The organism is Rhizobium sp. Leaf262 (assembly GCF_001422245.1).
Taxonomy (GTDB): Bacteria; Pseudomonadota; Alphaproteobacteria; order Rhizobiales; family Rhizobiaceae; genus Agrobacterium.
Genome location: NZ_LMMM01000006.1, coordinates 57672 through 114399, shown reverse-complemented (window position 1 = coordinate 114399; position 56728 = coordinate 57672). Strand labels below are relative to the sequence as shown.

The following is a 56728-nucleotide window of genomic DNA, read 5'->3' as shown; positions in this document are numbered from 1 at the left end:
AGTCACAACATCGGACGGTCAAAGGCTCCAAGCCAGCTACCTTGTAGGAGCAGATGGCGTTCACTCCATTGTTCGCAAGTTATGTTTTCAAGGGGGTTCAGCCTCATTCTCGCAACTGGCACAAAGGAGCTGGCGGTTCATCGGCCCTAACCCTGGCGTAGATTGCTGGACCGTGTGGATGGGACAGCACGCGATCGTGTTGCTCATCCCGCTCGGGCCTGATGAAGTTTATGGCTGGGCGACTGTCACAAATGATAAGAGTTCTGCCCAAGATCCCAGGATTTTGCTGCAGCATATGGCCGGCTTCACTAGCGAACCGCGGCGGGCCGTCGAAGAAGCACTGTCGACGCCGGATCGACTGTTCACATCACCTTTGCACGAAATCCGCCTTTCGGATTGGAGTTGCAACCGGGCGATCCTCATCGGCGATGCCGCGCATGCGACTGCTCCCGTTTGGGCGCAGGGTGCGGCCTTGGCACTGGAAGACAGTATCGTGCTTGCGGATCTCATATCAGGCAATGCCGATCCGCAAAGCCTGGGAGAACAGTTTACGCGTCAAAGACGCGATCGAGTGCGGCACGTGCAAGCCATGACAGACCGTGCCGCAAAAGTATCTCGGTTGCCAGCACCTGTCCGAAATCTTCTCATGCCGCTACTCGGACCTTTGAGCTACAAGAACACGTACGGGCCTCTCAGGACGACATAACGCAGCAAACGTATCATACTTCCATGATGCGTTTGCTTTCGTCAGAGCCTACAGAAAGCTGTTTCCAGTCAAGGTCTTCTTGCAATTCAAGATATTGCGTTGGGCCGATCTGGTCCGTCTTGTGCAACTCGGCAAGGTGCTCTCGTTGCGCGATGATCGCAGCTTTGATCATTTTTCGGCGTCTCGACAACGGAGAACCCTCTAGCAAATCTGGCGTTGCTTTCCGGTGCTCGAGATAAATAGCGCGAATGGCTTCTGCCTCTGGCCCCTTTTCATTCTCCAAGCGACGGAATGCCGCTTCCGCCAGCGACCTTCGGGCAGTTTCGAGTTCCTCTCGGGCCTCCTTTTCCCTGCCAAGCTTGAGAAGGGAAATCATCGGTGCCAAGGTTGCTCCCTGAATGACAAGTGTTGAGAGGACCACAGCGAAGGCTGTGAGCACCAGCAAATCACGCTCGGGAAAATCTGCCGGTAGCGCAAATGCAGTCGCCAGCGTGACCAGTCCACGCATGCCCGACCAGCCGACCAATAGGGTTTCGCCCGCCGTAAACGGTGCCGAACGCTTCCCCTGCCGGTTAGGGAAGGCAGACGCAGCATGCAGCAGGAAGGCGATAGCAAGACGCGTTACGATAACGGCGGCAACAACGACTGCGGCAAAATACACGGCGCGTTCCAGTTGCTCGGATGGCATCGCCTGGACGATGCGGCGAGCCTGCAGGCCCATCAAAAGAAAAGCGACCACATTCAAAAGAAAGACGACCGTTGTCCAGACTGCGAAGGAATGAACACGCATGCGCGGCGAGTTATCGACCTTCTCAAGCGCGGCGATCGTCATGGCGCTCGCCACCGTTGCCAGAACGGCAGACAGATGTAGATGCTCGGCAATGAGCCAGGTCGAGAAGGCATAAACAAACTGTAACAGAGTGCCGCCCACAGTGTTCTCCGTCAGTGGCCTGAGCCGGGATACCAAAAACCCGAAGACGATGCCGAAGACAATTCCGCCCGGCACCGCCAGACCAAGTTGAACCGCGACTGCGCCATTTATGCCTCCCTGTGCTTGCATCGTCAGCGCCGCGCCAAAGAGCAAGAGAGCCGTCGCATCATTGAAAAGGCTTTCGCCTTTCAGGAGCGTGTCGACGCGTCTAGACACTGGAAGGCTGGAAAGAACCGCCGTTGCTGCCGCTGCATCCGGCGGAGCGACAATGGCACCCAGCGTGAATGCCACCGCCAATGGAAGCCCGGCCATTTCAACGCCGACCAACGTTACGACGCAGGTGGTAATGAGAACAGCGAAGATCGCGTAGAAGATTAGCGGTAGCAGCATTCGGCGCGCCGCGCCCACGGGAAAATCATAGGCTGAATCGATCAAGACAGGCGCGATGAAGAGAGCCAGTGCCGTGGGCGGGTCGATGGGGATCGTGGGCGCTCCGGGCAGGAGAGCCACAGCCACACCGGCAGCGGCGAGAATGCCGGGATAAGGCAAGTGCATTCGCCGCGTGACTTGAAGAAGCAACATAGCAATCGCCAGCAATGCAATAATGGTCTCAAAGAAAGTCATCGCCATGACACTCCAATGCTTTCGAGCGCGTTGAAAGAGCTAGATGCTGCATGTAAAGGTGTTTAACATGAAGGATAAGCGTGAGAAATAATCATGGCGCTGGATTATGACGTTGCTGTTATCGGTGCGGGAGCGGCCGGTATTGCAGCGGCTCGAAAACTGACGAGCGCCGGACGTTCTGTCGTTATTCTCGAAGCCAGCAATCGCATTGGCGGGCGCGCATGGACGATCGGCCTGTGCGGAATGCCGCTGGATCTCGGTTGCGGCTGGCTCCACTCCGCCAAACGCAATCCGCTTTCACAAGTCGGTCGCGAGACGGGATTTTCCATCGACCGCACGATATCCGCCTGGCAGAGCCAATGGCACGATCTTGGCTTCTCCAAGGCTGAACGATTTGCCGCGCGATCAGCGTGGGAAGCGTTCAATGAGCGGATCAGACGCGATCCCCCTGAGACGGACCGGGCTTCGGATGCACTCGATCCTGACGGCGAATGGAACCAATATTGCCAGTCGCTCAGCGCTTATCTCAACGGCGCGCCCTTGGAGCAACTCTCGATCCACGATTTTCTCGCTTATGACGACGCAGCCACTGATGATAACTGGCGTGTGAAGGAAGGATATGGGAGCCTGATTACAAGCTGCCTCCCAACGGATGCCGCCGTGCATTTGTCGACGCCAGTTCGACGCGTGGCGCTGACTGGGGACGGTGTGCGTGTCGAGACAGATCGCAACGCGTTGTTGGCAAGCGCGGTGATTGTCACGGCATCCACCAATGTGCTCGCGCGAGGCATGATCTCATTCGATCGAGAAGTGGATGACCATTTGCAGGCGGCGACCCAATTGCCGCTTGGGCTTGCAGACAAATTGTTCATCAGGCTTGAGGGTCACCATGGTCTGGAACCGGAGACCCATCTGCTGGGCAACCCTCGCGACTCGTCAACTGGCAGCTATTATATCAGGCCAATGGGTCGACAGCTGATTGAAGGCTTTTATGGGGGCGAAGGCGCTGCGCGTCTGGAGACCGCAGGTCTCATGGATGCTTTTGCATTCGCATCAGACGAGCTTGCATCGCTCATCGGAAATCGCATCAGATCTCATTTGAAGCCTTTGATCGCCTCCACCTGGTGCGCGATGGACTGGATACACGGCTCCTACAGCCATGCAGTTCCCGGTGCCTCGCAAGCGCGTATTTTACTTGCGCAACCAGTGGAAGACCGGTTGTTTTTCGCCGGCGAAGCGACACATCCTCAGGACTTCTCCACGGCTCATGGTGCGTGGGACAGTGGACTGCGTGCCGCCGGTGAGGTTCTTGCGGTCATGACATCTTAGCAAATAAAGGGCAAACGGCAGTATTTTGGTAATGACAGACAGACAACAGATCGAAGCAATCATTAAACGACATGCTCCATGCGACGGCACGTTCGAAACCAAGCTGCCGGGTCTGAGGCTGATACGCTGTTCCACGCCGACGCTTCCAATGCCTGTCATTTATGAACCGGCACTTTGCCTCGTCGCACAGGGACGAAAGCGTGCAACACTTGGAGCAAGAAGCTTCGTCTATGACAGCGCCAATTATCTTATCGCTTCGGTTGATCTTCCAGTCATGGGAGCGGTTATAGAGGCTTCTCCGGAAAAACCTTATCTTTCAATGCAGCTTGACCTCGATACCGCTGAACTGGCTGACCTGACGGTTCGGTATCCTTCGAACGAGCGACCGTCAGGACGCAACCCGGCGGGACTTCTGCTCAATGAGGTTGATCCCGGCATCATTGATGCCGCAACGCGTCTTTTGAAGTTACTAGACACTCCTCAGGACATCGACGCCCTTGCACCGCTGGCAAAACGCGAAATTCTCTATCGGCTTATCACGGGCGCTTCAGGTCATGACGTGCGCCGGATCGCGCATGCGGGCACGCACCTTACGCAGATAGCGAGAGCGATCCTGTGGATCCGCGAACACTACCGGGAGCAATGTCCGGTAGAGACAGCCGCCGAAGTTGCCGGTATGAGTCGCTCGACCTTTTATACCCACTTTAAAGCGATCACCAATATGAGCCCACTGGAATTCAGAACCCAGTTACGGCTCCAGGAAGCGCGCCGACTTATGCTCAGTGACGGGCTCGACGCAGCGACTGCTGGATTTCAGGTTGGTTATGGCAGCCCATCGCAATTCTCCAGAGAATATACGAGGGTCTTCGGCATGCCGCCCGCAACACACATCAATAGTCTGCGGCAGTTTTAAGCCCAGCGTTACAATTCCTCTGGAACACTGAGCGACGCAGCGGCATCGTGACCTATGATATCTGCCGCAATGAATGGATTGGCGGATGGTCTGGATGCTGGCCGCCCAAGAAGTTGGTAACGCTGAAACGACTTCACGAAATGGTCGAAGGCGGCTCGGATGCGGCCAACCTTGAGAAGATTCTCATGTGCGACGATCCAGACGTCAAGTTTGTGAATATCGACATCCGGCAATATTCTGATCAAGTTGGGATCCGTTTCTCCCAGAGGGGTCTGCAGCACTCCAATTCCGATCCCCTGTCTAAGTGCGGCGACTTGCGCGGGATGGCTGTCGCTCTTGAAGACGAAGTTGCTGGAGGTTGACGTCAGACCAAGAGACACCGCAAGAGCCCAATCTGCACGGTTTCGGTCTGGACCGATAAGGTCGTGATCTCCAAGTTCCATAAGGTTCTTTGGCACGCCGTGTCTGTGGACATAAGACGTGGATGCGTAGAGCCCAAGAGGAATATTCGCCGCCTTACGTGCAACCAGAGCGCCTTGCGTTGGAGTATAGGTGCGAATTGCGAGATCAACTTCTCGTGTCAACAAATCGGCAGACACGTCGCTCAGTACCAGCTCGATCCGGAGATCTGGGTGTTCGATCCTTAGATCAGCGAGCATCTTCGGAAGCACTTCAGTACCCATGATTTCCGGTACGCTCATCCGGACGACGCCGGAAACCCCGCCGCTCGAAGCCGCCTCCCGACGGAAGGAGTGAGACGCATGGGCCATCGCCGTGACCGGTCTTCTAAGGCTTTCTGCCAGTTCCGTAGGGATTAGGCCCGTCGTAGAGCGAACAAACAAGACCGCACCAAGAGCGCTCTCCAGCACCTCTATTCTGGACCGAACCGTTGGATGAGAAACCGCCAGTTTACGCGCGGCCGCTGCAAAGCTGCCGGCCTCCAGAACAGCCAGAAAAACGCGTTGATCATCCCAGGAAATTTCATCGCTCATAAAGTTTTCTACAGCTCCTGAAGGAAAAACGGAATCCTCATCCGCCCCGGTATCTTTAGATTTTTGCTGTGGTCCACACACAGCATCATGGTTTGCCACCTACGCCACCGACCTGGTCCGTGAAAGTCATCGTTGGAAATTTCGGAGGATTCGCCAAGTTTCCCGGACAATCATTTTATCGATCGGCTCGGGGTGGTGACTACTGTTGATTGCGGGAAGGTGAACATTGCAAGCACTAACCAAAAGTTGTGCTTGATGCATATGCAACATTTTAGTTGGCCGGCTTAAATCGCCGGATGCAATCATGAAGGGAGATACATGTGACAGATACTGAGGACCAGGCACCCGGCCTTACTCGTCGGCAATTTCATCAAGTTGTCGGGACAGGCGTGGCGGCAACATGGATGACGTTTGTCACCCCCTTGGAGTCGGACGCTGCACAACCGGCATCAAAAACCCGGAATTTGGTGAGCCTGACTGTCAACGGTCAGAAGCATGATCTTCAGCTTGATCCTCGTACAACGCTTCTCGATATGCTTCGAGAGCACCTCGCATTGACCGGGACAAAGAAGGGTTGCGATCATGGCCAGTGTGGCGCCTGTACCGCGATTGTGGATGGTCGGCGCATCAATTCGTGCCTGAGCCTGGCAGCTATGCACGACGGCAGTGAGATAGTCACGATTGAAGGCCTGGCATCGGCAGACAGTCTGCATCCAATGCAGAGCGCATTCATCGAGCATGATGGTTTCCAGTGCGGTTACTGTACGCCCGGCCAGATATTGTCAGCCGTCGGAGTGCTTGACGAGCTGGCTGCCGGTTTCCCCAGCGCGGTCACGGCGGATCTGAATGCCGCACCCGATAGCAGTGCGATGGAAATCCGTGAGCGGATGAGCGGCAACATCTGTCGTTGCGCGGCTTACCCCAACATCATTGCGGCAATTCTCGATGCAAAAGGAACACGCGCATGAGGGACTTCATCTATCACCGTGCCCGTTCAATCGATGATGCCATGTCTCTTCTAGGCACAAATCCAGACGCAAAATTACTGGCTGGCGGCACAAATTTGCTGGACCTCATGAAGCTTCAGATCGAAACGCCGCCCCACCTCATTGACGTCAATCACCTTGGTCTGGACGGAATTGAGGTCACCGAGGCTGGTGGACTCTGGATCGGCGCGACAGTCCGTAATGCCGACCTTGCCTCTCATCCCGCTGTGCGGAGTGATTACGGCGTCCTGACGCGCGCACTGGTTTCAGGGGCCTCCGGCCAACTGCGCAATCGAGCGACGACAGCAGGTAATTTGATGCAGCGTACACGCTGTCCCTATTTCTACGGCACGACCATGGCCTGCAACAAGAGAGAACCCGGCTCAGGATGCGATGCGATCAACGGACTGTCAGCCAACCTTGCCATTCTCGGCACGAGTGCATCATGCATCGCAACGCACCCATCGGACATGGCCGTTGCCTTGCGCGCGCTGGATGCGTCAGTCGTTGTGACGGGACCAGACGGCGAACGCAAAATTGCGATCAGCGATTTTCACAGACTGCCCGATGAGACACCACATATTGAGACAAATCTGAAGGCTAGGGAGATCATAACCAAAGTCGAGCTTCCCGCCCCCATCAGCGGCAAACACGTCTATCGCAAGGTACGCGAGCGAGCCAGTTACGCATTTGCGACCGTATCCGTCGCACTGATCGCGCAGATCAACGGCAACGAAGTCGCCATCGAACGGCTGGCATTCGGCGGCCTCGCTGCAAAGCCATGGCGTGTCGAAGCTGCCGAAAACCGAGGGTTCGGCCGCCCTGAAAATGTCGCTCGGGACGCCGCGTCCGCGGCTCTCGAAGGGGCAAATCCAACTGAGCATAACAGATACAAGATTGAGCTGGCGCAGCGTGCTCTGCACTCCGCCTTGATTGATGCACAGGAGCAGAAATAATGATCCGTCTCGATACTGATAGCACGGACACACGCATCGTCGGCAAACCCGTCAGCCGACTGGACGGCGTAAAAAAGGTAACAGGCGCTGCAACTTACGCCTATGAGCACGCCCCGGCCCTAAAGGCTTTGGTTGGCGTCTTTGCGACTTCCAGCATAGGACAAGGCGAAATCCTGGACATTGACGTGACGGCGGCTGAAAAGATGGAAGGGGTTCGCCGGATCATCACCTATAAAAACTGTATTCCACAGGGTAAGCTGGATACATCAAACGCCAATTTTACGACCCGGGCACGGCCCATCCTGTCGAGCAACACGATAAACCATTATGGTGAACCCGTCGCTCTGGTGGTTGCAGACACCTTCGAACAGGCGAGAGATGCGGCCCGCGCCGTAAAGCCCTTGTATAAGCCTGGCCAAGGGAATTTCGCCTACTCTCCAGAGAGCGAAATTGTCGATGAGGAAATGGCTGCGGCCGGCTTTGTCGGCACGACCAGAGTTGGTGATTTCGACACCGGCTTCGCAGGGTCCACTGTACAGGTCGATGCGAGCTTTGAAACCGCGATGCAACTGTCGCAACCCATGGAGCCGCATGCGACGCTGGCGTGGTGGGACGGCGAGACTCTCAATCTCGTCACCAGTCATCAGACGATAACCAATATTCAGACATCCCTGGAGGCTGCTTTCGGATTGTCGAAAGAGCGGCTGGTCATCTCCGCGCCGTTCGTCGGGGGTGGGTTTGGTTCGAAACTTGCCGTACACGCTGACCTGATGGGTGCTGCCGTTGCCGCCAAAATGTCAGGACACCCGGTGAAGGTTTCGTTGACCCGGCAACAGATGTTCGGCCTCACAGGTCTTCGCCCATGGCAACAGCAACGGGTTCGGCTGGGTGCGAGCGCCGATGGTCGCCTCGCGGCAATAGGCCATGAGGCCCTGATTTACTCCAATCGTAACGATCCGTTTGTCGAGCAGACCGCCACCGTGACACGATCTCTCTATGCTGCTCCTCATCGCTTGACACGTCATCAATCGTTTCATCTCGACCTGCCGAACGGCGAGGCTGTTCGCGCGCCCGGCGAAATGACAGGTTTGCTCGCTGTTGAAATAGCGATGGACGAGCTTGCCGAAAAACTGTCGATCGATCCGGTCGAATTGCGCCTTCTGAACGATACGACATCCGATCCGGAGACGGGCGTCCCACTGACCGGGCGCGACCTTGGCGAATGTCTTCGTACCGGCGCGCAACGGTTTGGTTGGTCGGAGCGTGGCGCGAAACCGGGTGAGCGGCGTGATGGCCAGTGGCTGATCGGAATGGGCGTCGCTTCGGCCATTCGCTTTCACTTTCAAGGGTCAGCAGAAGTCGAGGTCGCCATAAGGCCAAACGGCAGGATAGAGGTCAGGTCAGACCTGACCGACATCGGCACGGGTAGCTACACGATTCTTGCCCAGATCGCTGCCGAACTTCTTGGGCAGCAGGTTGAGGACATTGACGTTACCTTGGCGCATTCAAGCCTGCCACCCGGCGGAGGTTCAGGAGGATCATGGGGTGCACCAAACACGGCGACAGCCCTGCATCGTGCGTGTCTCTCCCTTCTGGAGCGCGCAGGAGTTTCACCAGGCCCGAATTTTATAGCAGATGTTTTGAAGGCAAATCCCTCAGGACTGATGGCAACAGGCACAATTGCATCTTCTGCCAATACCGCAGACTGGGAAGCAAAGTCGCGTCACACATACGGTGCCCACTTTATCGAGGTCGGCGTTCATTCTTTAACAGGCGAAGTCCGGATTCGACGTATGCTCGGCGTGTTCTCCGCTGGCCGTATTCTTAATCCTAAAACAGCCAGATCTCAGCTTTTGGGAGGGATGATATGGGGCGTTTCGGCAGCCATTCGTGAAGCTGCCGAAATTGATACACGTTACGGAAACATCGTGAATGGAGATTTGGCGGAATATCTGGTGCCGGTCCACGCAGATATTCCCGACATTGATGTCATCCTGATCGACAGACCGGACCTGGACGCAAATCCGGTGGGCGTCAAAGGCGTGGGAGAACTGGGGAATTGCGGATCATCCGCTGCCCTTGCCAACGCTATTTATAACGCCTGTGGCGCCAGAGTTCACAAATTTCCAATCCGGCTGGCAAGCCTGCTGCCCGCGCTTCACCAGCATTGATAGCGCCGGAGGCAATATGACCATGGCACGACAGCATGCCATGGCTAGAAGAAACTCGTTTTTATACACGGGGCACGCCGCGACACCATCGGATGCCGTGGCGCGCCTGCATGAAGCGGCGGATGAAAGAGTGCATTTTGCGGAAGACAGCCACACTGTTTGAAATTCTAAAATACCACCGGAAAACCGCTTTCGTGCTGGCAGCGAGCTTTGTGGCACTTTTCATAGCTGGCACCGCTTTGACGCTCGTCATACCGGAACTCCGACCAGGTGGGCTCGGAGCGCTTCGAAATGGCGGCGAATCCGGCAGTCTCGGTTGGCTCATATCGTCGGCATATTCCGAAGGGAATATTCCGTATGCCATGGCTGTAACATTCCTCGTCAATCTGATGTGGGCGTGCTTCTTACAGACGACTTTACCGACCTTTATCGTGCCCTATCTCGGTGTCTTGGTCACGGGCCTTCGCTTTCTGCTTTGGGGAATTCTCTTCACGCCTGTCGGTGCGAATGATCAATCAATCTTCATTCATTACATCACGCTTTTTCTGGAAGGATTTGCGTACGCACTTGCGGCTTTGGCGGCCTGGATCCATAGCAGAATGTTTCTTAGACCCGGTCTTTATGGACTGCAAAGTCATATTCAGGGTTACAAAGCGGGCTTAGTGGCAACCGCCAAGATTTACATCATCATTATTCCCGCCTTGATCATGGCAGCAGCATACGAGGCGATATCTGTTATCGGGTTCATAGCGCAATGATGGCTCAGTCTGCCGCAGCTAACCGCTCTACCACAGCCATATCCCGCGGTCGCGGTGTCGCAGGCGATACAAAATGATAGGAGCGCAATCTGACATAAGCTTTAAGCTTTAAACCATAACTGCATTCCTTCGCTTTGTGCTAAACAAGCACTCGAACGGATAACGGCAGATGGGACTTCCCCTTTTATCCCGCGTTGCGTTCCCCGAAATATGCGTCTCTCCCAGAGTTCGGATTTCACATGGCAAATCTATTTCGCATCATCACAAGGCGCGGCGCAAACAAGTCAATCAGACTGGTCAATCGGGGTACAGCACATGTTGAAGGACAAGTAACAGGCGCTGGCGAGATATGCCTTGGTCAAGCTTGGAAAGGTCTTCCGGCAGAGCCTACGCAGCTCATTATAAAACCCGACGGACAGCTCCATCTCAATGGTCGCTTCGATGTCTATAGCGGCTGCACGATCGGCATTCAAAGCGGGGCGAAGCTTACATTGGGGAGTGGTTTTACAAATCGTAACAGCTGGATATCCTGCGGCCATGAAATAACGATTGGCGAGCAGGTTTTCATCGCCGATCAGGTTATAATCCGCGATTGGGATGGCCACACAATCGTCGGACGCCCTAACGCCGCACCCATTACAATCGGAAATCACGTCTGGATCGGGATGCGTTCCATGATCCTCAAAGGGGTCACCATCGGCGACGGCGCTGTGATAGCTGCCGGAGCGGTCGTGGTGAAAGATGTTCCGGCGGGTTCCGTCGTTGCAGGCAACCCCGCGAAAGTCGTCAAAAACGATGTCTCTTGGGTACCGTAAGGGCCAGCGGGCACACGCCCGCACGACTGTCTAGTATCTGGCAGCGTGCGGCGATCGCGGGGTGCCTTACACCCGGTCATCATCCATCAGTCGAAACAGTGAGAGCTTTCCACGCCTCGATTTCCTGTTGCAACCGGTCGATCCGCTCCGTTACGTGCTTGAGAGCATCGCTTCCCAGAAGAAGTTGCGGCGGAGGGCTATCGGATTCGATGAGGGTGAGTACGGCGGCGGCCAGCTTTTCAGGATCACCAAGTTGGTTGCCACTCACGGCCTGTCTGGCCTTGCGGATCGGATCAAATAGACTGTCGTAATCTGCAATCGACCTCTCCGTTCGTATCATCGAGCGCCCTGCCCAATCCGTTCGGAAGGAACCGGGGCAAAGTGTCGTAACGTGAACACCAAAAGGTGCCATTTCCGAGCGCATGACTTCGGAAATACCTTGGAGTGCGAATTTGCTGCCGCAGTAATACGCGATGCCCGGCATGGTGATCATGCCGCCCATCGATGTGACGTTGACGATAAAGCCACGGCGTCGCTCCCGGAACCTGGGAAGAAATGCTTTGGCCACCGCAACCGCTCCAAAAACATTGACGTCAAACTGACGTCGCATCTCATCGATCGGCGACTCTTCGAGTACACCCTCGTGACCGTAACCGGCATTGTTTATCAGCACGTCAACGGGTCCGTACTTGTCCTCGGCTTGCCTGACGACCTCTGGAATACGATCGAATTCGGTCACGTCGCAAATGACCGTGTGCAGTGCCGGAAGGGACTTTGCCATCGCTTCACGAGAGCTTTGGGAGCGGACTGTCCCAATGACTTCGTGACCGGCCTGGACTGCGGCGGTAGCGATCGCCAATCCGAAGCCTGAATTTGCTCCAGTGATGAAGAATGTCCTGGCTACCATTGTTTGAAACTCCTTGATTGCTTGTGGACGTGACAGATAATATGAGAACCTTGGAAGAACGATCTTGGAAACTATCAGGTTGTTGCCAAATCCTATTTATGACGACAGAAGAGCGTCCATGAAGAACCAGCTTGTCGAATTGGCCGGACAACTCGCTCCTCGCCACGGGTACAACCCGACAGCCCTTCCTACGGTCCGTATTCTGAGAACCGAGACTGTGCTTCGCGACATTCCGGTGCTCTATAATCCAGGGGCCGTATTCGTCTTACAGGGAAGCAAGCAAGGCCTCCTCGAAGGAGATATCTACCTCTATGATGAGGACCACTATCTTGCCGTATCGGTCCCGGTTCCCTTTCGGATGACGTCGACTGCCAGTCCGCAGCGGCCTTTGCTGGCGATCTATCTGGAGTTCGATATGCAAATGGCGGCCGAAATCGCCATGCAGATTGAAAAACACGCAGGTCCGGCAACGACACTGCCCAAAGGCCTCACATCAAGCAGAATGGGCGATGACATCGAGGATGTCCTGTTACGCCTGTTGATTGCACTCGGCAGCGCGGTTGATATCGCAGTGCTTGGAGCCTCAATCCTGCGCGAACTGCATTATCGGGTCATGGTTGGACCGCAAGGCGCTGCAGTCGTTGCAGCCCTTCAGCGAAAAGGCACGTCCGGAAAATTGGTCCAGAGCCTGGTGTGGATACGCGAGAACTACGGTTCCGACATCGCTGTAGCGGACCTGGCAAAAGACGTGGGTATGAGCGTTCCCTCCTATCACATGCATTTCAAGAAGCTGACCGGATCGAGCCCGATTCAATATTTGAAAGCATTGCGGCTTCACGAGGCAAGACTGATGATCGCTCGCCAAAGCGGGACAATCGCGCAAGTGGCTATATCGGTCGGTTACGTAAGTCCGGCGCAGTTCAGCCGTGACTTCAAACGGCATTTCGGGCGAACAGCATCGGAAGAAGTGAAGTGGGTTCGGCATCATCTGGGAGAGCAGGCCTGATGACGCCTAGACAAGATATAGGTGGCGCAGCGTCATCAACCGGTCACGACGGATCGTTTCAAGGTCGTTTACGCCACAGGCGATTGCAGAGTTCCCTACAAAGCCAGCTTCGCAGAACTTGCAGCGCAGCTATTCCCTGTTCAGAGTTTGACGCGGTCTATGATTTCGTAATAAGCGTGGAAATCGAGCCATTCGATGCCAGAAACAACCCGGCCGTCGCGCATGTCCATGATGTACATGTATTCGTTGCGGTAGGGAGCACCATCAATAGCGGTTGTTGCACTCTTGATGCGGGCAAACACCTTGTCGCCATCGGCCCACGTTCCTACGACCGTGATGGTTAGCGGTGACGCAAACCGCGCAAAAAGCGCCTCTTCCGCTTTCGAGAAAAGTTCTTCTTTGCTGTGATACGTTCCTGCGATCGGACCGTGGCCTGCCAGTGTCCACTCAACGTCGTCTACAAAAATCTCGAAAAATTTTGCAAAGTCATGAGACGAACCCGTAAGAGCGTTGTTCACGATGTTCAAGTTCGATTGCTCGGTCTGTGAATAAGGCAATGTTCATCCTTTCTTGACTTAGGATCATGGAGTGCCGCGCGGGATAAACGTCCCAAAGTGGCGTCATGTGTGGGCTGCTTAGGCTGGAAACATTTCATTTCCTCGTTTACCTCAATGCAAGCCTGCTTCGGCGGTCTCGAATAAACTTTGGTTGATCACAAGGGCGCTAAACCTTGCGGATCGCTAAAAATGCTTAAATGTTCAAACCGGATACGCGTGCTAGCGTGTTGAGGTCGACAAGGTCTTCAAGGCCGAGTGGCAATAAACCGCCAGTCTGAAACAGCAGCCAGACGATGAGGCTCTGCGCGTATTGAGTAATCCCGACTGTCTACGATTGATCGCAGATCGGCGAAGCTTCTATACCGGACAACTACGATGTCGTCCCATTGCTCTTGTTCTCGTGGAAACACTGTCTTGAGCTGCCTGCCCGCATAGACCAGTTCTACGGGTATACCCAGGCTGGCTGCGATATCGCGGAATTCACCCGCGTAGCCTTCATAATATGCAGCCCGAGCCGTTGCCCTCTTGTCTTGGAAGTCATCGGGATAAGAAGGGCGATCCCTGAAAGAAAGCAGATTTATCATCACAACGGGTTCATCGCCGATCACGCGACCAGCCTCAGTCAGGCCATCAGGCGAAAATTCAAGTTCGTTCATAATTCAAACTTTCTGACATTATTTGTAATTTTGTCAGATTTTGACATTTTTTGTCGAGATGTCAAGATACCTTATGCGCAACAGAATCGATAAGACAGATGACATTCTGCGAGGGGCAGAAGACGTGTTCGTTCGGTATGGCTTCGCTCGCACCACAATGAGCGACATCGCCACAGCAGCCGGCATCTCCCGGCCCGCACTCTATCTTTTGTTTCCAGACAAGGAGGCGATATTCGGCAGGGTTATCGAACAAATGGATGAACGTTCGCTGGCCCGGATAAGAGCTGCCGTGGCCGAGATTGAGCCCATAGACCAGAAGCTGTTACACGCCTGTCTGGTATGGGGAGCGCATGGTGTCGAACTCGCGGAAGCATTTCCTGACGCCGCAGACCTCTTTGATCTTCGCTTTCCTGCCGTGCGCCAGGTGTACTCACGGTTTCAGCTGTTGATTGTCGATCTCATCAACGAAAACGTGGACCCGTGGCCTTTGCCTATCAGCCGCGAAGACTACGCATTGACACTCACCTACGGAATGCGAGGCCTCCGCTACGCTGCTGAAGATGTCAAGGACATGAGGCGTTTGATTGAAGCACACGTCACAATCTACGGCATGCCGCTCAGAAAATGACTTTCAACGCATCCATGATAAGAAACTGAAGACATGCGTCACCTGACACATGGGGTGATAGACCTCAGGAACGCCAACGATGACTGTTTCTCCCAATAAAGGCGTCTGCCGAACTCGGCTCTCTCCCAGTCAAAGCGAGCACACCGTCCGTCACTCGGTCTTCGTTCCCCTCCTCTATCCACTTGTCCATTGAGGCAAGCGTTTGCGCGTAGTCTTTATCCAACCCACCAGCCTGATATCTTTCGGCCAGTTGGTCGACATCAAGATTTACATGCCGGATGGTACGACCAAGAATGCCGCTCAGCTTGGAAGCAACATCCGCGTAGGACAAGGTTTCAGGGCCGGTCAGAATGAAATCTCTGTTCCAGGATTGGTCTTCGAGCAAGGCGCTGACAGCAGCACGTGCAATATCGGCTGCGTCAATGAAACCAACCCGGCCCGCTCCGGTTGCAGAGTAAATGGCATTTTCCTGCCGGACGGTGTTCTGGTGCTGCTCGCCCGAAAAGTTCTGCAAGAACCAGGTGGGGCGCAAAACAGTCCACTCGGGAACGTTGCCTGCAAGATACGCGTGGACCTGCCCCATCATCGGTCCACCTGCCTCCAACGATGACGCGCTAAGGAGGACAAAGCGCCGGACACCGGAAGAGCGTGCAATATCGAGGAGCGGCAGTACGATTGCGCCATGGTCACTCGTATTCGTCGGGGCGACAATGTAGACTGCATCCACCCCATCGAAAGTTCTGCGGGCACTTTCCGGCTTCTGCCAGTCGAATAGAACCTCGCTTTCGCGAGACGGATTGCGCGTGCCTATCTTCGGAACGATCCCACGCTCTCTCAGGCCTTCGGCAACCAATCGTCCGGTCGTACCAGTGCCACCTGTCACGAGAATCTTCGTTGATGTATCGCTCGGCATTAGTGGGACTCCGTCGTAGCAGGTGAAGTTTTCGTTGCCGAGAGAAGCACAAGCGGGTTCCAGTAGTCGCGATAGCGCGTGATAAGACCGCTCTTCAACTCGACCACCGAGACGTAAACCTGATCATAGCGCGCGCCTGTCTCGTTGGAATATCCCTTGCAGCTGAATTCGATTGCGGCTGCGTCGGAACCAACGGCGATCATCACCCGGCTTAGGCTCATCGATTCAATTGTCAACAAGTCGGCGACCGTCGGAAGATAGGCCTCGAGTGCCGCCTTGCCGACAAGACGCTCGGTAAATCCATCAGGCGCGTAGGGGAATTCGAAAACGATATCGTCATCACACATATCGAGAAACGATGTCGCCTTAGCAGAAATCAGATCGCCGAGAGCCTGTCGCAAAAGAGATGACAGGCTTGGGAAGGCGTCAATGTTATTGGTCATCGTGCTTTACTCCAAATGAATGGAACGCTATCGTTCCGTCCAACATACATGGAGCGCCCTGGATGGAACGCAAGAGTATCGACGAAGAAAATCGACGCAAACCCAGCGGTGCTGCAATTATGCGCACCGATCTCACCGAGGCATTGGTTCGGGCTTTCTTTGAAGATTGGGCCACCTATGGTTACGGCGGAATAAGCCTTGAGCGGGTCGCAGCGCGCGCAGGTGCTGGCAAAGCGGCGATCTACCGCCGCTGGCCATCTAAGCTTGCAATGGCATCCGAGGCGATAGAGAACCTTGGTATGAAGCTTACCGATGTCTCCGCCAGAGGCAGTTTGATCGAAGAGCTCGAAGCTTACTTGCTCATGATGAGGCGTGCGCTCCGTCATCGGCTCGTGCGCAGAATTTTGCCTGATCTTTATGCGGAAGCCGCTCGCGACAGCGAACTCGTCGTCGCCTTGAAGAGGCTTGCTCAGGCTCGTCGCGCTGCGGGGTCTGCGATCATCGAACGGGCGATCGCACGTGGCGAGCTCAATGCAAACGTCGACATTGAAATGGCGTTGGATATGATCCCCTCAGCCCTTTATTGGCGCATGATTGTGACAAAGCGTTCGATGAGCCGGGTTCAAATCCAGCGACAAGCGAATGCCCTGAACGCTGCAATAAAACTTCTCTGACGTTGCAAAGATGAAAAAGCGACACTGCCGATGAGGCCTGACTGCTGCGCGTAGAAGAGCAAGAGTGTCGGAACGAGTTCTTGATGCTTGATGTTACTGGAAAAACGAGGACCTCACCATGCCCCACGTCGATACCGACAATCTACGGATCAATTTCATCGAGACCGGTGCGAAACACGGCAGACCGGTTTTGTTGTTACACGGTTGGCCTGACGACGCTACGACGTGGTATGGTGTGTCGGAGCGACTTGCTGGCCACGACCTGCGATTGATTGCACCTTATCTTCGAGGATATGGCGGCAGTGTCTTCCGTAATCCCGATGCTATGCGAACAGCCAACGGAGGCATCCTGGCCATGGATGCGATTGCTCTGATGGATGGTCTGGGAATCGACACCTTTTCGGTAGCAGGACATGATTGGGGATCGAATGTTGCCGAAGGCCTCGCCGTCGGATGGCCTGAGCGGGTGCAGAAAATGGCGCTGCTGTCTTCACTTCCCCGGATGGGGGGACTGAGAACACCGACATTCCAGCAGGCACAAAGGTACTGGTATCATTGGCTCATGGCGACGAAGCGTGGAGCCGAAGCGATTGCTGAGGATCCACAAGGCTTCGCTCGCATCCAATGGGAAAACTGGGGGCCTGAAGGCTGGTTTGATGAGACCACATTCAATGAAGTATCGAAATCCTTCGAAAATCCAGACTGGGTCGCAGTTACGCTTCACAGCTACCGAGCCAGGTGGGGAGAGGCGGACATTGATCCGGCGAGCCAGTGGCTGGAGGACAGGATCAGGGAAACTAAATCGCTGTCCTTGCCAACAATCTATATCCAGGGTCTGGAGGACGGCGTGAACCCGCCTGAACTGTCTGAACGTCTGCACGAAAAGTTTTCCGGGCCATTCCAGCGTATCGCTTTGCAAAACGTCGGCCATTTTCCGCAGCGTGAAGATCCGGAAGCAGTTGCACGGGAGCTTGCAATTTTTCTCAGCAGCAACTGACCAAATGCCTCTCGGCGTTATACCGCATGCTAGCCAGGAGTAGAGATTTTCTGATGAAGTTAGAATGTGCAAAGGCAGGATTGCGCATCACGCACTGAGAAATACTGGATCGATGGATACGTGCAAAACCTCCGACCTCGACCACGTATCTCGAATATTCATATATCGCTCAAAAAGGCGCAGGACGGTTGTTTCGGCTTTCCGCGCGAACTTCTCTACCGCCTTTTCTTTGATGATATTGATTTAAGGCGTTTTCCAAGTTTTCAACAGCATGCCCACAAACTTCTCTGCGGCAGGAGATAAGACGCTGCTGCGTCTTTGAACGATCCCGATCGTTCTTGAGACGACAGGTTCAACGATTGGGCGTGACACAAGAAATGGGTGGTCCTCCTGTGGAGTCGCCAGCCGGGGTAAAACGGAAATCCCCAAACCCGCCTCAACGAGCCCCAATGACGTGTTGAGATGAGTGACCTCATAGGTCCAGTTCAGCTTTAGATTGTCCCTAGCGAGTGCTCCGTCAAGCAGCGTTCTGTTACCGCTCGAACGATCTACGACCACGAGCGGATATGGCTCTAGCTGATTCCATTGAATGGTCTCGTATTTGGCTAAAGGATGATCCTTCCTCATAGCGAGCACGAAGGGATCTTCGATTAGCGGCTCGAACGACAGATCGGGATCCGAATTTCCCATGAGGTTGATTCCAAACTCTACCTCACCCCGCGCTACGGCCTGAAGACCCTCGTTCGCCGTAAGATCGCGGATTCGAAGGCGAATGTGGGGATATTGTTCGCTGAATTTACGGATGACAATTGGAAGAAAATAGAAAGCCGCAGTCGGAACACAGGCCATGGTAATGAGCCCGCGCCGTTGCGTTCCGTCTTTCAGCGCGAATAGGGAGCCATCAAATTCCTCGAGCATACGCCTGACAAGCGGCATCACTTCCTGGCCCATAGCGGTAGGAGCCACATGACGCGTTGTCCGCTCCAACAGCGGCGCGCCGATGGATTGTTCCAGTTTCTGGATGCGCCGTGTCAGCGCTGGCTGTGAAATGTGAAGAGCATCTGCAGCTCTGTGAAAACTCTCAAATTCAACCACAGCCTGAAACGCGCGAAGATCCAGAATTTCACAATTGATGCTCATATCGCAATAAACCTCCAAAACGTTGCATTTAACAAATAACGTTGTCTTGCTCATATTGCAACAACACGATGGATTGATCCATCAAATGCAAGATTGAGGCGACTATGAATGACCTTCAAAAGATACCTTGTGTGCTGATGCGTGGCGGGACCTCTCGGGGGCCGTTTTTCCTTTCTTCTGACCTTCCTCGCGATCAGGCTCAGAAAGACGCGGCCCTTTTGTCCATTATGGGTTCCGGCCATCCGCTTCAGATTGACGGCATTGGCGGCGGAAATCCCGTTACCTCGAAAGTGGCTATCATCGGTCGCTCGAACGTAAAAGGTGCCGATATCGACTACCTTTTCGCTCAGGTCCGTACAGACCGCCAATATGTCGATTATTCGCCCAATTGCGGGAACATGTTGGCTGCAGTCGGTCCGTTTGCCATCGAAGCCGGGCTTGTCCAGGGCCAGGGGAAAGATACACTCGTTCGTATCCACAACGTGAATACCGGCAAGTTGATAGAAGCGAAGGTCCCGACCCATGGAAACGAGGTCATTTATTTAGGTGATGCGTCAATTGATGGTGTTCCGGGTCTGGCTGCTCCCATCGCGCTGACGTTCATGGATGCCGCAGGCGCCAAAACGGGCAAGCTTCTGCCTACCGGTAAACCTGTCGATATGATGGATGGGGTCGCCATAACGGCAATAGACTGCGCAATGCCCATGGTGCTCCTGCGCGCTGCAGATATCGGTTTAAGCGGTTACGAAGATCCTAAGGAGTTGACCGCAAACCATGAACTGATTGAACGTTTGACCCGCATACGCATCAAGGCAGGTGAACTCATGGGGATGGGTGACGTAACCGACATGGTCATTCCAAAGCCGGTTTTGATATCCCCTGCCCGCAAAGGCGGAACCCTGTCGGTGCGATATTTCATGCCCAACGAATGCCACCCTGCGCTGGCAACGACCGGTGCTGTGGGCATAGCCACGGCGGCAGTGACCCCGGGAACAGTAGCATTTGAACAGGCCGGCAAACCCGCTGTACCGACCCAGATACAGATCGAGCATCCGGCAGGTCGTCTCGATGTTCAACTCGAGATGAGAAACGGCGCGATCACGGCTGGTCTTGTGAGGACAGCCCGCCGCCTTTTCGAAGGATACGTTTTCGCAAAACCTGCCGCTGCAATTGAAAACGCAGCCTGAACGACGCCAGATTGGCAAATTATCTAAACAAAAGGGAGGAAACCTCAATGCGTAAATATCTACTTGCGGCGGCGGCACTTTGTGCACTTACAGCGTCTGCAAATGCCGAATCCGTCAGGATGAGTGTCGGATCCTATAATCTCAACAATCTGCCGTTCCCCGTGGCTGCGAGCCTCGGTTATTACAAGGACGAAGGTCTGGACGTCACGACAGAGAACTTTGCCCAAGGTGGTTCCAAGGTTTTGCAGGCACTTGTTGCCGGGTCAACAGATGTGGCAGTCGGCTTCTACGATCACACGATCCAGATGCAGTCGCAAAACAAGCATGTCGTCGGGTTCGTCATGCTTGCACGTAACTCCGGGCTCGTTCTTGCAGGAACCAACGACACAGATTTCGACCCTGCAAAGCCTGAAACGATCAAGGGCAAAAAAGTCGGCATTACCTCACCTGGCTCATCGTCGGACTTCTTCATTCGCTATTATCTGAAGCAACACAATCTGAGTGAAAGTGATATTTCCATCATTGGTGTCGGTTCCGGTGCAGCAGCCGTCGCCGCTTTGCAGCAGGGGAAGATCGATCTGCTCGTCAACTACGATCCTGCCGCAACGATTGTTGTGGAGCGTGGATTGGGCAAGATTCTGATCGATGCACGCAGCGACCAAGGTGCAAAGGACGTATACGGCGGCATCTATCCGACGTCCGTTCTCTATGCCACTCAGGACTACATCGATGCACATCCCGAGGTCATCCAAAAGGTGACGAACGCCACCGTCAAGGCATTGCACTGGATGAAGGCGCATTCAGCTGAAGAGATCGTAGAGAAGCTCCCTGACGACTTCGTATCCGGCGACAAGCAGACTTACATCAAGGCAGTGGAAGCTGCAAAGGCCATCTTTTCGGAAGACGGCAAGTTCGTGCAGGGTGATCTGGAAACGCCTTTGGCTGTCTTGAAAAGCTTCAACGACGCCGTCGCCAAGGCCACGATCGATCTCAACACCACTTACACCAACAAGTTCGTCGAGGCCACGGCTTCGAAGCCGGCAAACTGAGGGTATGTCAATGTCTTCGACAATCAGAAAGTTAAAGCCTGTGGCAGATTCTCAAACCAACCCGATGGTAACAATAGATGACGTCACCATGGCGTTTGGTTCGTTTGTTGCCGTTCAGGACGTCAATCTTAACGTGGGCGATGGAGAGTTTCTCTCCATTGTCGGGCCGACCGGTTGCGGGAAATCAACCATCCTCAACGCGATCGCCGGTTTGTTGAAGCCAGCGAAAGGTGCCGTTGCTATCGACGGCGCTGCCGTCAACGGCGTTCAAAACAACATCGGCTATCTCTTCCAGCAGGACGCTCTCCTTCCGTGGAAAACGGCGTATCAAAACGTCGAACTAGGCCTCATGTTCAGGGGAGTGCCAGAGGCAGAGCGACGCGGCAAGGTACTGGCATGGCTCGAAAAAGTTGGCCTGAAAGGTTTTGAAGCACGCTTTCCTCACCAGCTTTCCGGTGGTCAGCGCAAGCGTGTGCAGATGGCACAGGCGCTGATTACCGAACCAAAGGTCATTTTGATGGATGAGCCGTTTTCAGCGCTCGACATCCACACGAGACACCTGATGCAGAACGAACTTCTAAGGCTTTGGCAGGAAGACCGTAGAGCAGTGGTGATGATCACGCACGACCTCGAAGAAGCCATTGCGTTGGGCGACCGTGTCGTGGTCCTCGCAGCAGGTCCAAAGAGCCGGGTAATCGAAAGTTTCCCCGTCGATCTGGAGCGTCCGCGCAACGTTGCGGAAATCAAACTCGATCCGAAATTCATGACTCTGTACCGCGACATCTGGGCATCCCTGCGCGGCGAAGTGGAGAAAAGCTATGCAAGCCGTTAACATTCGCCTTATCCAAGTGGCACTTCTCGTTGTCATCCTGGGCGGCTGGCAGCTTGGCGTCTCCACCGGTGTGATTGATCGCTTCTTCTTCCCCGCCCCATTCGACATCGTCAAACAGGTCGTGACATGGATTGCAGACGCCGGTTTCTATAAGCATGTTGGAATCACGCTGAGCGAGACTGTCCTCGGTTATCTCATTGGCACAGGCCTCGGTGTGGCGGCAGGCGTATGGCTTGGACTGAGCCCATTCGTCGCACGCGTGCTTGACCCTTTCATCAAGGCCGTCAACGCAATTCCGCGCGTTGTCCTAGCGCCGATCTTCGTCCTGTGGCTGGGGTTAGGCCTCTGGTCGAAGGTTGCTCTTGCAGTGACGCTCGTATTCTTCGTCACCTTCTTCAACGCCATGCAGGGTGTGAAGGAAGTGAACCCGGTCGTTTTATCGAATGCTCGCATTCTGGGCGCAAAACGCTCCGACCTATTGCGCCACGTCTACTTCCCTGCTGCGGCAAGCTGGATCCTGTCTTCGCTTCGCACCTCTGTCGGCTTTGCCGTCGTTGGCGCAATCATCGGTGAGTATTTGGGGGCGTCTGCCGGTCTCGGCTACCTTATCGCCCGCTCAGAGGGCAACTTCGATGCTGTGGGCGTCTTTGCAGGCATTATCATCCTGGCGATGTTCGTCCTCGTCATTGATCTCGTGCTCGATTTTGTCGAGAAGAAATTGATTACATGGCGCCCCAACGCAGGCGAAGAGCGACCTGCATAAACAGCGCAATAGTTACACTTCAGAAGAGGGCGGTCGATTGATCGCCCCTTCCGTTCATGGTCTTTTTGACTGTGCAGTTTGCTCCGCACAGTCAAAATGATGTAAAATCCGCTACTTCATAATGAATCTAGGCGTCTAGACGCAGCGCAAGGCAGCATCGGAGCGAGCAAGTTTGCTGCAAGCGATCGAACATCAGCCCGAGCCGCTACAGGGCCATCCTTAACTCTGTTGTCGGATCAAAGAGATTGGCACTTGCCGGATCGACGGTAAAAGCGATGGGGTCCCCTCTTCGTCCAGAAAAACGTGGCTCTATTCGTGCGACCACCGTTTGACCACCGATGAGAGCGGTGAGCATCGTATCAGGGCCCGTGGGCTCTACGACGTCGATATTGCCAAGGAAAGTTGCAGGCTTGTTATCGTGAACGACCTTCAACTCTTCGGGACGGATACCGAGAATAACATCTTGCTCGATCAGTCCTGCATCGCTGCGACCCAACTCAAGCAGAATGCCTTCCGCCCTGAACTGCCAACCGAAATCGCCACTGACCAGCCGTCCTTTCAGAAAATTCATGGCAGGTGAGCCAATAAAACCTGCCACGAACATATTGGCCGGTCGCTCGTAGATTGTGCGAGGGTCAGCCAGTTGCTGGATGTGACCGCCTTTCATGACCGCAACTTTTGTCGCCAGCGTCATGGCCTCGATCTGGTCGTGGGTGACGTAGACGATGCTGGTGCCAAGTCTTTCATGCAGTCGCTTGATCTCGGTGCGCATCTCCACACGCAGCTTGGCGTCGAGGTTCGAGAGCGGTTCGTCAAACAGGAACAGATCCGGGTCGCGGACGATTGCACGACCCATCGCCACACGCTGGCGCTGACCGCCGGAAAGGTTGGCCGGTTTGCGATCCAGCAGATGCGCGACCTGCAACATATCGGCAGCACGCGCGACAGCTTCGCGCCGCTGATCGACAGGTGTGCCGCGCATTTCCAGCCCGAAGCCGATGTTTCGCTCCACCGACATGGTTGGATAAAGCGCGTAGGATTGAAACACCATGGCGATGTTTCGATCTTTCGGCGGCAAGTTGGAGACCGATTGTCCGCCAATGGCGATATCGCCGCTTGAGGTCTCATCGAGACCGGCGATAATGTTGAGAAGCGTGGATTTGCCGCAGCCGGATGGCCCGAGCAGCACCAGAAAGCCGCCATCCTCAAGCTTGATGTCGATGCCATGCAGGACTTCGAGTGCACCATAGGATTTGCGGACGTTGTTGAGTGACAGTGTCGCCATTTTACGTTGTTCCTTTAGCCCTTTATGGCTCCGGCGGTGAGACCCTGAACCATTGCCCGCTGGACGATGGCAAACAAAAGCATGACGGGGAGAATGCTGAGAATGCCGCCTGCGGCCAGGACGCCCCAGGGAAGCTGGAATTCGCCGACCATCAACTGAAGCCCGACAGGCCATGTACGAGACCCCTGCCCCGTGGTCAGCATCAGAGCGAAGATGAATTCGTTCCAGGCGGCGATGGCGATGAAGACGGAACTGGCGACCAGACCGTTTCGTGCCAGGGGCAGCACGATGCGTACCATGGCACCAAGACGAGTCGAACCGTCGATGCGCGCCGCACTTTCAAGCTCCTTGGGTGCGGCATCGAAAAAGCCCTTGAGCATCCATACGAAAAGCGGCAGCAGGAAGCTGGTATAGGCGAGCGCCAGGCCGAACCGGCTATCCACCAGCCCTACGGTTCTCATCATCACATAAAGCGGGATGATCATCATTACGGCGGGGAACATGCGGATCAGCAGGTAACCCAGCATGATGTTGTTGCGTCCACGAAACACCAGCCGCGAGAAGGCGTAAGCAGCCAAGGTGCCGGTGACGACGCAGATCGCGACCGTGACGGTGGTGACGATGAGACTGTTAGTGATCAGCACCGGAAAGTTCGACTGGGTCCATATCGCCACATAATTTTCGGATGTAATGTGCGTCGGGATATACTGCATCTGCGACGTCACGATATCCGCCTCGGGCTTCAGCGATGTCAAAAACATCCAGACCATGGGGCCAAGGCAGAAGGCCGCGAGCGTGAACAGAACCGCGTAAGTCAGGATATCGGCTGCCATTCGCCTGCTGCGATTGCTTTTAAACATGGCTTATTCCTTCGTTATGCGCGACAGGCGGATGTAGATCGTTGCGAAGACCATCAGGATGAAGAACATCACAACCGAAAGAGCGCCTGCGTAACCGAAGTTAAAATCGCGATAGGCCGTCTGAAATGCGTAGAGCGACAGGACCTGCGTTGCGTTGCCGGGGCCGCCGCCTGTCAGCACCAGCAAAAGATCGGGCGAGTTGACGAGGCTGATGACGCGCAGGATCACGGCAGCCGTGATCACCGTCTTCAGCATCGGCACGGTGATCAGTCTGAACTTGGTGAAGGAGCCAGCACCATCCACGGCTGCGGCCTTGTACAGATCTTCGGGTATGCCTTTCAGGCCAGCCAGAAACAGAAGCGCAAAAAACGGAAAGCCGTGCCACGCCTCGACGAGAATGGTTGCGGCAAGAGCGGTACTGGGATCAGCGAACCAGGCCTTGTAGGAACTCAACATGCCGAGCCGAACCAGAATATCGTTGATGACGCCAAGGCGTGGATCGAGAAGAAGCGCCCACATATGCCCAGCCACGACATTCGGCAGGAAATACGGTAGCAGGATCAGCACGCCGAAAATCTTTGTGCCCGGCAGATTGCGGTTGAGTGCCACGGCTGCGATGAAGCCGAGCGTCATCTCGATCGTAACGGCTGCGACAACCCAGATCGCCGTGTTCTTCAGCGAAATCCAGAAGACGCGATCCGACATCATCGCGACGTAATGCTTCATTCCCACCCAGCCATTGAGTCCGGGGCGCGTCAGGCGCATTTCACGCACGCTGATGAAGAAGCCGTAGATCGTGGGGTAGGCAACCACCAGAAACAGCAGCAGAAGGCTCGGCAGGAGAAGAAGATACACCCAGCAACGCGTTTCCGAGATTTCTCCGAGACTGCTGAAAGGATGGCGTCTTGAAAGTGGGGTCATGGAAATGCGGCGCTGACGCCGTCCCTGCTTGGGGCGCGATACGGCAGGCCGCACCGCGCCTATAAGAGATTAGCGCAGCGCTGCTTCAAGGCCCTCGATCATCCGATCAACGGCTTGCTCGGGCGTCAACTGCCCCGTCAGAACCGACTGGAACGTGGGATTGACCACATTTTCCGACCAACCGGCAGCGCCGACGAAGTTGTTCGGCAGGCGGCCAAATTCGAGCGTCTGCGTCGCAGCGGCGTAAATCGGATTTCCCGTGATCCGCTCGTCTTTAAGGGCGGCGGTGGACGCCGGGAAGTAACCGGTTGCCTCAAGAAGCGCGATGGCCGCGTCGGTCTGGCCCCAGAAGCTGATCCATTTCCATGCGGCCTCGACATTGTCTTCCTTGAAGATGCCGTTACCGGCATAGGAAACACGGGCAATGTGCGCCTTGGGACCGGCTGGCATGGGTGCGGTGGCAAATTGAACGCCGGGCTTCAGTGCGGTGGAGATTTCGATCAGCGAACCGGTATGGTGCCAGATCATCGCCGTTTGGCCGGTTCTGAAACCTTCCATGATCTGCCGATAACTATCGTTTGGCGCGCTCGGCGGCGCGACTTTCTCCTTGCGAAACAGATTGGCGTAGAAGGTGATCGCCTCGACCGCAGCTAGCTTGTCGATGGCAGCCTGACCATCCTTGACGAGCGGTGAGCCAAAGGCCTCCATGACGTCGATCACGTATTTGAAGGCACCCGCCCCACCGCGCATGCCGAATGCGTATCGGTTCTTGGATGGGTCCGTCAGTTTGCGGCAGACTGTCAGGAACTCGTCGAAGGTTTTGGGAGGAGCCGAAACTCCCGCTTCCTCGAAATAGTCTTTGCGATAATACATCCAGTCAACGAAGGCATAAGCTGGCACGGCGTAGATCGCACCCTCACTCGACATTCCAGCCCAGCGGTTGTCCGGCAGATTGGCCTTGCCTTCCCACTTATTGATACGCTCGCTGATATCGACCAGCGCACCCATTGCAGTGAGGTCGGCAAAGCGCTCTGCGATCACCATCCCGGTATCGGGACGACCACCCGCCACCACCGCGGAGGATACCTTCGCCATATATTCCGAATTAGGGATGCTTTCCTGCGTCACCGAAATGTCCGGGTTCGCCGCTGCAAACAACTGGATGATTTTGGCCAGACCTGCCATCTCCGACTGGCTCGCAAAATGGTGCCAGTAATTGATTGCGGTCGCCGCGTTGGCACTGCGCAGGCTTGCGGCAAAAGCCAGCACTGCACTTGCTGCCAAAAATTCACGTTTGCTCAGATGCATCGAAACCTCCCAAGAGATCAGACTCCCAATCTGATCGATCAGTTGAAGCTAGCACCAATTCTCAACATCTGCAACACGCACATCGACACCCTCTGAAATTAGGAGTTCTAATTTATACGAGCCCGAGGTTTCGCTGCATGGCCGCCTGAAAATGCGCCTGCAACGCCTTTTCCGCAGCATCCGCATCTCGCGTTCCACAGGCTTCCAGAATATCGAGATGCTCCTTCAGTGTCCGGATCAGAATCGGCACCGTCACCTTACGCTCGAGCCGCAACAGCCGCAGATAATTGTGCATGCGCCGGTAAGCACTTTCTATCAGCGGATTACGCAAAGCCTGGATAATGTGACCGTGCAAATCGAGTTCGAGCGCATCCATTTCAAGCAGTTGCTCCGGGCCAATACCGTCGCGCTCCACCCGTCGCAAAAGCCGGGAATGCCGTACTTCCAAGGCATTTGTAATGTTTTCGTCTGCTTCTTCCGCAAACACGCGCACAGCGGCACGTTCGACAATCGAGCGAAACTGGTAGGTGGAACGTGTAAGTTCCAGACCAGGCCGAATGAACTGAATGCCTGACCGTGGATGGATGGTCAGAATGCCCTCGGCGTCCAGCACACGCAATGCATCCCGCAACGGCGCCACCGGCACATCGACAATGGCCGAAAGCTCGCTCTGTGAGATAAAAGCGCCGACAGGCACCTTGCGCTCGAAAAGGCTTTCGAGAATGCGCTCATAAGCAACATCGCTCAGGCGAGGTATGCCCACTTCTTTTACGCCTGATTTCACAGTTTGCCGCTCCGACTTTTTTTTCATGATGACAGAAAATTTCCTTTCTGATAGATCAGTATTAGTTTTTAAGCGATCAGAGAGTCCGCCATGACTATTTCTCATTTCCGTATAACGCGATTTCAGTTTGCTCGCGACCGTGTAATTGGCGACAGTCAGGTTCGCGCCGACGACGCCAACGTTGCAGCGCTGGAACTGGTCTCTGAAACCGGTGATGTAGGGCTGGGATTCATCCAGACACTGTTCCATCCGCTGCCTGATCAGGCAGAAATAGAAGCCGTTTTCGAAAACGAGGTTTGGCCGACGTTGAAGGGCCAAAAGGCGATAGGCCTCGTGCATCGTGTCAATCGTCCCCGTGGCGGAAACCAGCGTGCGTTCTCCCTGCCGTTTCATGAAGCGCTGCAAGTCGCACTCTGGGACCTTGCTGCAAAACAAGCTGGCATGCCGCTACACAAATTGCTGGGAAGTAGACGTGATCGCGTCCGCGCTTATGCCAGTGGTCTCGACTTCCATTTGAGCGATGAGGCATTCTGTGCGCTGTTCTCGCACGCCGCAAGTATCGGATACAATGCGTTCAAAATCAAAGTCGGACATCCCGACTTCAAGCGCGACCTGAAACGGCTCGACCTGCTTCAGCAATCGGTGCCGAAGGGCTCGCTAATCATGATCGATCCCAACGAAGCCTGGAACTCCAAGGAGGCTCTCGTCAAACTGACCGAAATCCGCGACGCCGGCCACGATCTGCTCTGGGTCGAAGATCCTATTTTGCGTCATGACTTCGAAGGGTTGCGGACACTGCGTCACGCCGTCAACTGGACACAGATCAACAGCGGCGAATATCTCGATCTGCCCGGCAAGCGCATTCTCCTCGAAAATCACGGCACCGATCTTCTCAATGTCCATGGGCAGGTGACGGATGTCATGCGGATCGGTTGGCTCGCTGCCGAAGTTGGCGTTCCGGTGAGCCTCGGCAATACGTTCCTCGAAGTCGGCGTGCACATGGCGGTCGCCCTGCCAGAAGTGGAATGGCTGGAATATTCCTTCCAGAATTTCGATCACCTGGTGGAAACCCCCATCGAAATCCGCGATGGCTACGCTTACGCCCCCGACAGACCCGGACATGGTCTCGTGCTGTCGGAAGAAGCAAGGAAGGAATGGGCAAGACCAAAACGACTGGACAGATCACAGCTTGGTGCTGCACCGAAGAACATTCGTCTCCCTCTTGATCTTCTTTAAATCTGAGGTAATTGGCCCCAGCGCAGTCGCATCAACAGGCCATGGGCAAGACACATGAAAGCTGCGCGATCTTAATAAAAATACGCCTTGCGCGGCATTTTTTACGACAGTGCGCGCAGAATGAGCGCCCATCGTAGTATCGTAGTATCGCAGCGTTCGAAAATCTTCTTGCCTCTGAATGCCACGAAAACGTCAAAGTTCATTCAGGCATGGTTCACGGTGCGGGTCGCTAAATCACGTCACCCTCAACGGAGTGATGAGAGATGCGCAAGATAATTTTTAGCGCGGGAATAGTTCTAGGCAGTATCGTTGCAAACGCCGCTAACGCTATGCCGTTAGTTCAACCGTCCGTTCCCTTAGCATCAGACGCGCAAAAGATAGACTATGCCTGTGGGCGGGGCTTCCACCTTTCTCCACGTGGCTATTGCCGACCAAACGGTCCTCCACGCGAGTATCGCGATCGCTGGGAAGCCAGAAGAGAATGGCGCGACAGACGCGATCGTCGCGAATGGCGAGAACGCCGAGATTGGTATGAGCAGCAGGAATGGCGTGCGCGGCATGATTATCGCGATTACCGATGGTGATTGTCCAGGCTGCTAGAGCCAGAACGTTCTGGCTCTAGCAGGTTGCAGCCGCTCTTGTGGCCCAGCAAAGCAAGCACCTTATTCGGAACCAGAAGCGCTTGATCCCGTTACGTGATCATCCAACACGGAGGAAAACCCATGGATCATACAAACCATATTCGCCTGTCGACAACAGAGTTGACGCCTGAGATTTTGGAGGGTGCGACGGTTTACGGCGCCGATGACCACAAGGTTGGAAAGGTAGATCACGTCCATGGCGGAGCAGACGGCCAAGCCATCATCGATGTCGGCGGTTTTCTCGGAATCGGTGCCAAGCCAGTTGCTGTCGCTCTGAGTGATCTCGACTTCATGCGTGATGAGGACGGCGATGTTCATGCGGTGACATCTTGGACGAAGGACCAGTTGAAAGACATGCCTGAACACCATCACTGATGAGATTAAGGGCCCGGTTTAATACCGGGCCCTGACCTACCTTATCCACCACAGTCTGAAAATCCCGGCTTCAGAACAGGTCTTAGAGCTTTGTAAACTGATCTGAGCTCAACTTGATAACAAGCCCCACTGTCTCGCCGAAGTGTTAACGAGAATGCAGTGATCATATTGAAAAACACGCGTAGCATATTGGCGGGTTCGCTCTACGATCCATGTGTCGCCAAGGACTTCGATGTCGGCTTGTTAGGAAGAGTTCTTCATTAGGCTAATGAACATAGTCACCTCCTCGTTCGTGAGATTCTGGCAAAGCCTATAACTTGAGCCACGATCAGAGCGTGGCGACGGGTTACGTTGAAGTCGCTGGAAAGCCCGACCTGTGTCGCGTTATTCCCCGGATCATCCATCCCGACCGTCGTGCCGAAACGCGCGCCTGCAACGTCGGATCCGTCTCCAGCAGCCGAACAAAGACTATACTCTCTGTCAACCGACAATAGCCGAACCACTGGTGCTTCGGCGTGAGATACTGATGCAGGCTGCATCCAGAATTACAAATTGGCGGTGCAGGGTCCGAAGGAGCGTGCGAACAAAGGCTGCATAGTGGCTACGAGTGCACGTTTAGGCGACGCGGTAGGCGCGGTTTTTGGCAACGTCCCGACAAGCGCTGTGCCATCTCGTGTCTTCAACGATCGAGCAGCCGAATACATCAAATCTTTGAAATCTTTCAGAGCAATGCCATCGGCGCGCATGACTGCAAGGATAAGCGGATCGCCAAAGATTTCAGCAAGGGTCATATCGTTTGTCATCTGGTTCATCGCAGTCTCCTTTCGACAAGTCCCACGCCCCTGAAAACCGGCGATCGCTTGACTGGAACAAGTTGGGGTGTTACCAGTAAGTAACATTTGAATAGTTACCGACCGGTCACACCCATGTCAACACTGCTGCAGGATAAAAATTGAACCTCATGAAATCCGATAAATCTGATTCCGCTTCCGAACAGAAAAAAATCGCACCTCGTGACCGGATCGTGTCGACGGCCTGTCAACTGTTTCGCGAACATGGGATACGCGGCATAGGTGTTGATGCCATCGCGGAAGCGGCCTCCACCAACAAGATGACATTATATCGACATTTTGGCTCCAAGGATGACCTTGTATGTGAAGCGCTCAAGCACAGTTCTCAAACGCTTGAGAAGGCCTGGGAAGATCTCGAAACAGAGAGCCCCGGCGACGCGAGAGCTCAGCTTGCGGCATGGGTTAAAGCGCGCGCGAAATGTCTTTCCAGCGAGCCCTACGGATGCGATTTGGCCAATGCTGCAGTGGAGTTGAAGGAGCAAGGACACCCGGCGCATGCAGTAATAGAAACGCTAAAGATGCAACAACATTCCCGGCTCGCCGCGCTCTGTCGTGCAACAGGTGTAAGTGATCCGGACCTTTTGGCTGACACACTGTCCATGCTCTTGGAGGGAGCCCGCGTCAGCAAACTTGCAGCAGGCAAAGAAGGCCCTTCGATGCGGTTTACGCGTGCGTGTGAAGCGGCGATGATATCGTTCGGTCTAAGTTCACAAGCCTCTCCCTGAAGTCTGATGAGGTTGCGGCTGATGTGCTACCGAGCGCGTAAGACGGAATCTTGATCGCCTGATTTAAAGTGCTGGTCAAAAAGGCCCATGCACCGAAGACACTGTCTTCGTATAGGGGCTTCCGCGCCGACGTCCGCTCAGTAGCCCTGCGCAGTCATTTAATCACAAGACCACGCTCTTAAGGCAGTAGCCATGGCACGGTGACGTCATCACCGATGATTTCGGGCATTGTCATAGCGTTGCATTGCGTCCTCGATCTTTTCGCCGTTCGCGGCTGCCCACGAACACAACGCTTCGAACGGTTCTCGCAGTGAATGGCCCAGAGGCGTGATTGCGTACTCAACACCAACAGGCTGCGTTGGAAGTACTGTTCTCGTTACCAAACCGTTTCGCTCAAGCCTCTTCAAGGCGTCGGCCAGAGCCTTGTGCGTAATTCCATCAAGACGCCGCTTGATTTCGTTGAAGCGCGAGGGTTTGGGACAGATCACAGTCAGGATCATGATCGTCCATTTGTCAGCAATCTTGTCCAGCACCGGGCGTACCTGCGGCATGTTGCAGAGTGCGCGATGAGAGAGATCTTCGAAGTCGGTATACTCATCCATATCTAAGCTATCCAAGGTGCGTAATTGATATCAGATATCCACCGTATATCATAGCGGGACCATTCAGTGAAAGGATTTACGATGGCTCGAATGAATAACAAGGTGGCACTGGTCGTGGGCGGCGCAAAGGGCATTGGCCTTGCCATCGCGGAACGACTTTCTGCTGAAGGCGCAAACGTCTTCATCACCAGCCGTAGAGGCGAAGATGCTGAAAAGGCGGCTACAGGCATCGGCAATGGCGTGGTCGGCATTGCCGCAGACGCAGGCTCGCCAGATGACATGATCACGGCTGTTGAAACAGTCCGCAAAGCATATGGTCGTGTCGACGCGCTTGTTTTGAACGCCGGTCTGTCCGAACCATCGCAGATCGCAGATATGACGCCGGAGCATTTCGACCGCCACTTCGACGTCAACGTCCGAGGTATGGTGTTCGGTTTACAGGCTGCTCTCCCTGCAATGAAAGAGGGCAGCTCCGTCGTGCTCATTGGCTCCATTGCGGGGAGCGCAGGCTACGCGGGTTACGGAACTTATTGTGCAACGAAAGCAGCCGTTCGATCCTACGCAAGAACCTGGACGGCAGAACTTGCCCCAAAAGGCATCCGCGTCAACGTGGTTGCCCCCGGCCCTACCGATACGGAGATGATGGCTGCTGTTGCAGAAGACACCCGCGCGACAATTGTCGCTCCGATCCCGATGGGCCGAATGGCAAGGCCCTCAGAAGTCGCTGCCGCCGCCCTGTTCCTGTTGAGTGATGACGCAAGCTACATCGCTGGCGCCGAACTGTGCGTCGATGGCGGCTTGCGCCAGGTCTAACGGCCACAGAAACGATGGATCCGATCTTGCCAGGTCGGATCCATCAAAACGCGCCTGACGACAGGCCGGAGCGAGTGAACTGAATTCTGATGACGTCGTATGAGCGGGTCCGGCATCTGGTTGGAACGCTCACCCCGACGAGCCACCTCCGGGCACCGGACCCGAGTTCCGAGAACGAACGTCCCGCCGTGCCAAATTCTCTGTAGTCATGTGTATCTTAGGGCATCAATTGCCCGCCATTCACCTCTATGACCTGCCCGGTGATGTACCCGGACATAGCCTCTGAGGCGAGGAAGAGAAACGCGCCGACGCACTCCTCCGGCATCCCTTCACGTCCCATTGGGATGGTCATGCGTTGGGCGGCCATGACCTCAGCGGAGGTGTACCGGTCGTGAAACGGCGTCTGGATCAGTCCGGGCGCAACGGCGTTCACGCGGATTCCGTCTTTGACGAATTCCTTTGCCTGCCCTCGAGTTAAACTGCTGACGAAGGCTTTGGCCGCCGCGTAGAGCACGGCTCCGCCGCCGCCGCCATTTCTCGCCGCGATCGATGTCGTGTTGATGATGAACCCGCCCCCGGAAGCGACGAGATGGCGATGGGATGCAACACTTGCCTCCCACAGGGACTTTGCGTTCAGGTTCAAAACGCGATCGAAATGCTCAGCTGTGGCTTCCGTAGTTGGAATTCTCCCCAACATTCCTCCCGCGTTGTTGATGATCCCATCAAGCCCCCCGAGAAGACGCGATGCCTCGTCTACCACCTTCACGCCCATACCTGGAGCACCCAGGTCACCTTGAACGAGCACCGTATTTTTGGAATGCTGACCCTGAAGCGTGGTGGCGGCCTCGCGGCTTTCGTTGAAGTGAATGGCGACGCGAGCACCCTGCGCAGCCAACGCCATGACCACAGCAGCGCCAATCCCCGTCGATCCTCCGGTTACCAGAACACGCTTGCCTTTGAGATCGTCAAACACAAAACCATTGAACATGCTATTTCCTCCTCAAAGCTCTAACATATGTCTGCAATCACCTCGAAATCCATAGCTAGAGACATAATGGGTATATCGACCCCAATTATAACTTCCGGCCTTCTCACCCATGTGGGGCAAGTCAAGCAATCCGCCCGTCATTATCCGCCAGCCGATGAAAAGACGAAAACTAAGGACAAAGTTGCGCGCAACTCTGCCGGACACAGAACCTGAATTTAAAAATTAAATCAACGTCGTATCCACAGCGAAGCACTCAGCCTCATGCTTGTTACCCACACAATTGCGCGCTCGAAACCTGACTGTATTTATATATTTTTCGCTCAGATAATTACATTTTTTCGACAAAATCAAAAATATTACAAACTTAAACTTTCTCTCTTGCCAGACCCAAATTCCGGTGCAATCTTGAACAAAAGGCAAAAAGCCGCATCGATAAGAATATGGGAACGATACTATGCTGGGACCGTCAGGCCATCAGGATACCTTTGCCCGCGATAACCTTCCGCCCTTCGAAGAATGGCCGGATATCAAGCTCGATGGGTTCCAATACCCGGACTGGATGAATGCGGGCGTCGAGCTGACCGACCGTATGGTGGAGCGTGGTTTCGGCGACCGCACCGCCCTCATCGGCAATGGTAGGCGCCGCACCTACAAGGAGCTTTCCGACTGGACGAACCGCATCGCCCGGGCGCTGACGGAAGATTACGGTCTCAAGCCGGGCAACCGCGTTCTCATCCGTTCCGCCAACAACCCTGCCATGGTCGCCTGCTGGCTGGCCGCAACGAAAGCGGGCGCAGTCGTGGTCAACACCATGCCGATGCTGCGCGCCGGTGAACTGACGAAGATCATCGACAAGGCGGAAATCACCGTTGCGCTGTGCGATACGCGCCTGATGGATGAACTGGTGATGGCCGCAAAAGATAGCGACTATCTTGCGCAGGTGATCGGCTTCGACGGCACCGCAAACCACGATGCCGAGCTGGACAGGGCAGCGCTTAACAAGCCGGTTCAGTTCGATGCCGCGCAAACCGGCCGTGATGATGTCGCACTACTCGGTTTCACATCGGGCTCGACCGGTGTGCCCAAAGCGACGATGCATTTTCACCGTGATATTCTCATCATCGCCGATGCCTATGCCCGCGAAGTGCTCGATGTCAACGAAGACGATGTCTTCGTCGGCTCGCCGCCCCTCGCTTTCACCTTCGGCCTCGGCGGTCTGGCGGTCTTTCCCTTGCGCTTCGGAGCAAGTGCAGCGCTTCTTGAAAGCGCAACGCCGCCGAACATGATCGAGATCATCGAAACCTACAAGGCCACCATCTGCTTCACGGCGCCCACCGCATATCGCGCCATGCTGGCCGCGATGGATGAAGGTGCCGATCTGTCGTCGCTGCGCCTTGCGATTTCCGCAGGTGAAACGCTACCGGCACCCGTTTTCGAGGAATGGGTGAAAAAGACCGGAAAACCCATTCTGGATGGCATAGGCGGCACGGAAATGCTGCATATCTTCATTTCCAATCGCCCTGACGATTTCAAGCCCGGCTGCACCGGCAAGCCCCTTGCCGGTTATGAGGCGCTGGTCGTTGATGCCGACATGAAGGAAGTGCCGCGCGGCACGCCTGGCCATCTCGTGGTCAAAGGCCCCATCGGCTGCCGTTATCTTGCCGATGATCGTCAGCGCAAATTCGTTCGCAATGGCTGGAACCTGCCGGGCGATACCTTCGTGGAGGACGAAGACGGCTATTTCCACTTCGCCGCCCGTTCCGACGACATGATCGTGTCGGCTGGTTACAATATCGCCGGGCCTGAAGTCGAGGCAGCACTTTTGAAACATGAGGCTGTCAGGGAATGCGCCGTTATCGGCGCAGCTGACGATATCCGTGGCACGATCGTGGAAGCGCATATCGTGCTGGCACCCGGCTATGACGCCTGCGATGCGATGGCGAAGCTGCTGCAAAATCACGTCAAGGCGATGATTGCGCCCTACAAATATCCGCGCTCCATCATCTTCACCGATACGCTTCCAAAGACCGAGTCCGGCAAGATCCAGAGGTTCAGACTGAAACAGCGCGAGGCGGTATAACAGCGAACGCACATAAATCCGCGAGAGCGGTCATTGCAAGTCGTCATATGATTGTGGATGGTAACGTTTCGTCGGTCATGGGCTGATCGGAACAGAAAACAAAAATGGGGAACACGACATGAAAACAATACTCGCCACGACAACCCTCGCACTCAGCCTCTGCGCATCGAGCCTTGCCATGGCCGAGCCGCTGAAGATCGGCATGATCACGACCCTTTCGGGCGGTGGTGCTGGCCTTGGCGTCGATACGCGTGACGGCTTCATGCTGGCCATCAAGCAATCCGGCAACAAGGACATTACGGTCGTTACCGAAGACGACGCGCAAAAGCCGGAACTTGCGGTTCAGATCGCCGATAAGATGATCCAGAGCGACAATGTCGACGTGCTGACTGGCATCGTCTGGTCCAACCTGTTGATGGCAGTCGTGCCGGGCGCTGTTGCCCAGGGCAAGTTTTACGTTTCGACCAACGCGGCACCGGCGGCTTTGGCTGGCAAGGGTTGCAACAAGCTCTATTTCAACGCGGCCTATCAGAACGACAATCTTCATGAAGCCATGGGCGAATATGCCAACAAGGGTTTCAAGAAGATGTTCATCCTGGCGCCGAACTATCCTGCTGGCAAGGATTCGCTTGCCGGTTTCAAACGCTACTACAAGGGTGAGGTCGTTTCCGAGGTCTACACCAAGGTTGGTCAGACGGATTACGCCGCCGAGATCGCCCAGATGCGTGCATCCGGTGCCGATGGCATCTTCACCTTCCTTCCCGGCGGCATGGGCATTGCCTTCATGAAGCAGTTCGCGCAATCGGGTGTGAAGGTTCCGGTCATGGGTCCCGGCTTCTCCTTCAGCCAGGATGTTCTGCCCGCCATCGGCGATGCGGCACTTGGTGTCAAGGCGTCCGGCCAGTGGGCACCGGACTTCGACACGGATGTGAGCAAGAAATTCGTGGCCGACTTCCAGAAGGAATATAACCGCCTGCCATCGATCTATGCCGTGCAAGCCTATGATGCGGCCCAGTTGATCGTGTCAGCGGCTGCCAAGGCGAACGTCAAGGACGCAGATGCCTTCCGCGCCGAACTGCTGAAAGCAGACATCAAGTCGCCGCGCGGAAACTTCAAGTTCAATACCAACCAGCATCCGATTCAGGATCTCTACATCACGGAAGTCGTGAAGAAGGATGGTGTGCTGACCAACAAGACGGTCGAGAAGATTTTTGCCGATCACGGTGATGCCTATGCCAAAGATTGCAAGATCTAAGGCAGCAGCGTGACCATTGCACTTGCTATCGAACAGTTGCTGAACGGCATCCAGCTTGGCGTCATGTTGTTTCTCATGGCTGCCGGGCTGACGCTGATCTTCGGCGTCATGGGCCTCATCAACCTCGCTCATGGCTCTCTCTATATGGTCGGCGCATTTGCTTGCGCCACCGTCGCCGCCTGGACCGGCTCCTTCTGGCTCGGCCTCGTTGCCAGTCTCATCTGCGCCGCAGCAGCCGGGTCTATCGTCGAACTGACCGTCATCAGGCGGCTCTATGACCGGGATCATCTCGATCAGGTGCTGGCGACCTTCGCGCTCATTCTCATTTTTTCGGAAGGCACACGCTGGATGTTCGGCTCCTTCCCGCTCTACCTCGACATTCCGCCGCTGTTGCAGGGCGTCGTGAGCCTTCCGGGAGATGCGAGCTATCCCGTCTATCGGCTGGCGATCATCGCCGTTGGTGCGCTTGTGGCGCTGGGTCTTTATCTGCTTATCGGCAAGACGCGCCTTGGCATGCGCATTCGCGCAGGTGAAAGCGACCGCGAGATGATCGGGGCGCTGGGGGTCGATATCCGCACGCTCTACACATTGGTCTTCGCGCTGGGCTCGGCTCTTGCGGGGCTCGCGGGTGCGCTTGTCGGCGCTTTACAATCGGTGCAGGTCGGCATGGGCGAACCGGTCCTGATCCTCGCCTTCGTCGTCATCGTTATCGGCGGCATCGGTTCGATCAAGGGGGCGCTGTATGGCGCGCTTCTGGTGGGTGTCACCGATACGTTGGGACGCCTTCTGCTGCCGCAACTTCTCAGCCTCTTTGTCGATCCATCTCAGGCAGGCATGATCGGCGGCGCTGCGGCATCCATGCTGATCTATGTCGTCATGGCCATCATTCTGGCTGTTAAACCGCGCGGGCTCTTTCCGCCAGCCCATGCGTGAGGCCCGGAACTTGATGATGTCGATGACCCGCGAAAATACAGTCAATCTCGTCCTTGCCATTGCCTTGCTGGCGGCTCCGCTCGCTGCAAACGCGCTTGGCCAACCGTTCTACGTGACACTCGCCACCCGCATCGCCATTCTGGCGCTGGCAGCGCTCGGTCTCAATCTCGCGCTGGGACTTGGCGGTCTCGTCTCCTTTGGCCATGCGGCTTTCTTCGGCATCGGTGGATATGCTGCTGGCATTCTCGCCAGTCACGGCTTTTCCGGCGACCCCATGCTTTTCGGTTTGCCCGGTACGGTGCAGATGCCACTCATCTGGATCGTCGCGGTCTGTGCGGCGGGACTGGTGGCATTGCTCATCGGGTTGATCAGCCTTCGCACAGCCGGTGTTTACTTCATCATGATCACGCTGGCCTTTGCGCAGATGGTCTATTATTTCGCGATATCGTGGCCAGCCTATGGTGGAGAGGACGGCCTGTCCATTCTCGTGCGCAACCAGTTCCCCGGCATCAACACCATGAAGCCGCTCAGCTTCCTCCTCGTCAGTTACGTGGTCCTGATGGCTGGCATCGGCCTCTTCGCGCTCATTCGCGCCTCGCGTTTCGGCGCGGCCTTGCAGGCGGCGAGGCAAAACGAGACCCGCGTTGCAACCGTCGGCATTCATCCCTATCGCATCCGTCTCGTCGGCTTCGTCATCTCCGCCATGATCACTGCGCTGGCCGGTGCGCTCTATGCCGATCTCAACCGCTTCGTCAGTCCCTCCATGCTGTCATGGCATATGTCGGGCGAATTGATCGTGCTGATCATTCTGGGTGGTACGGGGCGTCTGTTCGGCCCTGTCGCGGGAGCGGCCCTTTTCGTGGCTTTCGAGTTCGCATTGGGGGGCCTGACCGAACGCTGGCAGTTCTTCCTCGGCCTCATCCTTCTTGGTGTCGTGCTTTTTGCCCGCGGCGGATTGCTGGGCCTTTTGGCCGGAAAGGCAAGACATGGCTGACGCTGTTCTCCAAATCGACAATCTCGTCAAGAGTTTCGGTGCGCTGCGCGCAACCGATGGCGTCACGCTCGATCTGCGCCCCGGTGAAATCCACGCGCTGATCGGCCCGAACGGTGCTGGCAAATCCACGCTGATTCATCAGATTTGCGGAACCCTGCGCCAGGATACGGGCACGATCCGCTTTGCGGGAGACGACATCGGCCACCTCGACACCGCCGAACGCGCGCGGCGCGGTCTGGGGCGCACATTTCAGGTGTCCTCGCTGGCACCGGAATTTTCCGCGCTGCGCAATGTGATGCTCGCCGTGCAGGCCAAACAGGGAACGAGTTTTCGCTTCTTCAAACCCGTTATGAAAGACAAGACGCTGGTCGATCCGGCGATGGCCATTCTGGAGCGTGTGGGACTTGCCGACCGCGCGCGTCTGCCAACCGCAGAGCTTTCCCATGGCGAACGGCGTCAACTGGAAATCGCCATGGCGCTGGCGCTCCAATCGAAAGCCTTCCTTCTCGATGAGCCCATGGCCGGGATGGGGCCGGAAGGGTCGAAAAAACTGACCGACTTCCTCGACACGTTGCGACAGGAAGCGCCGATCCTTCTGGTGGAGCATGACATGGATGCTGTCTTCGCACTTGCCGACCGGATATCCGTCCTCGTCTATGGCAAGGTCATCGCGACCGGCACCGTAGACGAAATCCGCAACGACCCCACCGTGCGCACCGCCTATCTGGGAGACCACGCATGATGCTCTTGGATATCAAGGATATCACCACCTATTACGGCGCCAGCCAGGCACTGTTCGGTGTGGAATTGACCATTGACGAAGGCGAGGTCGTGGCCCTGATGGGCCGCAATGGCATGGGCAAATCGACCACCATCAAGTCGATCTGCAATCTCATGCCACCCAAATCCGGCCACATCGTCTTCGGCGGTAAGAATACGCAAAGGCTGCCACCCTACAAGGTGGCAAGGCTCGGCGTCGGGCTGGTGCCGGAGGGACGGCGGTGTTTTCCAAACCTCTCCGTCCATGAAAATCTCGTGGCGGCGGCGAGGCCGGGGCCATGGACACTGGAGAAGGTCAACGCGCTGTTTCCACGTCTGGACGAACGCCGGGATCAGATGGCAAAATCCCTGTCCGGCGGCGAGCAGCAGATGCTGGCGATTGGCCGTGCGCTCATGACAAATCCGCGTCTTCTCATTCTCGATGAGGCGACGGAGGGTCTGGCCCCCGTCATTCGTCAGGATATATGGCGCGCTATCCGCCAGCTGAAGGCCGAGGGCCTTTCCATTCTTGTGGTCGACAAGACGCTGTCAGAGCTTCTGCCGGTCGCCGACCGTTGCGTCGTCATCGAGAACGGGCGGACCGTCTGGCAGGGCGTGAGTTCCGATCTGACTGCCGACATTCAGGACCGTTATCTCGGCATATGAAATCTCTCCCGTTTCCCTGACGGTCAGAACTGCCAGTTGGCGGGCACCCAGGCGTAGCCACCATCGGTCTTCAGCATTCGGCCAAGACCCGGAAATGGATAGTGGAAGCCGAGGACAGGCATACGCTCGGCGGCTGCCATATCGAAGATGCGCCGGCGAGAGGACAAGGCCGTCTCCTTGTCGCGGTCTGGGCCCGGAAGCCAGGCCCTGTCGATATTGACGACAGGGTGATAGGCAAGGTCTGCGGTCAGCAGTAACTGGTCGCTCCCGGAATGGACAAGGAAAGTGGCCATGCCCGGCGTGTGCCCGGATGCGACGACGGTCGTCAGGCCAGGGACGATCTCTGCACCTGCCTCATAAAGCTCGATATCGTTCATGAACGGCTCAAGGCTGTTCTTGATGTTTGCCGCAAAGCGCAGACGGAATTCCTCCGGCACCGGCATGTAGGAGAGATCCGGATCGGTACGGACGAAAAAGTCCCAGTCGGCCTTGGGAACGAAGACGGTGGCGCGGGGAAAGGCCTTGGCACCATCTGCAGTTATCAGGTTGCCAACGTGGTCCGGGTGGGTGTGCGAGATGACGATGGCGTCAATATCCGCAGGACCGAGGCCGATCGCCGCGAGGTTTTCAAAGATGCGACCGCCATTCGGGCCCATGGTCTTGCCAGCTCCAGCCTCGATCAATATCCGCCGTCCGCCGGTCTCGATCAGCAGCGTATTGAGGTTGAGCGTCATATGGTCGGTCGGCAGAAATGCCTGCCGCAGAACCTCCTGAAGCTCAGCCTCCGGCGCATCGCTAGCATAGACGCGGGGCGGACCACCTATCACGCCATCGCTCAAGACGGTTGCGCCGATCTCTCCCACGCGAAAGCGGTAATGACCAGAATTTCCGGTCATTGCGGCCGCGGTCTGGGCCTTGGCGCTGCCAGAGCCACCCAGGCTCGGAATGAGCATGCTTGATGCGCCCGCGACAGCGGACAGCATGATGGCGCGTCTGTTGAGGGTAAAGGCATTCATCGATTTCCCCTTTTGCGTTGGGCACTCTCTTGCTTCGTTCATTTCATGGGTCGAAGTGCCCGGCGAAGGAAGCAGATCGAGCAGCGTTAAGCTCTAGGGTAACGATGACACGGGTCGATTGCTCTGATAAGCTGCGCAAAGTTTATCGCCTTGATTAGAAAAACTTCTCAATGGACCCTATTCGCCTCGACAGCTTTGACGTGTTCGTGGCCATTGTGCGCTGTGGCGGCTTCCGCGCCGCCGCACTCGAACGAGGGGTCTCTTCATCGGCCTTGAGCCAATCGATGAACACGCTGGAAGAAGCTTTAGGTATCCGGCTTCTCAATCGAACGACAAGAAGCGTGTTTCCGACGGAGGCAGGACAGCGCCTTCTTGAACGTCTCGCACCTGCGTTGAGCGACATCAGAATCGCCATCGCAGAGGTTGATGAATTGCGTGACAGCCCATCTGGCACTCTCAGGATCAACGCGCCGGCACCAGCGGTCGATCATTTTCTCTGCCCCTTGGTATTCGACTTCATGGATCTCTATCGAGAGGTGAAGATCGAGATCATCAGTGATGCGGCCGTCATCGATATCGTGGAGCAAGGTTTCGATGCTGGCGTAAGGTTCGGCAAGCAGCTGGCACAGGACATGATTGCGCTGCCGCTGGGGCCCGCGCTACGTTATGCAATCATAGCTTCGCCTGATTATATCGGGAAATGCGGACAGCCGAAGACGCCGCACGAGCTTGTGGACCACGACTGTATAAGGCGTCGCTTCCCAGGCGGAACGCTTGTCACATGGGCGTTCGACGAAGGAGGCGAAGAGATCGAGGTTACTCCAACGGGCCGCCTGACGGTCAGCTCCGCGCACAACGAACTGCAAGCCGCACTGGCGGGCAGAGGAATTGCCCATGTGTTGGATGACTACGCAAAACCATATATCCAAAGCGGACAACTGGTGGAACTTCTCTCCGACTGGAGCCCCATTCTGCCGCACTGGTTCTTATACTACCCCAGCCGTCGCCTCCCGAGCGCCGCCATGCGCGCGTTTCTCGACTACATCAGGAGTTACGACTGGCAGGCCAAAGGTTCGTGATGGCCGCAGATGAGGAATTGAAAGCTCATCGGCACGGAGCGGAAACCTGTGCCGGGGGCTCGACATAGCCGGGCGAATGATGAGGTATACGACAACCGTCAACGAAATTTTCCGGCAGTCGGCATACCGACCTTCCTTAGTTTCTGGTCATGGTCCGAGACCTTCCGGAAAGAGGTCCGACCTCTGGCGTCTCATTTGACGCGCTGCCATTCTATCCTGATTTCAGTGCCTTCCGGCCTGCGGAATTGTTCGGTCATGCGGTCACCGTCAACGATCAGCCTCAGATCATCGCGTGTTCGTACACTGCCGACCCAGTTCGGAAAGGTCGCCCCGTCGACACGGTTTCCACTGAATTCTCCCTTCTCATCAACGGTATAGGTTCCAAAAAACCCAATATTGCGTGACATGGCCATGCGATTTTCATCATCGGTTCCCTCTCCGCGCGCATTGGAAGCGAACCGCGGGACGTCCGCGTCGGTGAGGACTTCGACGAAGCGCATATCGGGGGTGAAGACGAGAAGGCCGTTGGGGCTCTTTCCATAAGCGGCTATATTTTTTCCGCCGGGGTCAATCGTTGCCGACATCATCCGCCAGGTGCCGACGATCTGGTTTTCCGCGGTGGTCTGAGCGAGGGCAGAAGACGAGATGCTAAGGGCGAGTGCCAATATGATGGGCCGAATAGACATGTTGTTTCCTTTCCTGTTCATGCGGCCTGTGTTTCCAGACCCTTGCTGCGGTTCACAAATCCTGCCTGTCGGCGGAATACGCCACCTCCCGCTGCGCCTCAAGAGCGTCTAGGCGCGCGGAAAGCGCGTGTGAGATAGAGGAATAAGCCGTGCTACCCAAAGCCAGCCGCAACGGCGGCGTCTCGCTCTCGGCAGCTGCTATGCTTGCGGCTACCGTGCGCGCCGCATCTCCCTTAATCTCAAAGCTGCCCTCAGCAATCGCCCGGCGAACGGCCCCGGCAGGGGTCGTATCGTAGGCATCCATCGGTGTCGCAAAGACGAGATTGGCCCCGAAATTCGTGCCGGTCGGTCCCGGCTCGGCGATCATGAAGTCGATACCGAAAGGCTTCACCTCCTGCGCCGCGGCTTCTATGAAGCCCTCGATGCCCCACTTGGTTGCGTGATAGAGGCTGAAGCCCGGATAGGCGATCTGCCCTCCTTCGGACGACACCTGAACGATCTGCCCGCCGCCTTGCCTTCGAAGAAGAGGAAGTACTGCACGGATCAGACGGATGGATCCAACAAGGTTGGTGGCGATCTGCCGGTCGATCTCTTCAATCGTGAGCTCTTCCGCAGCACCGAACAGGCCATAGCCAGCGTTGCTGACGATCACGTCGATCCGGTCGTGACGCTCGAATGCGCCCTCGACAGCCGAGCTTATACTCTCCGGCTTGACCAGATCGAGCGGCACGACATCAAGGCGTTCGCCGAAAACCCGTTTGAGTTGTGTCAGCGCCTCCGGGCGGCGGATCGTTGCCACCACTTTGTGTCCCTGATCGAGCAGCTGTTGTGTCATCTCGAGACCTAGCCCCGAGGAAGCGCCGGTGATGAACCACGTCTTTGGCATGTGAACTCCTACTCTCTTCGTCCGCTAAATGTAAAACAACGACATTGGTGGTATAAGACCTCCAATTCTGTATGAGATGGTGAGGGTATTTCACGAATGGTGCGCCCCAGCTTAAACGATTTCGCCGCCTTCGCGGCGGTTGCCAGACAGCAGAGCTTTCGCAGAGCGGCCGACATTATGGGCGTTTCGCGCTCTGCCCTCAGTCACGCAATCATCGGACTGGAATCAAAACTGGATGTGCGTCTCTTAAATCGGACAACACGCAGCGTGTCGCTCACCCAGGCCGGCGCTCGTCTGCTCGCACGCCTTGACCCAATCCTTCAGGAACTCGATCAAGCGCTCGATACCTTGTCGGAGGAGCGCGGCACCCCGAGCGGTCTACTGCGGATTAACGCAAACAAGAGCGGCGCGCGCATTCTCCTCGAAGAAGTCGTGCCGCGCTTTCTGGACCTCTATCCCGACGTCGAGCTTGATCTGGTTTCGGAAGGCCGGCTCGTCGATATCGTCGAACAGGGCTTCGATGCCGGAATACGCCTGCTGGAAGCCGTGCCGAAAGATATGGTCGCGGTGAAGTTCCGTGGCGACGTGCGTTTTATAGCTGTGGCGGCACCGTCCTATCTGGAGGGGAAGGCTAAACCGCAAACGCCCGAGGATCTTCATGCACATTGCTGCGTGCGCCAACGTTTGCCGAGCGGGAAGCGCTATCGCTGGGAGTTTTCCAAACGCGGCACCGAAGTCGCAATCGATGCGCCGGGCAACCTCACACTCGATGACAATGATCTTCTCGTGCAGGCGGCGGTGGACGGGCGCGGTATCGCCTATGTTCCCGATTACTTCGCTCAACCGTATCTCAGGTCCGGTCAGTTGGTGACCGTGCTGGATGACTGGTGCCCGCCGATACCGGGGCTGGCACTCTATTACCCTTACAGTCGACGCGTGCCGTCCCCATTGCGAGCTTTCATCGATCTGCTGCGAGAAGTGGACAGGATGAGATGAAGAAGCGACGGTAAACTGTCTCTGCGCTGTCAAATCAATCCAGCAAGACCGGCAGCATCCTACCGTTCTGAAACGTTTCGGCGCGGTGGATGACCATCGGCTTTCGATATTTGGTCGATCATTACCCCGCGCGAGATCTAGCCACAGGGGTTGCGTCGGTCGTCAGCCGGTATTCAGCCATTTCTTCGCGCGTAAGATAATAGAGCTGGTTGGGCGGGGTCTCCAGCGCATGGATCCACAAACCCGCGCCGATACCCATTTCATCGAGGTGTCGCGCGACGCGCGCGGTGATTTCCTGAGCGCTGGACATCGCCTCTTCCGCTGACGGTCGCTCAATGCTGCCATTGAATACCTGATGTACGCCCACCACGGCATCTTTTTCGGCCGATCGTGTCACGCCACCGGCAAAGACGATTGGACAAGAGGAAGCGCAAAGCGCCTTTTCCGCAACCTTCGTGGCTATTTTCTTCTCCCGGATCAGCTTGGATATCGTAATGGCGTCATCGACCGAACCTCCCGGCGAGTTCAAAGACACCAATTTAATATACTCGCCACGGGCCTCGAACTCGCTGGCAAAACGACCTGCTGCGCCGGGGTCGATAGTCCCTTCGGCAACGAGCACGCCACCCGAGACAAGATTGAATGTCATCGGCTTGCGCAAGACTTCCTGAGGGCTCGAAGGTTGGACTGGCGGCCCGCCAGGCGCTCCCGGCGCGGTCGTCGGTGGGAGAAAGGTGGGCACGTCCGGCAATGTTTCAAGACCCGGTCGCGCCGCTTCGGCCGTGCTGATCTCCCGGATATCGATCACAAGAAAGGCGGCGGCTGCCGCGAGCAGCACATAAAAGGCTCCGCGCATCAGCACCCCGTCGTCCATGCTGATCACGGCCTTGAGCGCGGATGCCGGTTTCATGTCGCCGGACCTTTGCGCGGCGTTTTGTTGAGACCGAGACTGGTGATGTTGTTGGCCTCCGTCTCGTCCTTCGCGTCTTCAGCTTCGGCAATGGCATTTTCCGTGGCCTGCACTTCCTTGGCTGACGTTGCTTCGGCGGCAATGGCCTTCTGCATCGCCAGCGTCTGCATCAGTTCTGCTACGGTAATCCGTTCGGCAAACGGCATGGTCTCTTCCTGCCGGCGGATTGCGCCATTCACCACGGCCAGAATGAACACCATGACACCTGGCAGCAGGTCGATGGAAATCGCCCCGGCCCATGCGGGAATGAAATCGGAAGCATAACGCAAAACGGCTTCCGCCGACGAAAGCGGCACGAAACGTCGCTCGGCTACGGGAGCACGCGAGAGGATTTCGTCGGCTGCGTCGGACAACACCTTGGATTGCGCCGCGACCGAACTGCGGATGGTTTCCATCACGCGGTCCTGACGACTGATCAGATCCTGTTCGCCGCCGTCGGGGATTGGAGCGATGAAGCCAAGAGAAAGATCGTCGGCCGCACGGCGGATGGAGGGAGCGATTGAGGTTTGCCCAAGCGAAGCAATGACGCCGGTAAGTGCTACGACCTCCGACGAGAACTTGTCTGCGCGTGGTTCGACAACGCCGGGTGCCGAAACGAGACCACGCATGGTCTCGAGGCGTTTCTGGCCTTCGTTGAACAGGCTGGTAACCTGCTCACGCGAGGCGTTGATGCCGTTTTCCAGTTCGTTCAGTTGCGACGACATCTGTGACAGCAGCGAGACGACGCTGCCGGAACCGGTGGTGCCGGTCAGCGCGCCCGACTGTCGTTCGGATGCGGCAAGTTGGGTGAAACGCTCCTTGGCACGTTGAATGTCCGGCAACAGGCTCTGTGCTGCCAGCGCATTTTGGTGCGCCTGATCCAGATCTTCCGTGTAATCCTCGACCGTTTCCGCAAGATGCTGTTCGAGTGCTGCCGATCCTGCGAGCGCGGCAGCATTCAACCAGCTCGACATGGCCAGGATCATCACGCAGCCCACGACCATCACCGCCAGCATGGCAGTGCGGCTGGAACGGCTGGTGACGTGCGGATAAAACCGCGCCATGTAGGACCAGAAGGCATAAATGCCAACGGATACAGAGGCCGAGTAGATGATGGCGGCAAAAAAGACTGCGGTCGGCGAGCCGTCAAGAATGCTGCGCACACCCAGATAGGTGTAGACGCCGGAAGCGAGTGCGAGAACGGCAAGGGCGAAACGTGTCATCGTTTCGACCGCCACCAGGCTTTCCTGCAAGCGATGCGATGCGCCAAGCGCCATGGGCGATCTCCGGAAAAGGAATGTATTCCTTAACACTGACTTAAAATTCGGCGAATTCAAGGCTGCTAAAATGCTAGACTTCCGCAGTGCACTGTGGCCGGTCAACTTTCGGTTATTCCTGCCCGAAACAGCGGCGTGTGTCTCTGAGTCGAAATAAATGCGGAGGTCCGAAATCTAGCCGCACGTCCTCAGTTGATGTTGAACTGCTGACGACTGGAACAGCATGTTTTCACGTAAAGCACATAGATGGGATCCCCTGCTGCCCATTTGGAGCCGGTTCTTTTTGGCGCGACCTAAGACAATGTCGGGCGACCTTCCGGAGCCGAATGCTTACGGCCTCGCCACGCGAATTGAACACTTTGATGCCGTTGAGGCCTTAAGGTTCGGCGCCGGGCGCGCCGTCGAGGCTGTGATTACTCGAGCCTCAAACTTTCATTTCGAACCAGACAGTCTCAAATAACATGTGCGACCTGAAGAGCAGTCAGAACTTCGCCTTTCAATTCTGCAAGGCGCAGAGCGTGACGGTCTCTTGGGCGGGGAACATCGACGTCGATGTCTTTCTGTATACCGCCATTTCTTGCGCCCATCATGTAAATCCTGTCACCGAGATAGAGCGCCTCGTCAATGTCGTGGGTGACAAGCAGAAACGATATGCCGCGCTGCTCCACCAGCTCGAGGATCAGGTCCTGCAGCTTCATGCGCGTGAACGCATCCACCGCGCTGAACGGTTCATCCAGCAGCAATATTCGAGGTTCGGTGTAGAGCGAGCGCGCAATCGCAACGCGCTGTGCCATGCCTCCGGAGAGCGCCTTCGGCAAAGTTGCCGCGTGCCCATCCAAGCCGACATCTTTGATCAGCCGGTTGACCTTGGCAACATCGAAGCGGCGACCATCTGCATAGCCTATGTTCTGCGCCACCGTTAGCCACGGCATCAACCGCGGTTCCTGAAACACAAAGGCGACGGGCGGAAACGACGGTCTGCCGAAATCCCCGACCACGTTGACCGAGACTTCACCGGCATATCGCTGGTCAAGCCCGGCGGCGATACGTAGAAGTGTACTCTTGCCACAGCCGCTTGGCCCGAGCAAAACGGCTGCTTCGCCATCTTCAAGGTGAAGACGAATATCATTTAGGACAATTGTGTTCCCGAAGGACTTTTCGCGCACATCGATGTCGAGAAGGCTCATGCGGCTTTCCCTCCAATCGATGTAGAATACGTATCGCGCCAGGACAGGCAACGATCTTCAACGAGTTTGAAGGCGCTATCGGAAATCTTGCCAAGTACGGCGAGGCAGATGATGGCGATCAGGACGAGATCTGGCCTCGACAACTCGCGCCCATCCGAGAGCATGTAGCCGATACCTTCCGATGCCGCGAGTAGCTCAGCCGCAACGACACTCAGCCAAGCAAGCGACAAACCGTAACGCAGACCGGTAAAGAGGTGTGGCAGGGAGGCCGGAATGAGAATGCGCCAAACAAGCGTGGGCAGCGATTGACCGTACATCTCACCCACCTCGACCAATTTACGATCAACATTTCGAATACCGGAGAAGAGGCTTAGATACACCGGAAAGAAAGCGCTTTTGGCGATCAGCACGATCTTGGATGTTTCGCCTATCCCGAACCAGATCATCAACAGCGGCACCCACGCAAGGCTTGGTACAGCGCGCAACGCCTGAAAGCTGGGCTCAAGATAGCGCTCAGCAGAGTACCACAGTCCGACGATCGATCCGACAATGACAGCAAGGAGCGAACCGGCAACAAAGCCAAAGAACACTCGCAAGCTACTGGCTGCAATATTTGTCCAGAGCGGTCCCTCAGCCAGATAGAGAAACGTGCTGTACAGATCCGAAGGTGGGGGCAACACATAAGGGCTGACCCACCCTAGACGAACAAAGAATTCCAGCATCAACAACGCACCAACCGGCACGATGGCGCCACGCAGATCGATCGACAGAAGCGTCCGTCCAAATCCCGAGACCACACTTAGAGGACTGGCTTTCTCCTTCCTCAAACTATCATCATGCCGAACCTCTTCGCTGGAAAGCGTCATGCCCCCACAGCCTTCTTCGCAGGCGCTGGATCGATGAGCTGCGAGAGAACGTCATCGACATTCACACCCGGACGCAACACCTCTGGCCCAAGAAGCGGGGTTGCGGTTTTGATGGAGGACAGCAGTTCGTCACCGGGAACGGGGTCCGTCCAACTGCGCCGCGCAATCGTCCGGCGGGTAACCTCGGCATCGCCGCCCGCCTGCGCCGTGACGAATGAGACGAACTCATCGTTGTTCTCACGTATCCACTTTTGCGTTTGCACCCAGACGCCAAGCAGGCGCTCGACGGCTTTCGGATGCTTTTCCAGAAACGCTTCGGATACGCTGAAGACGCTGCCTTCACGCCAGCTTGGATCACTAAAGATTGCGCGATTACCGGCGATTTCGGCCTGTGCGGTCTGTGGATCGATACCGACCCACGCATCCACCTGCCCCTGCTGAAGCGCCGTAAAGCCTTCAGGATGCTGCAGGTTGACGACCTTCAGGTCGTTGATCGTCAGATCGCTTTTGGCCAGAGCACGAACCAGCGTGAAATAGGGCGCCGTTCCCTTCGTCACCGCAATCGTCTTACCTTTCAGGTCAGCCACAGACTTCAACGGAGAATCTGCCTTGACCTGAATGATGGACGAACCACCCCAGCTCGCCACGTAAATGACCTTAAGCGGAACGCCATTCGCTCGCGAAAGAAATGCGGAGAGTGCGGCAGACCCAGCAAAATCCGTAGAGCCAACCTTCAGAAATTCGAGCGAATTGTTGCTCCCACGCGATTGCACCCAGGAAATCTTCGTCCCCACATCCTTGAATGCGTCTTCCAGCCACCCCTTGTTTTTGATCAAAAGCGTGTGGGAGGAATAATAGCCCCAGTCCAGCCGAAGCTCGGCAGGATAATCCGGAGTCTGCGAAAACGCATTTTTTGAAATGAACGCTGAAGACAGAGCGACGCCGATAGCGCCAAGTTTGAGAGCGCCACGGCGCGTGATATCAGAAGCCATTATCTACCCAATCCATTAACTTAGTGGATTATTGTAATCTGGCTGATGACGCGTGGTCGCGCAAAACTTTCTCGTATTAGAAGAGACGGTAGGAATTTCCTTTCTGGAAGTGGTCGAAGAGGGAACGGATCAGTCCCTATGTCTTGAGAGATCGTGTAGCCCTCGCGGCAGCCTGTTCATGCATTCGGTGCCATTTTGCGTGACGAGAAATTGATCCTCGATCATCAATGCCCCGAAATTCTGACCATAAAACGGAGCTTCTAGTGCAACCACCATGTCTGTTTCGATACGTTCTGAATTATTTGCGGAAAAGAACGGCCACTCCTCAATGCCTGCTCCCCCTCCTACGGAATGGCCGAAATGCCCGCGGTAGTATTCGCCAAAGCCATCACGCCTCATGGAGCGAAGCATCGCATCGTGAACCTTACCGAAAGTATGTCCCGGCTTGATCTGTTCAAGGCCTGCGTCGAAAGCGGCTTCCAACGCGTTGAAGATATCCTGCGCCAATTGCGACGCGCGACCAAATGTGAATGTGCGAGCACCATCGGAAGAATAGCCTTCGACAAGTGTCCCAACATCGGCCTTGATGAGCGCATCCGGTGTGATCTTGGCGTCACCGTCCGAAAGATTGGGGCCGACGGAAATAAAATCCCAATGCCCGCTCAGCGCGAAGCCGCCAGCCCTTGCAGTATCGTGCGCTCCCGCTTTCCAAGCCGTGGAAAGTTCGGCTACCGAGGCGTCTGGTCGAACAGCCTGCACCATGCGCTCAAGCCCACCCTCCGCAGCATGCGCAGCGCGCCTCAACCGTTCGATTTCAACGGAGGTTTTGACGGATCGTAGGCGTCGCAGCACTAGCGAGCCATCGACCCACTGGACGTCCGTGATCAACACCTTTAAGGCTTCAAAATCGGCCGCAGGCATAAATTCGAGATCAACGCCAATTCTGCCGCCCTTAAGGCCCCTGTCCTTCAGTAAATCGGATAAAAGGTGGAAACAGGCTGCACGATTAAAGGTCTCAGGTCTTGGACCCACGGCTGCGCTACGCCTATAGGCACTATCCACTCCCGCCACAGCATCCACTCCCGAAAGGTCAACAGCGTCGATCCAGATCCGATGGGTTCGTAGGTCGATATGCGAGGCCTTTTGTTGAACGATAGGCGCAGCATGATCGCTGACGATTGCTCCAAGCGGCAGATGAGCATCTCCGGGCACAAGCGCAATGGCAGCTCCTGCCCTACCCCACATGGTCGCTACGCCAGCGGGAGCGCCAATCGCATATTGAAATGCTTCGGGTTGAAAGAGAACCAGGGCATCAAGCCTCGCTTCCCTCATCAAGCGCTCCGCCCGTTTCCTGTCGATATTACTCACGTATGCTCTCCATGCCACCCGTCAATGGCTTAGCTTAGGAAAGAAAAAATCGCCAGAAAGGAACCAAGACTAAAAAGCCGCCGCTAGACCCTTGCTCGCCTTGGCGGTGTCATTGACGAAGACATGCGTTAGGATTTTCGATAACAACCGAACAATGGCCAGAAGGATTTGCGCCGCTTCGGGGCGGGACTTGATCCAACTCGCAATTTCCGATCGTCTCTCCTTTAATGGCAAGGATTGCGCAAGAAGACAGCCTCACCCCGCGAAACGACGTCTAGGTCAACTCGAACCGGATTTGCTGTGCGCCTTCCCAAAGCGTCTTGTTACCCAGAACCGCCAGATTTTCGAGGTTAGAGGTTATGGTAATGAAGTGATTGCCCGCAAGCTGACCCATTTTTGACGAGAAATCGACGCCGCCGTAAGCAATCAAAATTTCGGTCTCACTGATACCACCGGGGTAGAGGATGATATGACCGGGCGCCGGATGGCTGGTATGGTTTTCGTAGCCTACGCCAAAACTATAATCACCAAGTGGAATCCATACTCCCTCACCCGACCACCGAACATGGACGATTTGACCTTCGAAGGGCAGGTGTTCAATGAAAGCTTTGCAAGTTTGCGGCGCTTTTTCTGTTTCCAGCACTGCGTCGAACACGAAAGGGCCTGCGGTTATTTTCAGCTTCATAAATTCAGGTCTCCAGACTGGTTAAATCGATTTTGGGCCGCGGGTAAGTGCCGAACGGTAAGTGCCATCGCCCTTATTGCCAACAAGCTCACCGTCGCTCACCATCACGCGCCCGCCAAGAATGACAGTGGTTGGCCAGCCGTTTACGTCGATCCCCTCGTAGGGCGAATAGTCAGCGCCGTCGTGCAGGTCGGCATGACGTATCGTCCTGTTGATCGTTGGGTCCCATATGGCGATGTCGGCATCCGCCCCGATCGCGATGGTGCCCTTCTGGGGATATAGACCGTAGGTTTTGGCATGATTGGTGGCCGACAGAGCGACGAAGCGCGGCAAATCGATACGACCTTTCATAAACCCTTCAGAAAACAAGATTGGCAGACGGGTCTCAACGCCGGGAATTCCGTTCGGAATGTGACGGAAGCTTTCCAAGCCCTTGGGCGAACGTTTGCCGCGTTCGTCGTCGTAACGGAACGGGCAATGGTCCGATGAGAACAGATCGAAAATGCCCGTCTCGATGCCGCGCCAGCATTCTTCCTGCGCAGTCTTGTTGCGAGGCGGTGGCGAGCAAACGAATTTTGCACCTTCCCAGTCCATGCCATCGAGATCGTCAGCGGTGAGCACCAGGTATTGCGGGCAGGTTTCGCCAACAACCTTGATACCACGAGCCCTAGCTCTGGCAATTTCATCCATCGCTTCACCGTTCGAGACGTGGACGATGACGATAGGGACATCAACGATTTCGGCAAGCGTCAGAGCGCGATGCGTCGCCTCGCGTTCAACCGCCACTGGCCTCGTAGAGGCATGGGCGCGTGGCGCAACGTCACCGGCGGCTTCATGCCGGGAGATGAGAAAGCGGATGGCATCCTCGTTCTCGCAATGGACCATAACCGTCGCGCCGGTGGACCGCGCGACATCGAGTGTCTTCAAAATTTCTGCGTCGTTGAGCCGCAGCCCCTCGTAGGTCATGAACACCTTGAATGAGGAATATCCGTCGGCGGCCAACGCCGGTAGCTCCTGGCCCAGCAACGAATCCGTCGGATCACTGACGATCAGATGGAAGCTCACATCCGTGTAGCAATTGCCTTCCGCGAGCTTGTGATAGGCGTTCAGCGCCTCGCGCATCGGTTTGTCCTTCTCCTGCAGGCAGAAGGGCATAATCGTGGTGTTGCCGCCAAAGATCGCCGAACGGGTGCCGCTTTCGAAGTCATCCGCCATAACGATACCGTCGCCGGATGGCTGGGAGATGTGAACGTGGCTGTCGATGCCACCAGGCAGAACATATTTCCCACTGGCGTCTATCGTCCGAGCATCCCCATTGAGATCTTCACCAATCTGCACGATTTTGCCGGCAACAATCCCTATATCGGCTCTGAAGACGTCAGAGGCGGTCGCGATCGTGCCATTCTTTATGATTAGGTCAAACTTGGTCATTTCAAACTCTCAATGATGAAGAATTTTGCTGAGAAAGGCCTCAGTGCGGGGATTGTGGTGATTGCCGAAGAAGTCTTCCGTTGGACGATCCTCTACGATCTCGCCTTGGTCAATGAAGATCATGCGGGTAGCGACGCGACGGGCGAAACCCATTTCATGAGTAACAACCATCATCGTCATGCCTTCACCGGCAAGGCTGGTCATGACATCCAGCACTTCCGAGATCATTTCGGGATCGAGCGCCGATGTCGGCTCGTCGAACAACATGGCTTTCGGGTTCATGGCAAGCGCCCGGGCTATCGCCACCCGCTGCTGTTGGCCACCTGACAGCTGGCTCGGATATTTGTGAGCGTGCCCTGTCATCCCGACCCGATCCAAAAGATCCATGGCTCTTCTTTTTGCGATGCTTTCGCTGCGGTGAAGAACGATGCGCTGAGCCAGCATGATATTGGCTTCGATTGTCAGATGCGCGAAGAGTTCAAAATTCTGAAAGACCATGCCCACGCGCGAACGCAGGTCCGGAAGACTGGTGGCTGGATCATTGACCTCGATACCATCGACACGGATCGACCCTTGCTGGATCGGCTCCAACGCATTGACGCATTTGATCAGAGTCGACTTGCCTGAGCCGGACGGCCCGCAGACCACGACGACTTCGCCCTTGGAGACACTGGTCGAACAGTTCTTGAGAACGGCAAAATCGCCATAGTGTTTGCTGATGCCGGTGATCTCGATCATGATCGCCCCTCTTGAAAACGGTTGATGGAAAAGGCCGACAAATCCCGGCCTGGATCGCGGCCCAGTACGAGGTCGGCGGTAAGTTGGCCGATGAGAGGCCCGAGCGTATAGCCATTGGATGTAACCGCGTTGAAGAAACCGGGCATATCGGGATGCTCTCCGAGGATCGGCGCACCGTCGATATTGATGTTCATGGCAGCCCAACTGCGGATGACATGCAGTTTGCGCAGGCCCGGTACAACGTGTTGCGCTACCCAAAGATTGCCTTCCAGACTTGGAAACAGCGGTCGCGGATGGCTGTGAACCAGATCGAGTCCCGCAGTCCAACCGCCACCGATCAAAAAATTGCCGTTGGCGGCTTGCTTCAGCGTCAAGTGGCGATCGGCATGGGCAACCAGATGCGAAATCGTTGGTGCAGCGGCCTCGGTCACCACCATTTGCAACGGTGCCCCGAACACCGGAACGCCGAGGCCAATCATTGCACCGACGCGTGAGGCGAACGCGCCCGCAGCGTTCACGATCCGTCCTGCGCGCAAGGGACCGCGCGAGGTTTCAATCACGAACGCCGATCCATCACGGCGTATCGACAGCACTTCGGTACGGTCAAATACGCGAGCACCGGCTGCCAGAGCACCGTCATGCACATGTCGCGTCGCAACGAGCGGATTGATCTTACCTTCCATTGGACAATAGGAGGCACCGATCATCAACGGCGACAGAGCCGGCTCCAGCTTTCGCAGGTCGTCGCGGCCAATGACGTGGCACTCGATGCCATTTTGACGTTCGACCCGCGTCTTCTCCTCAAGGAAGCGTATATGCGCGTCGGTCTCGGCTACCATCAGGCCGCCTGTGATCTTCATCTCGAAATCACGGTCCAGCTTCTTTTCCAGCGTCTGCCAAAGCGTGATGGAATCTCGCTGCAGGGCAAGCGTTTTCGCTGCCGGTCCGCCGCCAGCTTCGGCGCGGACTCCATGATCAAACGACAATAACTGCGCATGCAGGCTACCAGCATTGCCGCCCGATGCCAGACCGCCAGGAAAGCCACGTTCCAGCACGACAACATCTTCGCCCGCTTCAGCCAGAAACAGCGCGCAGGACAGTCCTGCAATCCCTGCACCTATGACTACAATGGATGCTTCTTTCAGCGGCAGCGGTTCGGAATGAGGTAGCGGAGAACGCTCGGGAAGAAGCGCTCTTTTATGCCCTCCCCATTCGGGTTTCTCGACCGCAAGCGCAGCGAGTGGAATTGGCCGCAGCGGGATTTGCGGAGCGAGAAGCCCGTTGGTCTCGGTTGTCGGTTTGCCCGCCAGCGACGTCAAAGTACGTCCGCAGTAGCGGCTCTGGCAGCGTCCCATACCGGCACGCGTCAAACGTTTCAGCGTTGCGATATCCGTCGATCCGTGGACAACGGCCTGCCTGAGAGCACCGATTGAAACATTCTCGCAACGGCAGGCGAGAACAGAATTTTCTGGCTCCAACTTCGTTTCGGCTGGTGCAAACAATCGCCAGAGTGCCGCCTGAAACGTTTTTGCACGTGCCAGCTTCTTGTGCGTGGCGGTCTCA

Annotated in this window: 57 protein-coding genes (2 of these 57 only partly in view); 28 read left to right on the top strand and 29 right to left on the bottom strand. The window is 55.9% G+C overall.

What is annotated here, in order from left to right; genetic code table 11:
* On the top strand, positions 1 to 706 hold the 3' portion of the coding sequence (locus ASF29_RS08560; RefSeq protein WP_062450265.1) for an FAD-dependent monooxygenase. It extends 434 nt beyond the left edge of the window; only the last 706 of its 1140 coding nucleotides appear in the window; the start codon falls outside the window, past its left edge; the stop codon is at positions 704 to 706.
* Positions 707 to 719: 13 nt separating this feature from the next.
* Here the strand turns inward: ASF29_RS08560 and ASF29_RS08555 are convergent, their stop codons facing one another.
* On the bottom strand, positions 720 to 2261 hold the full coding sequence (locus tag ASF29_RS08555; RefSeq protein WP_062450330.1) for a cation:proton antiporter: 1542 nt from the start codon (positions 2259 to 2261) through the stop codon (positions 720 to 722).
* 99 nt (positions 2262 to 2360) lie between these two features.
* On the opposite strand from ASF29_RS08555, the gene ASF29_RS08550 reads away from it, so the two are divergent.
* Together ASF29_RS08550 and ASF29_RS08545 are read left to right on the top strand one after the other, a co-directional pair.
* On the top strand, positions 2361 to 3590 hold the full coding sequence (locus ASF29_RS08550) for an NAD(P)/FAD-dependent oxidoreductase (protein WP_062450329.1): 1230 nt from the start codon (positions 2361 to 2363) through the stop codon (positions 3588 to 3590).
* A gap of 31 nt (positions 3591 to 3621) precedes the next feature.
* Positions 3622 to 4503: an AraC family transcriptional regulator gene (locus tag ASF29_RS08545; RefSeq protein WP_062450264.1), complete on the top strand. Its 882-nt coding sequence runs from the start codon at positions 3622 to 3624 to the stop codon at positions 4501 to 4503.
* An 8-nt stretch (positions 4504 to 4511) separates the two neighbouring features.
* Here the strand turns inward: ASF29_RS08545 and ASF29_RS08540 are convergent, their stop codons facing one another.
* Positions 4512 to 5594, bottom strand: a complete 1083-nt coding sequence (locus tag ASF29_RS08540) for a LysR family transcriptional regulator (protein WP_244473519.1) — start codon at positions 5592 to 5594, stop codon at positions 4512 to 4514.
* Positions 5595 to 5899: 305 nt separating this feature from the next.
* Here ASF29_RS08540 and ASF29_RS08535 point away from each other — a divergent pair, with 305 nt between their 5' ends.
* The 5 genes from ASF29_RS08535 to ASF29_RS25030 all read left to right on the top strand — a co-directional run bounded on the left by ASF29_RS08535 (position 5900) and on the right by ASF29_RS25030 (position 11181).
* A complete protein-coding gene (locus ASF29_RS08535) occupies positions 5900 to 6463 on the top strand; it encodes a 2Fe-2S iron-sulfur cluster-binding protein (RefSeq protein WP_062450263.1) in 564 nt (187 codons plus the stop codon).
* On the top strand, positions 6460 to 7437 hold the full coding sequence (locus tag ASF29_RS08530; RefSeq protein ID WP_062450262.1) for a xanthine dehydrogenase family protein subunit M: 978 nt from the start codon (positions 6460 to 6462) through the stop codon (positions 7435 to 7437). Before ASF29_RS08535 ends, ASF29_RS08530 begins: the two co-directional genes overlap by 4 nt.
* Entirely contained in the window at positions 7437 to 9608 is a 2172-nt protein-coding gene (locus tag ASF29_RS08525) for a xanthine dehydrogenase family protein molybdopterin-binding subunit (protein ID WP_062450261.1), read from the top strand. Before ASF29_RS08530 ends, ASF29_RS08525 begins: the two co-directional genes overlap by 1 nt.
* A gap of 110 nt (positions 9609 to 9718) precedes the next feature.
* A complete protein-coding gene (locus ASF29_RS08520) occupies positions 9719 to 10366 on the top strand; it encodes a hypothetical protein (RefSeq protein ID WP_156462577.1) in 648 nt (215 codons plus the stop codon).
* Between the two features lie 239 nt (positions 10367 to 10605).
* Positions 10606 to 11181, top strand: a complete 576-nt coding sequence (locus ASF29_RS25030; protein ID WP_082453425.1) for an acyltransferase — start codon at positions 10606 to 10608, stop codon at positions 11179 to 11181.
* Between the two features lie 79 nt (positions 11182 to 11260).
* On the opposite strand, the gene ASF29_RS08510 is transcribed toward ASF29_RS25030, so the two are convergent.
* Positions 11261 to 12088: an oxidoreductase gene (locus ASF29_RS08510; RefSeq protein WP_062450259.1), complete on the bottom strand. Its 828-nt coding sequence runs from the start codon at positions 12086 to 12088 to the stop codon at positions 11261 to 11263.
* A gap of 79 nt (positions 12089 to 12167) precedes the next feature.
* Between ASF29_RS08510 and ASF29_RS08505 the strand changes: the two genes are divergently transcribed.
* Positions 12168 to 13094, top strand: coding sequence for an AraC family transcriptional regulator (locus ASF29_RS08505; RefSeq protein ID WP_062450327.1), 927 nt, complete (start codon positions 12168 to 12170; stop codon positions 13092 to 13094).
* Between the two features lie 140 nt (positions 13095 to 13234).
* Here ASF29_RS08505 and ASF29_RS08500 read toward each other — a convergent pair whose 3' ends face one another.
* The gene (locus ASF29_RS08500) at positions 13235 to 13651 is read right to left on the bottom strand and encodes a nuclear transport factor 2 family protein (protein ID WP_062450258.1); all 417 of its coding nucleotides are present in this window, start codon (positions 13649 to 13651) and stop codon (positions 13235 to 13237) included.
* 245 nt (positions 13652 to 13896) lie between these two features.
* On the bottom strand, positions 13897 to 14307 hold the full coding sequence (locus tag ASF29_RS08495; protein WP_062450257.1) for a hypothetical protein: 411 nt from the start codon (positions 14305 to 14307) through the stop codon (positions 13897 to 13899).
* Between the two features lie 73 nt (positions 14308 to 14380).
* On the opposite strand from ASF29_RS08495, the gene ASF29_RS08490 reads away from it, so the two are divergent.
* Positions 14381 to 14935, top strand: coding sequence for a TetR/AcrR family transcriptional regulator (locus ASF29_RS08490; protein ID WP_062450256.1), 555 nt, complete (start codon positions 14381 to 14383; stop codon positions 14933 to 14935).
* Positions 14936 to 14999: 64 nt separating this feature from the next.
* Here the strand turns inward: ASF29_RS08490 and ASF29_RS08485 are convergent, their stop codons facing one another.
* The gene (locus ASF29_RS08485; protein WP_062450255.1) at positions 15000 to 15848 is read right to left on the bottom strand and encodes an ergot alkaloid biosynthesis protein; all 849 of its coding nucleotides are present in this window, start codon (positions 15846 to 15848) and stop codon (positions 15000 to 15002) included.
* On the bottom strand, positions 15848 to 16291 hold the full coding sequence (locus tag ASF29_RS08480; protein ID WP_062450254.1) for a nuclear transport factor 2 family protein: 444 nt from the start codon (positions 16289 to 16291) through the stop codon (positions 15848 to 15850). Before ASF29_RS08480 ends, ASF29_RS08485 begins: the two co-directional genes overlap by 1 nt.
* Positions 16292 to 16353: 62 nt before the next feature.
* Between ASF29_RS08480 and ASF29_RS08475 the strand changes: the two genes are divergently transcribed.
* Together ASF29_RS08475 and ASF29_RS08470 are read left to right on the top strand one after the other, a co-directional pair.
* Complete coding sequence (locus ASF29_RS08475; protein WP_062450253.1) at positions 16354 to 16965, top strand: TetR-like C-terminal domain-containing protein; 612 nt, start codon at positions 16354 to 16356, stop codon at positions 16963 to 16965.
* Positions 16966 to 17083: 118 nt separating this feature from the next.
* Positions 17084 to 17962 carry an alpha/beta hydrolase gene (locus tag ASF29_RS08470; protein ID WP_062450252.1) on the top strand — a complete coding sequence of 293 codons (879 nt, stop codon included), beginning with the start codon at positions 17084 to 17086 and terminating at the stop codon, positions 17960 to 17962.
* Positions 17963 to 18205: 243 nt separating this feature from the next.
* Here the strand turns inward: ASF29_RS08470 and ASF29_RS08465 are convergent, their stop codons facing one another.
* Positions 18206 to 19102 (bottom strand): LysR family transcriptional regulator, encoded by an 897-nt coding sequence (locus ASF29_RS08465; RefSeq protein ID WP_062450251.1) that lies wholly within the window; start codon positions 19100 to 19102, stop codon positions 18206 to 18208.
* Between the two features lie 104 nt (positions 19103 to 19206).
* Here ASF29_RS08465 and ASF29_RS08460 point away from each other — a divergent pair, with 104 nt between their 5' ends.
* From ASF29_RS08460 to ASF29_RS08445, 4 genes are all read left to right on the top strand, one after another.
* Entirely contained in the window at positions 19207 to 20289 is a 1083-nt protein-coding gene (locus ASF29_RS08460) for a 4-oxalomesaconate tautomerase (protein WP_062450250.1), read from the top strand.
* Positions 20290 to 20336: 47 nt separating this feature from the next.
* A complete protein-coding gene (locus ASF29_RS08455) occupies positions 20337 to 21338 on the top strand; it encodes an ABC transporter substrate-binding protein (RefSeq protein ID WP_062450249.1) in 1002 nt (333 codons plus the stop codon).
* A 64-nt stretch (positions 21339 to 21402) separates the two neighbouring features.
* Entirely contained in the window at positions 21403 to 22170 is a 768-nt protein-coding gene (locus ASF29_RS08450; protein ID WP_062450326.1) for an ABC transporter ATP-binding protein, read from the top strand.
* On the top strand, positions 22157 to 22933 hold the full coding sequence (locus tag ASF29_RS08445; protein ID WP_062450248.1) for an ABC transporter permease: 777 nt from the start codon (positions 22157 to 22159) through the stop codon (positions 22931 to 22933). Before ASF29_RS08450 ends, ASF29_RS08445 begins: the two co-directional genes overlap by 14 nt.
* Before the next feature lie 205 nt (positions 22934 to 23138).
* Here ASF29_RS08445 and ugpC read toward each other — a convergent pair whose 3' ends face one another.
* From ugpC to ASF29_RS08420, 5 genes are all read right to left on the bottom strand, one after another.
* Positions 23139 to 24218: a sn-glycerol-3-phosphate ABC transporter ATP-binding protein UgpC gene (gene ugpC / locus ASF29_RS08440; protein ID WP_062450247.1), complete on the bottom strand. Its 1080-nt coding sequence runs from the start codon at positions 24216 to 24218 to the stop codon at positions 23139 to 23141.
* Positions 24219 to 24232: 14 nt separating this feature from the next.
* Positions 24233 to 25078 carry a carbohydrate ABC transporter permease gene (locus ASF29_RS08435; protein ID WP_062450246.1) on the bottom strand — a complete coding sequence of 282 codons (846 nt, stop codon included), beginning with the start codon at positions 25076 to 25078 and terminating at the stop codon, positions 24233 to 24235.
* A 3-nt stretch (positions 25079 to 25081) separates the two neighbouring features.
* Positions 25082 to 25999, bottom strand: coding sequence for a sugar ABC transporter permease (locus ASF29_RS08430; RefSeq protein WP_062450325.1), 918 nt, complete (start codon positions 25997 to 25999; stop codon positions 25082 to 25084).
* A 69-nt stretch (positions 26000 to 26068) separates the two neighbouring features.
* A complete protein-coding gene (locus ASF29_RS08425) occupies positions 26069 to 27307 on the bottom strand; it encodes a sugar ABC transporter substrate-binding protein (RefSeq protein ID WP_062450245.1) in 1239 nt (412 codons plus the stop codon).
* Between the two features lie 112 nt (positions 27308 to 27419).
* Positions 27420 to 28118 (bottom strand): GntR family transcriptional regulator, encoded by a 699-nt coding sequence (locus ASF29_RS08420; protein ID WP_062450244.1) that lies wholly within the window; start codon positions 28116 to 28118, stop codon positions 27420 to 27422.
* A gap of 63 nt (positions 28119 to 28181) precedes the next feature.
* Here ASF29_RS08420 and ASF29_RS08415 point away from each other — a divergent pair, with 63 nt between their 5' ends.
* Positions 28182 to 29327 (top strand): mandelate racemase/muconate lactonizing enzyme family protein, encoded by a 1146-nt coding sequence (locus tag ASF29_RS08415; protein ID WP_062450243.1) that lies wholly within the window; start codon positions 28182 to 28184, stop codon positions 29325 to 29327.
* 722 nt (positions 29328 to 30049) lie between these two features.
* Positions 30050 to 30343, top strand: coding sequence for a PRC-barrel domain-containing protein (locus tag ASF29_RS08405; protein WP_062450241.1), 294 nt, complete (start codon positions 30050 to 30052; stop codon positions 30341 to 30343).
* A 545-nt stretch (positions 30344 to 30888) separates the two neighbouring features.
* On the opposite strand, the gene ASF29_RS08400 is transcribed toward ASF29_RS08405, so the two are convergent.
* Positions 30889 to 31155, bottom strand: a complete 267-nt coding sequence (locus tag ASF29_RS08400; protein ID WP_062450240.1) for a hypothetical protein — start codon at positions 31153 to 31155, stop codon at positions 30889 to 30891.
* 149 nt (positions 31156 to 31304) lie between these two features.
* On the opposite strand from ASF29_RS08400, the gene ASF29_RS08395 reads away from it, so the two are divergent.
* Entirely contained in the window at positions 31305 to 31919 is a 615-nt protein-coding gene (locus ASF29_RS08395) for a TetR/AcrR family transcriptional regulator (protein WP_062450239.1), read from the top strand.
* A 209-nt stretch (positions 31920 to 32128) separates the two neighbouring features.
* Here ASF29_RS08395 and ASF29_RS08390 read toward each other — a convergent pair whose 3' ends face one another.
* A complete protein-coding gene (locus ASF29_RS08390) occupies positions 32129 to 32521 on the bottom strand; it encodes a helix-turn-helix domain-containing protein (RefSeq protein ID WP_062450238.1) in 393 nt (130 codons plus the stop codon).
* 81 nt (positions 32522 to 32602) lie between these two features.
* Between ASF29_RS08390 and ASF29_RS08385 the strand changes: the two genes are divergently transcribed.
* Positions 32603 to 33334: an SDR family oxidoreductase gene (locus ASF29_RS08385; protein ID WP_062450237.1), complete on the top strand. Its 732-nt coding sequence runs from the start codon at positions 32603 to 32605 to the stop codon at positions 33332 to 33334.
* A 217-nt stretch (positions 33335 to 33551) separates the two neighbouring features.
* Here ASF29_RS08385 and ASF29_RS08380 read toward each other — a convergent pair whose 3' ends face one another.
* Positions 33552 to 34322, bottom strand: a complete 771-nt coding sequence (locus tag ASF29_RS08380) for an SDR family oxidoreductase (protein WP_062450236.1) — start codon at positions 34320 to 34322, stop codon at positions 33552 to 33554.
* 454 nt (positions 34323 to 34776) lie between these two features.
* Between ASF29_RS08380 and ASF29_RS08375 the strand changes: the two genes are divergently transcribed.
* The 6 genes from ASF29_RS08375 (at position 34777) to ASF29_RS08350 (ending at position 41009) form a co-directional block, all read left to right on the top strand.
* Complete coding sequence (locus tag ASF29_RS08375; RefSeq protein ID WP_062450235.1) at positions 34777 to 36402, top strand: benzoate-CoA ligase family protein; 1626 nt, start codon at positions 34777 to 34779, stop codon at positions 36400 to 36402.
* 118 nt (positions 36403 to 36520) lie between these two features.
* The gene (locus tag ASF29_RS08370; protein ID WP_062450234.1) at positions 36521 to 37657 is read left to right on the top strand and encodes an ABC transporter substrate-binding protein; all 1137 of its coding nucleotides are present in this window, start codon (positions 36521 to 36523) and stop codon (positions 37655 to 37657) included.
* Between the two features lie 9 nt (positions 37658 to 37666).
* Positions 37667 to 38590, top strand: a complete 924-nt coding sequence (locus tag ASF29_RS08365; protein ID WP_062450233.1) for a branched-chain amino acid ABC transporter permease — start codon at positions 37667 to 37669, stop codon at positions 38588 to 38590.
* A 22-nt stretch (positions 38591 to 38612) separates the two neighbouring features.
* Positions 38613 to 39584 carry a branched-chain amino acid ABC transporter permease gene (locus ASF29_RS08360; protein WP_062450324.1) on the top strand — a complete coding sequence of 324 codons (972 nt, stop codon included), beginning with the start codon at positions 38613 to 38615 and terminating at the stop codon, positions 39582 to 39584.
* The gene (locus tag ASF29_RS08355) at positions 39577 to 40326 is read left to right on the top strand and encodes an ABC transporter ATP-binding protein (RefSeq protein ID WP_062450232.1); all 750 of its coding nucleotides are present in this window, start codon (positions 39577 to 39579) and stop codon (positions 40324 to 40326) included. Before ASF29_RS08360 ends, ASF29_RS08355 begins: the two co-directional genes overlap by 8 nt.
* Positions 40323 to 41009, top strand: a complete 687-nt coding sequence (locus ASF29_RS08350; RefSeq protein ID WP_062450231.1) for an ABC transporter ATP-binding protein — start codon at positions 40323 to 40325, stop codon at positions 41007 to 41009. The genes ASF29_RS08355 and ASF29_RS08350 overlap by 4 nt, the downstream gene beginning before the upstream one ends.
* A gap of 23 nt (positions 41010 to 41032) precedes the next feature.
* Here ASF29_RS08350 and ASF29_RS08345 read toward each other — a convergent pair whose 3' ends face one another.
* Positions 41033 to 42025 carry an MBL fold metallo-hydrolase gene (locus ASF29_RS08345; protein WP_062450230.1) on the bottom strand — a complete coding sequence of 331 codons (993 nt, stop codon included), beginning with the start codon at positions 42023 to 42025 and terminating at the stop codon, positions 41033 to 41035.
* A 170-nt stretch (positions 42026 to 42195) separates the two neighbouring features.
* Between ASF29_RS08345 and ASF29_RS08340 the strand changes: the two genes are divergently transcribed.
* Positions 42196 to 43104 (top strand): LysR family transcriptional regulator, encoded by a 909-nt coding sequence (locus tag ASF29_RS08340; protein ID WP_062450229.1) that lies wholly within the window; start codon positions 42196 to 42198, stop codon positions 43102 to 43104.
* A 191-nt stretch (positions 43105 to 43295) separates the two neighbouring features.
* Here the strand turns inward: ASF29_RS08340 and ASF29_RS08335 are convergent, their stop codons facing one another.
* Both ASF29_RS08335 and ASF29_RS08330 read right to left on the bottom strand, forming a co-directional pair.
* The gene (locus tag ASF29_RS08335; RefSeq protein WP_062450228.1) at positions 43296 to 43790 is read right to left on the bottom strand and encodes a lipocalin-like domain-containing protein; all 495 of its coding nucleotides are present in this window, start codon (positions 43788 to 43790) and stop codon (positions 43296 to 43298) included.
* Positions 43791 to 43842: 52 nt separating this feature from the next.
* Positions 43843 to 44676, bottom strand: a complete 834-nt coding sequence (locus ASF29_RS08330) for an SDR family oxidoreductase (RefSeq protein ID WP_062450227.1) — start codon at positions 44674 to 44676, stop codon at positions 43843 to 43845.
* 96 nt (positions 44677 to 44772) lie between these two features.
* Between ASF29_RS08330 and ASF29_RS08325 the strand changes: the two genes are divergently transcribed.
* Positions 44773 to 45672 (top strand): LysR family transcriptional regulator, encoded by a 900-nt coding sequence (locus ASF29_RS08325; RefSeq protein WP_062450226.1) that lies wholly within the window; start codon positions 44773 to 44775, stop codon positions 45670 to 45672.
* Positions 45673 to 45793: 121 nt separating this feature from the next.
* Here the strand turns inward: ASF29_RS08325 and ASF29_RS08320 are convergent, their stop codons facing one another.
* The 10 genes from ASF29_RS08320 to ASF29_RS08270 all read right to left on the bottom strand — a co-directional run.
* Positions 45794 to 46582, bottom strand: a complete 789-nt coding sequence (locus ASF29_RS08320; RefSeq protein ID WP_062450225.1) for a hypothetical protein — start codon at positions 46580 to 46582, stop codon at positions 45794 to 45796.
* Positions 46579 to 47898: a hypothetical protein gene (locus ASF29_RS08315; RefSeq protein ID WP_062450224.1), complete on the bottom strand. Its 1320-nt coding sequence runs from the start codon at positions 47896 to 47898 to the stop codon at positions 46579 to 46581. The genes ASF29_RS08320 and ASF29_RS08315 overlap by 4 nt, the downstream gene beginning before the upstream one ends.
* Before the next feature lie 452 nt (positions 47899 to 48350).
* Positions 48351 to 49085, bottom strand: a complete 735-nt coding sequence (locus tag ASF29_RS08305) for an ABC transporter ATP-binding protein (RefSeq protein ID WP_062450222.1) — start codon at positions 49083 to 49085, stop codon at positions 48351 to 48353.
* The gene (locus ASF29_RS08300; protein WP_062450221.1) at positions 49082 to 49951 is read right to left on the bottom strand and encodes an ABC transporter permease; all 870 of its coding nucleotides are present in this window, start codon (positions 49949 to 49951) and stop codon (positions 49082 to 49084) included. Before ASF29_RS08300 ends, ASF29_RS08305 begins: the two co-directional genes overlap by 4 nt.
* Positions 49948 to 50943 (bottom strand): aliphatic sulfonate ABC transporter substrate-binding protein, encoded by a 996-nt coding sequence (locus ASF29_RS08295; RefSeq protein ID WP_062450220.1) that lies wholly within the window; start codon positions 50941 to 50943, stop codon positions 49948 to 49950. The genes ASF29_RS08300 and ASF29_RS08295 overlap by 4 nt, the downstream gene beginning before the upstream one ends.
* 129 nt (positions 50944 to 51072) lie before the next feature.
* Positions 51073 to 52311: a Xaa-Pro peptidase family protein gene (locus ASF29_RS08290; RefSeq protein ID WP_062450219.1), complete on the bottom strand. Its 1239-nt coding sequence runs from the start codon at positions 52309 to 52311 to the stop codon at positions 51073 to 51075.
* 274 nt (positions 52312 to 52585) lie between these two features.
* Entirely contained in the window at positions 52586 to 52996 is a 411-nt protein-coding gene (locus ASF29_RS08285; protein ID WP_062450218.1) for a DUF3830 family protein, read from the bottom strand.
* A 21-nt stretch (positions 52997 to 53017) separates the two neighbouring features.
* Positions 53018 to 54427 (bottom strand): dihydropyrimidinase, encoded by a 1410-nt coding sequence (gene hydA / locus ASF29_RS08280; protein ID WP_062450217.1) that lies wholly within the window; start codon positions 54425 to 54427, stop codon positions 53018 to 53020.
* Positions 54428 to 54436: 9 nt separating this feature from the next.
* Complete coding sequence (locus ASF29_RS08275; RefSeq protein ID WP_062450216.1) at positions 54437 to 55165, bottom strand: amino acid ABC transporter ATP-binding protein; 729 nt, start codon at positions 55163 to 55165, stop codon at positions 54437 to 54439.
* Positions 55162 to 56728: the 3' portion of an FAD-dependent oxidoreductase gene (locus ASF29_RS08270; protein WP_062450215.1), read on the bottom strand. Its footprint extends 1334 nt past the window's final position; the window shows 1567 of its 2901 coding nt (coding positions 1335-2901); its start codon lies beyond the right edge, outside the window — the gene reads right to left on this strand; its stop codon occupies positions 55162 to 55164. The genes ASF29_RS08275 and ASF29_RS08270 overlap by 4 nt, the downstream gene beginning before the upstream one ends.

Bases quoted from the DNA above. Each gene is read 5' to 3' on its own strand.
- ASF29_RS08555 (WP_062450330.1), bottom strand. From the start codon at position 2,261: ATGACTTTCTTTGAGACCATTATTGCATTGCTGGCGATTGCTATGTTG.
- ASF29_RS08545 (WP_062450264.1), top strand. From the start codon at position 3,622: ATGACAGACAGACAACAGATCGAAGCAATCATTAAACGACATGCTCCA.
- ASF29_RS08535 (WP_062450263.1), top strand. From the start codon at position 5,900: ATGACGTTTGTCACCCCCTTGGAGTCGGACGCTGCACAACCGGCATCA.
- ASF29_RS08530 (WP_062450262.1), top strand. From the start codon at position 6,460: ATGAGGGACTTCATCTATCACCGTGCCCGTTCAATCGATGATGCCATG.
- ASF29_RS08525 (WP_062450261.1), top strand. From the start codon at position 7,437: ATGATCCGTCTCGATACTGATAGCACGGACACACGCATCGTCGGCAAA.
- ASF29_RS08520 (WP_156462577.1), top strand. From the start codon at position 9,719: ATGAAGCGGCGGATGAAAGAGTGCATTTTGCGGAAGACAGCCACACTG.
- ASF29_RS25030 (WP_082453425.1), top strand. From the start codon at position 10,606: ATGGCAAATCTATTTCGCATCATCACAAGGCGCGGCGCAAACAAGTCA.
- ASF29_RS08510 (WP_062450259.1), bottom strand. From the start codon at position 12,088: ATGGTAGCCAGGACATTCTTCATCACTGGAGCAAATTCAGGCTTCGGA.
- ASF29_RS08495 (WP_062450257.1), bottom strand. From the start codon at position 14,307: ATGAACGAACTTGAATTTTCGCCTGATGGCCTGACTGAGGCTGGTCGC.
- ASF29_RS08490 (WP_062450256.1), top strand. From the start codon at position 14,381: ATGCGCAACAGAATCGATAAGACAGATGACATTCTGCGAGGGGCAGAA.
- ASF29_RS08485 (WP_062450255.1), bottom strand. From the start codon at position 15,848: ATGCCGAGCGATACATCAACGAAGATTCTCGTGACAGGTGGCACTGGT.
- ASF29_RS08480 (WP_062450254.1), bottom strand. From the start codon at position 16,291: ATGACCAATAACATTGACGCCTTCCCAAGCCTGTCATCTCTTTTGCGA.
- ASF29_RS08475 (WP_062450253.1), top strand. From the start codon at position 16,354: ATGGAACGCAAGAGTATCGACGAAGAAAATCGACGCAAACCCAGCGGT.
- ASF29_RS08470 (WP_062450252.1), top strand. From the start codon at position 17,084: ATGCCCCACGTCGATACCGACAATCTACGGATCAATTTCATCGAGACC.
- ASF29_RS08465 (WP_062450251.1), bottom strand. From the start codon at position 19,102: ATGAGCATCAATTGTGAAATTCTGGATCTTCGCGCGTTTCAGGCTGTG.
- ASF29_RS08460 (WP_062450250.1), top strand. From the start codon at position 19,207: ATGAATGACCTTCAAAAGATACCTTGTGTGCTGATGCGTGGCGGGACC.
- ASF29_RS08455 (WP_062450249.1), top strand. From the start codon at position 20,337: ATGCGTAAATATCTACTTGCGGCGGCGGCACTTTGTGCACTTACAGCG.
- ASF29_RS08450 (WP_062450326.1), top strand. From the start codon at position 21,403: ATGGTAACAATAGATGACGTCACCATGGCGTTTGGTTCGTTTGTTGCC.
- ASF29_RS08445 (WP_062450248.1), top strand. From the start codon at position 22,157: ATGCAAGCCGTTAACATTCGCCTTATCCAAGTGGCACTTCTCGTTGTC.
- ugpC (WP_062450247.1), bottom strand. From the start codon at position 24,218: ATGGCGACACTGTCACTCAACAACGTCCGCAAATCCTATGGTGCACTC.
- ASF29_RS08435 (WP_062450246.1), bottom strand. From the start codon at position 25,078: ATGTTTAAAAGCAATCGCAGCAGGCGAATGGCAGCCGATATCCTGACT.
- ASF29_RS08430 (WP_062450325.1), bottom strand. From the start codon at position 25,999: ATGACCCCACTTTCAAGACGCCATCCTTTCAGCAGTCTCGGAGAAATC.
- ASF29_RS08425 (WP_062450245.1), bottom strand. From the start codon at position 27,307: ATGCATCTGAGCAAACGTGAATTTTTGGCAGCAAGTGCAGTGCTGGCT.
- ASF29_RS08420 (WP_062450244.1), bottom strand. From the start codon at position 28,118: ATGAAAAAAAAGTCGGAGCGGCAAACTGTGAAATCAGGCGTAAAAGAA.
- ASF29_RS08415 (WP_062450243.1), top strand. From the start codon at position 28,182: ATGACTATTTCTCATTTCCGTATAACGCGATTTCAGTTTGCTCGCGAC.
- ASF29_RS08405 (WP_062450241.1), top strand. From the start codon at position 30,050: ATGGATCATACAAACCATATTCGCCTGTCGACAACAGAGTTGACGCCT.
- ASF29_RS08400 (WP_062450240.1), bottom strand. From the start codon at position 31,155: ATGAACCAGATGACAAACGATATGACCCTTGCTGAAATCTTTGGCGAT.
- ASF29_RS08395 (WP_062450239.1), top strand. From the start codon at position 31,305: ATGAAATCCGATAAATCTGATTCCGCTTCCGAACAGAAAAAAATCGCA.
- ASF29_RS08390 (WP_062450238.1), bottom strand. From the start codon at position 32,521: ATGGATGAGTATACCGACTTCGAAGATCTCTCTCATCGCGCACTCTGC.
- ASF29_RS08385 (WP_062450237.1), top strand. From the start codon at position 32,603: ATGGCTCGAATGAATAACAAGGTGGCACTGGTCGTGGGCGGCGCAAAG.
- ASF29_RS08380 (WP_062450236.1), bottom strand. From the start codon at position 34,322: ATGTTCAATGGTTTTGTGTTTGACGATCTCAAAGGCAAGCGTGTTCTG.
- ASF29_RS08375 (WP_062450235.1), top strand. From the start codon at position 34,777: ATGCTGGGACCGTCAGGCCATCAGGATACCTTTGCCCGCGATAACCTT.
- ASF29_RS08370 (WP_062450234.1), top strand. From the start codon at position 36,521: ATGAAAACAATACTCGCCACGACAACCCTCGCACTCAGCCTCTGCGCA.
- ASF29_RS08360 (WP_062450324.1), top strand. From the start codon at position 38,613: ATGACCCGCGAAAATACAGTCAATCTCGTCCTTGCCATTGCCTTGCTG.
- ASF29_RS08355 (WP_062450232.1), top strand. From the start codon at position 39,577: ATGGCTGACGCTGTTCTCCAAATCGACAATCTCGTCAAGAGTTTCGGT.
- ASF29_RS08350 (WP_062450231.1), top strand. From the start codon at position 40,323: ATGATGCTCTTGGATATCAAGGATATCACCACCTATTACGGCGCCAGC.
- ASF29_RS08345 (WP_062450230.1), bottom strand. From the start codon at position 42,025: ATGAATGCCTTTACCCTCAACAGACGCGCCATCATGCTGTCCGCTGTC.
- ASF29_RS08340 (WP_062450229.1), top strand. From the start codon at position 42,196: ATGGACCCTATTCGCCTCGACAGCTTTGACGTGTTCGTGGCCATTGTG.
- ASF29_RS08335 (WP_062450228.1), bottom strand. From the start codon at position 43,790: ATGTCTATTCGGCCCATCATATTGGCACTCGCCCTTAGCATCTCGTCT.
- ASF29_RS08330 (WP_062450227.1), bottom strand. From the start codon at position 44,676: ATGCCAAAGACGTGGTTCATCACCGGCGCTTCCTCGGGGCTAGGTCTC.
- ASF29_RS08325 (WP_062450226.1), top strand. From the start codon at position 44,773: ATGGTGCGCCCCAGCTTAAACGATTTCGCCGCCTTCGCGGCGGTTGCC.
- ASF29_RS08320 (WP_062450225.1), bottom strand. From the start codon at position 46,582: ATGAAACCGGCATCCGCGCTCAAGGCCGTGATCAGCATGGACGACGGG.
- ASF29_RS08315 (WP_062450224.1), bottom strand. From the start codon at position 47,898: ATGGCGCTTGGCGCATCGCATCGCTTGCAGGAAAGCCTGGTGGCGGTC.
- ASF29_RS08305 (WP_062450222.1), bottom strand. From the start codon at position 49,085: ATGAGCCTTCTCGACATCGATGTGCGCGAAAAGTCCTTCGGGAACACA.
- ASF29_RS08300 (WP_062450221.1), bottom strand. From the start codon at position 49,951: ATGACGCTTTCCAGCGAAGAGGTTCGGCATGATGATAGTTTGAGGAAG.
- ASF29_RS08295 (WP_062450220.1), bottom strand. From the start codon at position 50,943: ATGGCTTCTGATATCACGCGCCGTGGCGCTCTCAAACTTGGCGCTATC.
- ASF29_RS08285 (WP_062450218.1), bottom strand. From the start codon at position 52,996: ATGAAGCTGAAAATAACCGCAGGCCCTTTCGTGTTCGACGCAGTGCTG.
- hydA (WP_062450217.1), bottom strand. From the start codon at position 54,427: ATGACCAAGTTTGACCTAATCATAAAGAATGGCACGATCGCGACCGCC.
- ASF29_RS08275 (WP_062450216.1), bottom strand. From the start codon at position 55,165: ATGATCGAGATCACCGGCATCAGCAAACACTATGGCGATTTTGCCGTT.